Source organism: Nocardioides sp. Bht2 (assembly GCF_047308515.1).
GTDB lineage: Bacteria > Actinomycetota > Actinomycetes > Propionibacteriales > Nocardioidaceae > Nocardioides.
In genome coordinates this window covers 1-57,671 of the sequence record NZ_JBLBWI010000021.1, presented here as the reverse complement: position 1 = coordinate 57,671, position 57,671 = coordinate 1, and the positions used below count along the sequence as shown (strand labels likewise).

Below are 57,671 nucleotides of genomic sequence, written 5' to 3'. Positions count from 1 at the left end.
GAGCGGGTGCGGCCGCGGGAGCGGGCGCTGCTGCCGGAGCCGGGGCTGCAGCCGGAGCGGCAGCCGGCGCCGGTGCGGCGGGCGCAGCAGGTGCTGCGGGAGCGGCCGGGGCCTCCTGGGCGGGCGCTGCCGGAGCTGCGGGTGCGGCCGGAGCGGCGGAGCCGTCACCGATCACGGCGAGCTCGGCACCGACCTCGACGGTCTCGTCCTCGGCGACCTTGATCTCCAGCAGCTTGCCGGCGACCGGCGACGGGATCTCGGTGTCGACCTTGTCGGTGGAGACCTCGAGCAGCGGCTCGTCGACGGCGACGTCGTCACCGACCTGCTTGAGCCAACGGGTCACGGTGCCCTCGGTCACCGACTCACCCAGTTCGGGCAGGGTCACCGAGGTACCGGAGGCAGCGCCACCGGAAGCAGCGGGCGCAGCCGGAGCGGCGGGGGCCTCAGCAGCGGCGGGCGCGGCCGGGGCCTCGGGGGCAGCCGGAGCAGCCGGGGCCTCAGCGGCGGGCGCGGGCTCCTCGGCGGGCGCCTCGGTCGCAGCAGCGGGGGCACCACCCTCGCCGGCGTCACCGATCACCGCGAGGACAGCGCCGACCTCGACGGTGTCGTCTTCAGCGGCGCGAATCTCCAGCAGGGTGCCGGCGATGGGAGAAGGGATCTCGGTGTCGACCTTGTCGGTCGAGACCTCCAGCAGCGGCTCGTCGACGGCGACGGTATCGCCGACCTGCTTGAGCCACCGGGTGACGGTGCCTTCAGTAACGGATTCGCCGAGTTCGGGGAGGGTGACTTCGCTGGCCATGGGTGTCCTTTTGGGCTCGTGGTCTAACAAGTGCAAGGTCTATCAGGAGTGTGCGTGCAGCGGCTTACCGGCTAGGGCCAGGTGGGCTTCGCCGAGAGCTTCGTTCTGGGTGGGGTGTGCGTGGATCAGCGGTGCCACGTCTTCGGCGTGCGCTTCCCAGTTGTAGATCAGCTGGGCTTCCCCGATCAGTTCGCCGACCCGGGCACCGACGAGGTGAACGCCGACTACCGGGCCGTCCTTGCGGCGAACAAGCTTCACGAAACCCTGGGTCTTCAGGATCTGAGACTTGCCGTTGCCGCCGAGGTCATAGGTGAGCGCCTCCACCTGATCGCCGCCCCAACGCTCTTCGGCATCGGCCTGGGAGAGGCCGACCGAGGCGATCTCGGGGTCGCTGTAGGTGACGCGCGGAATGCCGGACTCGTCGATCGGCTGCGGGGCCAACCCGGCGATCTGTTCGGCCACGAAGATGCCCTGGGCGAAGCCGCGGTGGGCGAGCTGCAGGCCGGGCACGATGTCGCCGACGGCGAAGACGCCCGGCACGTTGGTCCGGCAGTGGTCGTCGGCGAGCACGAAGCCGCGCTCCATCGCGACCCCCGCTTCGGCGTAACCCAGGCCGTCGGTGCTCGGCCCACGGCCGACCGCGACGAGCAGCAGCTCCGCCTCCAGACGCTGACCGCCGGCGGTGACGGCGACGCCGGTCTCGGTCCGCTCGACCGACTCGAAACGGGTGTTGGTTAGTGCCTTGATCTTGCGCTTGCGGAACGCCCGCTCCAGTGCCTTGGAGCTGGCTTCGTCCTCAGCGGGGACCAACCGGGGGAGTGCTTCGACGATGGTGACCTCGGCGCCGAAGGAGTTCCAGACGCTGGCGAACTCGGCGCCGATCACGCCGCCGCCGAGAACGATGACCGAGGCCGGGACCCGGTCCAGGGTGAGGGCGTGTTCGCTGGTCAGGACGCGTTCGCCGTCGACCTCGAGGCCGGGCAGCGAACGGGAGTAGGAGCCCGATGCCAGGACGACGTTGCGTCCGTGGAGCGTGGTGCCGTCGACCTCGACCGTGGTGGGGGAGGTGAGCCGGCCGGTGCCGTTGACGACGGTGATCCCGCGTGAGTTCACCAGACCGGTGAGGCCCTTGTAGAGCCGCGAGACGACGCCGTCCTTGTAGCTGTTGACGCCTGCCATGTCGATGCCCTCGAGGCTCGCCCGGACACCGAACTGGGCGGCGTGGCGCGCCGAGTCGGCGACCTCGGCGGCATGGAGCAACGCCTTGGTCGGCACGCAGCCCACGTGCAGACAGGTACCGCCGAGCTTGTCCCGCTCGACCAGCGCGACGGTGAGCCCGAGTTGGGCCGCACGCAACGCACAGGCATATCCACCTGAGCCAGCGCCGAGGACGACTACGTCGAATACCTCGGGGTCGGACTGGCTCTCCGCAACCGCCGCTACATCGGACACGATGCCCATCTTTGCACCATCGAGGGAGAACGTGGGGCAGGGGGCGCTGGCATGGATGAGTCAGACTGTGCACATGGGACTGTTTGATCGCTTCCGGCGCACCGGCATGCGCCGCCCGTCAGGAGACGCCGCGCGCACCGGTTCGACGACCGTGCGCGCGTCAGATGCTGCTGACGAACAGCACTTGCACAACTTCGTGACGACGCGCCGCGGGGTCGAGGGTTTCGTCGAGCCGCGCACCGCCGTCAGCGACGTGACGCTGCTGCTGGTGGCCCACGACGGCGAGTGGACCCGACGCCGGGTCCCGTCGGTGCAGTGGGCGCACAACTTCGCCAACAAGCATCAGGTCCCGTCCTACGACGCCGCCGTCGTGGGTATCCCGCAGCGGATGCGGGACTGGAACAAGCGGCAGAAGGAAGGCCGCAACCCCTGACCCCGACGGCGCACCAATAGCTGCCGAGGGCGCACCAATAGCCAGCGAGGGCGCACAAATGGGCAATCTCGATTGCTATTCGTGCGCCCTCGGCGGGGGTTACTGGGCTGCGTGGGCGCGGACGAACTCCAGGAGAGTGGTCAGTCCGAATCCGGTGCCACCGCTCGGCTGGTGGCCGTACGGTCCGCCGGTGTTGAACGCCGGCCCGGCGATGTCGAGGTGGCCCCACGGCACGCCGTCGGTGAACTCACGCAGGAACGCCGCCGCGTAGAGGCCGCCGCCCCAACGGACCCAGTCGTGCTGGGCGAGGTCGGCGACCTTGCTGCTGTGTACCCGCTCGTACATCTCCTCGGGGATCGGCATCGGCCACAGACCCTCGCCGGCCGTCTCCGAAGCACTCTTCAGGGCCGCGACGACCTCGTCGCTGCCGAGCACACCGGCCAGCTTGTCGCCCAGGGCGACCACCATCGCGCCGGTCAGGGTGGCGATGTCGACGATGGCGTCCGGCTTCTCGTTCGCCGCCATCACCAGCGCGTCGGCCAGGATCAGGCGGCCTTCGGCGTCGGTGTTGGAGACCTCGACGGTGGTGCCGCCGTGGATGCTGAGCACGTCGCCGGGACGCATCGCGTGGCCCGAGACCATGTTCTCGGCCATCGGTGCCCATGCGGTCAGCTTCACCGGCAACCCGAGCTTCGCGACCAGGAAGAGCGTGTTGATCACGGTGGCCGCACCGGCCATGTCCTCCTTCATCGTGGTCATCGAGCCGGCCGGCTTGATCGTGTATCCGCCGGTGTCGTAGGTGATCCCTTTACCGACCAGGGCGAGGTGCGTGGTGGCGCCCTCCGGCGACCAGGTCAGCTTCACCAGGCGCGGCGGAGTGGTGGAGCCGCCACCGACACCGAGGATGCCGCCACAGCCGTCGGCGGCCAACCTCTCCTCGTCCCAGATCTCCAAGCCGATCGAGGGGGCGCCCTTGCCCTTGGTGAGCTCGGCGTGGGCCTCGCGGACGGCGTCCGCGAACGACGGCGGGTTGAGCTCGTTGGCCGGCAGGTTGACCCAGCGACGGGTGCTGTTGACCGCGTCGGCGACCAGTTCGGCGGCAGCGAAGGCGTCGATCGCCTCGTTCTGGCGGGCGATCGAGCTGAGCACGACGACCTCGGCGACACCCGGCGTCGACGGCGCGGAGTCGCGCTTGAACTCGGTGAAGGTGTAGGCACCCAACCGGGCGCCTTCGGCGACAGCGCGCAGCAGCTCCGGGGTCTGGGCGGGAAGGGCGATCGCGAGTGAGGCGGCGTTGCTGACCACGCGCACCGCGGCACCCGCCGCGCGGCGGACCACAGCCGGGGTCACGTCGGCCTCGTCGCCGAGTCCGACCAGGATCAACAGCGGGGTGTTGACGGTGTCGTTGGTGGGAACCTTGACCACTTCGCCGACCTTGCCGGCGAAGCCGAGCGAGGAGAGCAGCGGACGCAGCTTGCGTCCGTAGGCGGTACCGATCTCTTCGGCGCCTTGGGCCGGGGCCAAGCCCTTCGCGGTCTTCACGATGCCGACGACGACGGCGTCGGCACGGGTCTTGGCAGGCGATGCATTACGCAGGGTGTAGGACGTCACCCTGTGACTGTAGTCCGGGCGCTGTGCCCAGGTTCATCCGCCGGGTGAGTGGTCGCCGTGCACATCACGCGCCTCTCGTGGGATAAGTTCCCGCCATGAGCGACAACGCATCCTTGTTGACCTCGCCGATCCACGAACGTCACGTGGAGCTCGGGGCCAAGTTCTCGGAGTTCGGTGGATGGTCGATGCCCCTCGAGTACGCCACCGGCGTCGTGAAGGAGCATGCTGCAGTCCGTGAGGGCGTCGGCGTCTTCGACGTCAGCCACCTGGGTAAAGCGGTCGTCAACGGCCCCGGCGCGGCGGAGTTCATCAACTCCACGCTGACCAACGACCTCGGCCGCATCGCGCACGGCCAGGCCCAGTACACGCTCTGCTGTGACGACGAGACCGGCGGCATCGTCGACGATCTGATCGTCTACTTCCACACTGACGACCGCGTCCTGCTGGTGCCGAACGCCGCCAACACCGCCGAGGTGGTCCGCCGGCTCGCCGCCGCGCTGCCCGAGGGCGTGACGATCACCGACCATCACCGCGACTACGCCGTCTTCGCGATCCAGGGCCCGAAGTCCGACGAGACGCTGGCCGCTGTCGGCCTGCCGGTCGGCCATGACTACATGACCTTCGTCGAAGGCACCTTCAACGAGACCGGTGTGGTGGTCTGCCGGACCGGCTACACCGGTGAGCGCGGCTACGAGCTGATCGTCGCCAACGACACCGCGACCGCGTTGTGGGACGCCGTCCTGGCCGCTGGCGCCGAGTTCGGGATCACCCCGTGCGGCCTGGGCGCGCGCGACACCCTGCGTACCGAGATGGGCTACCCCCTGCACGGCCAGGACATCGGTCCCGACACGACGCCGATCGAAGGTCGCGTCGGCTGGGCTGTGGGCTGGAAGAAGCCTGCCTTCTGGGGCCGTGAGGTTCTGCTCGCCGCTAAGGCGGCTGAGGGCCCGAAGCGGAACCTGCGTGGCCTGATCGCCACCGGCCGCGGTATCCCGCGCCCCGGGATGCGGGTGCTGCTGACGCCGGACGTTCCGCTCGGCGAGATCACCTCGGGCACCTTCTCACCGACGCTCCGCAAGGGCATCGGTCTGGCGATCCTCCCGGATTTCGTCGCCGACGGCGCTGAGGTCAGCGTGGACATCCGCGGCCGCCAGGAGGTCTTCACCGTGGTCAAGCCGCCGTTCGTGGACACCTCCGTCCGCAAGTCCTGACCGCCGAGCCGTCAGGCATACGCGCCCAGCCGTCAGGCGTACGCGCCGAGCCGTCAGGCGTACGCGCCGAACGGTCAGCAACACGCGGCCGAACCGGCAGGCTTACGCGCCCAGCCGTCAGCAAACCTGCGTCAGTACGAGGCGATCGCGACCACGACCAGAACCGTCGTCGCGGTCGTCTCGACGACGGCGCCGTAGACATCCCCGGTGACGCCGCCGAACCGCTTGCGCGCAGTGACGGCGATCCAGAGACCGGTCAGCAGACCAGCGCCGGCGCCGAGAGCCAACCGGAGCAGGGTGTCGTTCGAGTCGCCCCCACTCCAACTGTTGCCGAGGTCGCCGTACCCGATGGTCGCTGCGAGCCCGGCAGCGACGAGGCCGGCCGCCACCGCCGTGGCGAGAGCCAACAACGCAGGCGTGACGCTCGCCGCCACCGCGTGACCGAGGCCGTCACGCCGGGCCGGTGGGAAGGCGTTGGTACCGAGCAGCGCGAGCATGAACCGGCTGACGACCAGCGCGGCCAGCAGCGTCGCGGCGGCGAGTTGCGGACCGATCGCAAGCAGTTGCGCGAGCGCGGCGACCTGAAGCAGCAGCGTGAAGAGCAGGGTCGCTACGCCGAACGGTCCGATGTCGGACTGCTTCATGATCGCCAGCGCGGCCTCGCCCGAGCGTCCGGAGCCAAGCCCGTCGGCGGTGTCGGCGAGACCGTCGAGATGCATCGCCCGGGTCAATGCGGCCAGCGCGCCGACGGCCAGCACCGCCACCACGAACGGTGGTGATCCGACGCCGAGGCCGCCGACCAGCCACCACGGCACGATCAACAGTGAGGCCAGTAGAGCGCCGCCGACCGGGGCCAGCGCCAACGACCAACCGGCGACCCGGGGGTCCACCTTCTTCGGCGGTGGCACCGGGATCCGGGTCAGCGTGCCGAGCATCAACCAGAGCGCGTTCACAGACGCTGCACCTTTCCCGCCACGCACCAGCGGACATCCTCGGTGACCGAGGCGATCATGGAGTTGAGCCTGCCCATCTCGTCGCGGAACCGTCGGGAGCCGGACCCGTTCGGGACGACGCCCTGCCCGACCTCATTGCTGACCGCGACGACGCGTCGTGCGGTGGCCGCCCAGGCGGTGGCCAACTCGGCCATCTCGGCTCGGACCGCAGCTTCGCCGCCGGTCGCCCAGGCGCCGTCGTCCCAGCCGTCGTGACGGTCCATGATCCGGGTCAGCCACAGGGTGAGGCAGTCGATCAACAACGGCGGCCCGTCGGCGCTGAGGTGCTGCACCAGGTCGAGGGTCTCGACGGTGGTCCAGTTCGCCGGCCGGCGGCGCTGATGCAGGTCGACCCGCTGCACCCACTCGGCGTCGTCGCCGGGTGGGTAGGAGGTTGCCAGGTAGTGCACCTCGGACCGGTCCGCCAACAGGCGTTCGGCCTCGACAGACTTGCCGGAGCGGGCCCCGCCCAGCACCAGCGTCCGCACCGTCAGCGGCCCGGCCACCGCAACCCCGTCGGGTGCCAGCAGGGTGGCGCCGTCGTCGTGCACCTCCGCGCCCCAGTCCGCCAACCTGCGCGCCAGCTCAGGCGTCGGAGGATTGTGGTGCGAGAGGTGGGTGGCGACGACGCGGGTGCGGTCGGTGATCGCGCCGACGGCCCGGAGCCGACGGAGTTGGTCGGGGAAAGTCGCGAGATCGAGGTGCCGGGTGCCGTGGTCGACCCGATCGCCGAAGCTCTCCTCCAACAGGACCAGATCGAAGTCGGCGTCCCGGGTCGCGTCGAGGGCGGCGTCGGGGAGCGGCCCGGTGTCGGTGGCGTAGAGGATCCGCTCGCCGCGCGGAGTGGTCAGGTCGTAGAGCACGCACTCGGCGGCACCGTCGAGGCCCAGACCGGTGCGGTGGTCGGCTTCGAGGACGCGCACGGTGAAGCCGTCGTACCGCACCGTGTCGCCAGGAGCGACCACCTGGAACGAGACGTCGGCGTCGGGGGCCACCCAGTGCCGGGCGGTCTCGACGACGTCGGCCGGCCCGACGACCAGCAACGGCGCTGCGGTGACCCAGGAGCGGTACATCAGCGTGGCGGGGCTGAAGTGGTCGGTGTGCTGGTGGGTGTGCAGGATCAGCCGGACGTCGGCGAGTGAGATGCCGAGGCGTTCTGCGGCGAGAGGTGTGCTCGGTGCACAGTCGAGCAGCACCTGGCCGTCAACGAGCGCTGCTGCCTGAGCCCGGACCCGGCCCGCACTTCGCTCAGCCGTGCAGGACGCGCAGCTGCAGAACGGGGTGGGCCAACCGTCCGCCGCGCCGGTACCGATCAGCCTCACTGCCATGGCCGCAACCCTAGTGGCGGGTCTCGGACCCGATGGCGTGGCGGTCGCCTAGGCTGAGCGCATGGCTCCCGATCACACGCCGAACTTCGCGGACTCCGCCGACCTCAGCAAGATCAAGCTGCCGTTCCGGTGGGAGATGTTCGACGAGGCCGGTGCGGTCACCCGACCCTCCGCCGAGGAGTTGCTCGACCAGCTCTTCGAGAACCAGGCCGACGCCGAGTCGTGGTTGGGGGAGTACTTCCCCGAGCTGCTCGACGGTGGCGTCGAGTCGGTCTCGCTGCTGGAGAACGACGACCTCGTCTATGGGCCGATGTCACTGCGGGCCTAGCTCGCCAACCGGTGCTGCGGGCGTAGCTCGCGAGTTCAACTCAGCGGGCGCAGCAGCAGGTAGCCGCCGCCCGCCAGCGCGCCGAGGGCGATCGCCGCGAAGAGGGTGACCCAGATGATCGCCGGTACTCGCGTCTGCCGGGCCAGCTGATCGGCGTCCGACCCGTAGTCGCGGTGCCGACGGCGATGCAGTTGGAGCTCCCACACGGTTCGGGGCGCGCCGAGCAGCAGTAGCCAGGCCAGCACCTGGGCGCACCAGCTCTGCCCGTCGCCGTCCAGCCAGCGGGTGGCAGCCGCCAACGCACCGGCCACCAGCACCAGCAGGGCCCAGCCGAAGAGGTTGCGGACGTGCAGCATCAACAGGACGGTGGCGACCAGGGCCGTCCAGAGCACGGCCAACGGCCAGCCTCGGTCGATCAACGCTGCGGCGCCGAGGCCGGTCAGCGCGGGCGCCGGATAGCCAGCAGCTGTCGTCAGGCTCAGTCCAGGGCCGCTGGCCAGGCCGCGGTGGGTGGTCAGGCCGGAGGCGTCGCGGTGCAGGCGGATCGGGCCGAGCCGCCGTCCGGTGAGGACCGCGACCAGAGCATGCCCACCTTCGTGGACGGCGGTCACCACGTGTCGCAGCCGTCGCCAGCTCGGCGTCCAGGCGACGAGCGCCGCCACCAGGACGAGGATGATCGGCGCGCTCACGGCGGCAAGACTGCCACGGACCCGGTGAGCGGATAGGCTGCGGTCCGTGCAGGCCTATCTCGAGCTGGTCCAGAAGATCCTCAGCGACGGTGTCGACAAGAGCGACCGCACCGGCACCGGTACCCGCAGCATCTTCGGGCACCAGATGCGGTTCGACCTGACCGAAGGCTTCCCACTGGTCACCACGAAGAAGATCCACACCCGTTCGGTCTTCGCGGAGCTGCTGTGGTTCCTGCGCGGCGATACGAACGTGAAGTGGCTCCAGGACCGAGGCGTCTCGATCTGGGACGAGTGGGCGGACGCCGACGGCAACCTCGGCCCGGTCTACGGCTACCAGTGGCGCTCCTGGCCGACGCCGGACGGCAGCCACGTCGATCAGATCAAGAAGCTGATCGACGGCATCCGCCGCAACCCCGACTCGCGCCGCCACATCGTCTCGGCCTGGAACGTGGCCGACGTCGACGAGATGGCGCTGCCGCCGTGCCACACCATGTTTCAGTTCTACGTCGCGCCTGCCGACGACGACGGCCCGGCGCGGTTGTCGTGCCAGCTCTATCAGCGCAGCGCTGACGTCTTCCTCGGCGTCCCGTTCAACATCGCCTCCTACGCGTTGCTGACCCACATGGTGGCCCAGGTGACCGGGTTGCGGGTCGGCGAGTTCGTGCACACCTTGGGCGATGCGCACCTGTACTCCAACCACTTCGAGCAGGCCCGGTTGCAACTCACCCGTGAGCCGCGGGCGTTGCCGACGCTCTGGCTCGACGAGTCGGTCACCGAGATCGACGCCTTCGACCTGGAGCATCTCGAGGTCCGCGGCTACGACCCGCACCCGGGGATCAAGGCGCCGATCGCGGTATGAGCATCACCCTGATCGCGGCGTACGCGCGGAACCGGGTGATCGGCGACGGTCTGGTCATCCCGTGGCGCAGCCGCGAGGATTTCGCACACTTCAAGAACACCACGATCGGGCACACCCTGATCATGGGCCGACTCACCTACGACTCGATCGGGCGCCCGTTGCCCGGTCGCCGGACCATCGTGCTGACCCGTGACGCCGACTGGCGGGCCGAGGGCGTCGACGTCGTTCACACGTTGGAGCAGGCGATCGGGCTGGCTGGCGACGCCGAGGTCTTCGTCGCGGGTGGGGCGCAGATCTACGAACTAGCGTTGCCGATCGCCACCCATCAGGTGCTGACCGAGCTACACGACGACGCCGTGGGTGACGTGTTCTACCCGGAGTTCGCGGCCGACGAGTGGGTCGAGACCCGCCGGGAGTCGCACCCCGAACTGGATCCGCCGCTGGACTGGGTGTGGTGGCAGCGGCGATGAGGCTGCGGATCGACCCGACGTCGTCGACGCCACCGTTCGAGCAGGTGAAGGAGCAGATCACCGCAGCGGTCGACGCCGGCAGGCTGGCACCGGGGGAGAAGCTTCCGCCGGTGCGTTCCTTGGCCACCGAGCTGGGCCTGGCCGCGAACACGGTGGCCCGTGCCTACAAGGAGTTGGAGCTCCTCGGCGTGGTGGCGACCCGGGGTCGGGCCGGCACCGTGGTGTTGGGCGCGGGTTCTGCGCGCGCAGCACGCGAGGCCGCTGCTGCGTATGCAGGTGCCGTGCGTGCGCTGGGACTCTCGGCGGCCGAGGCCCACGAGCTCCTGGACAGGGCGCTGGATCAGTGAGCTCGGACATGGCCGAGACTGGAGCCGTGGCCCCTACCATCGTCGTCTCAGCTGTCGCTCTGGTCCGGGACGGCGCGGTGCTCACCGTCCGCAAGCGCGGTACCTCGAAGTTCATGCTGGTCGGCGGCAAGCCGGAGGCCGGCGAGACGCCGCTCGACTGTGCCGTGCGCGAGACGAAGGAAGAGGTAGGCCTCGAACTTCGCGACCTCGAACTGCTCGGCGAGTTCACCTCCGAGGCCGCCAACGAGCCCGGCCACCTCCTGCACTCGACGGTGTTCCGTGCGGAGTTGTCGGGGGAGCCGGCCGCTGCCGCCGAGATCGCCGAGTTGCGCTGGACCGCCCTGGACGGCGCGTACGACGATCTCGCGCCGATGCTCGAGTTCAACGTGCTCCCTTTGTTGCGCTCAATGTGACCTCAGCGCGCGGTTTCGTGCCCAAACCGCGCGCTGAGGTCACATTGAGCACAGACGTAACAAATCTCCGGGCCGCGTTACGTTGTCGAATCGTCGTTGGCGCAACGCGGTGATCTTCGCTTCCTAGGTTCCTTTCATCGGGGAGATCGAGGACCTGGAGGGAAGATGGATGTGAAGAATCCGCGCGCTCAGCTATGGCTGCACAAGGGCCGGACGGCCGTCGCTGCGGCTGCGGTGGGGGCGACCTGTGCGGTGGTGCTCACTCAGACCGGGGGCGAGGGGCCGGGGGCCGATTCGACGGCGTCCGTGCAGATCGAGAGCGTCGGCTATCAGCAGGCGGTCGCCCAGGCGGCGGCTGCGCCGGGCGAGGCCAAGGTGACCGTGGTCGCGACCGGCGGAACCCTTGCCGGTAAGGCGAACGGGCGTGACACGTTCGGCTCCTACCGGGCCGGCACCTACCCGGTCGCTGACATGCTCGACGTACTGCGCCCTGAGTTGGATGCACTCGGCACCGTCGACTCGGTGCAGTTCGGCAACGGTGGTTCCGGCAGCTACACGATCGAGAAGTACCGAGAGCTGACTCTCGCCGTCGAGACCGCTCTGGAGACCGCTGACGGCGTCGTGGTCACCACCGGAACCGACACGATGGAGGAGTTCGCCTACTGGCTCGACCTCACGGTGCAGAGCAAGAAGCCGGTGGTGATCACCGGCGCGATGCGACCGTGGGCGGCAGGCGCGACGGCGTCCGACCAGCCGGTGATCGGCACCGACGGTCCGGCCAACCTCTACAACGCGGTCAAGCTCGCCGCCGGTCAGCAGACCTACTGTTTCGGCACCGTCCTGATGCTCAACGACGAGATCCACACCGCCCGTGAGGTGCGTAAGGGCAACGCGACCCGGATGAACACCTTCGAGACGCCGCTGCTCGGCCCGGCCGGCTGGATCGACCAGGGATCGACGACGCTGCGGCGTGCGCCGGCCCGGGTGAACACTTGCGACACCGACGACTGGTTCACCCCGTTCGACGTCTCCGAGATCGCCCCGAGCGACCTCCCGAAGGTCGAGATCGCCTTTGCCTACCAGGGCGCAAGCGGTGCGGGCATCACCTCCGCGGCAGCGGCCGGCGCCAAGGGGATCGTCACGATGGGCACGGGGACCGGCGGGCTCAGCGGCACCATGGGCGCTGCTCGAACTGCCGCCGTCAACGACGGCGTCTGGTTCGTGACCACCTCGCGCACCGGAACCGGCACGGCCTCCGGCGGGGGCAACGGAATCATCGGCGGCGGTGACCTGCAAGGGCCGAAGGCGCGGCTGCTGTTGTTGCTGTCGCGGGCCTTCACGACCGACTTCAACCAGGCCAAGACCTGGTTCGCCGAGATCGGCAACCCCGACTCCTCCAACCCGGGCGCCTGAGCGGCCCAGCGAGATGGTGACTGAGATGACGAAGAAGAACAGCATGCGCGCGGTCTCGGCGGCGGCCGTGACCGGACTCGGCCTCGCGGTCCTGGCGGTCGGCGCAAGCACTGGTGCGACCGCCTCACCCGAGACCCAGGTCGTGGTCAGCAGCCCGACCTACCAGAAGGCTGTCGCGCAGGCCGCGGCGGCACCGGGTGCGGCCAAGGTGACGGTGGTCGCGACCGGCGGAACCCTTGCCGGCAAGGCGAACGGGCGTGACACGTTCGGCTCCTACCGAGCCGGCACCTACCTGATGAGCGACCTCCTCGACCAGTTGCGGCCGGAACTCAACGGCGTCGCCGACGTCGACGCGGTCCAGTTCGGCAACGGCGGTTCCAGCAGCTACACGATCGAGAAGTACCGGGAGCTGACCATGGCCGTCGAGGAGGCGCTCAAGACCTCCGACGGCGTGGTGGTGACCACGGGTACCGACACGATGGAGGAGTTCGCCTATTGGCTCGACCTCACGGTGCAGAGCAAGAAGCCGGTGGTGATCACCGGTGCGATGCGACCGTGGGCGGCAGGCGAGACGCCCGGCGACAAGCCGGTGATCGGCACCGAAGGTCCCGCGAACCTCTACAACGCGGTGAAGTTGGCGGCGGGTCAGCGGACCTACTGTTTCGGCACCGTCCTGATGCTCAACGACGAGATCCACGCCGCGCGTGAGGTGCGCAAGACCAACACCACCCGGATGGACACCTTCGGCTCGCCGTCCAACGGACCGCTCGGGTACATCGACGAAGGCGCCACCGTGCTCAACCACGCACCCGCTCGCCTCGGGCGGTGTGACGGCGACGGGTGGGCGACGCCGTTCGACGTCTCGACGATCACCCCGGCGGACCTGCCCAAGGTCGAGATCGCCTATGCCTACCAGGAGGCGAGCGGCTCGATGATCGAGGGCTTCGTCAATGACGGGGCCAAGGGGATCGTCACTATGGGCACCGGAGCCGGCGGACTGAGCGGCACGATGGGCGCAGCTCGTACGGCGGCGATCGGCAACGGGGTCTGGTTCGTCTCCACCACCCGGACCGGCACCGGCAACGTCACCGGATCGGGGAACGGCGTCATCGCCGGTGGTGACCTGCAGGGCACCAAGGCGCGTCTGTTGCTGCTGCTCTCACGGGCCTTCACCGACGACATCGCCAAGGCCCGGGGCTGGTTCTCGACCATCGGCAACCCCGCCGCGGTCTACGTGCCGGGTGAGGTGACCGAGCCGGAGCCGGAGACGCCGGAGCCGACGGTCACCGGGACCAGCGCCACCAAGCTCAAGATCGCCAAGCCGGTCAAGGTCCGCAAGAAGTTCCGTGTCACGGTGACGGTGACCGGTGCGGAGAAGGTCATTCCGACCGGCACGGTCACCTTCCGGATCAACGGCACCACGGTGAAGAAGGTCAACCTCTACGCCTCGAAGAAGGGCGTGATCACCATCAAGCTGCCGAAGCAGAAGAGCCCCGGCAAGATCGGCGTCGAGGCCTACTTCACCCCGGCGGCGACCAGCAAGCTCGCGCCCAGCAACGCGATCAGCTGGGTACACGTCAAGCGCAAGTAGCCTCAATGTGACCTCAGCGTCGCGTTTCGTTCCGAAACTGCGCGCTGAGGTCACATTGACGCGCTGGACCGGGGTTCGGGCGGATTGTCCGAGGTGGCAAGGTGGAGGCCATGGAACTCCGGATCTTCACCGAACCCCAGCAAGGCGCCACCTACGACGACCTGCTCGCCGTCGCGCAGGCCGCAGAGAGCCTCGGGTTCGGCGCGTTCTTCCGTTCCGACCACTATCTGGGGATGGGCACCGACGGTCTTCCCGGGCCGAGCGACGCCTGGACCACGTTGGCCGGACTGGCCCGCGACACCGAGACCATCCGGCTCGGCACGATGATGACCTCGGCCACCTTCCGGCACCCGGGGGTGCTCGCGATCCAGGTCGCGAACGTCGACCAGATGAGCGGCGGCAGGATCGAACTGGGTATCGGTGCCGGCTGGTTCGAGGCCGAGCACACCCAGTACGGCATCCCGTTCCCGAGCACCAAGGAGCGGTTCGACCGCTTCTCCGAGCAACTCGCCGTGATCACCGGTCTGTGGCGGACGCCGCTGGGGGAGCGCTACGACTTCGCCGGCGAGCACTACACCCTGACTGACTCCCTGGCGCTGCCGAAGCCGGTTCAGGACCCGCACCCGCCCGTGTTGATCGGCGGCCTCGGCAAGAAGCGGACGCCGGCCCTCGCCGCCCGCTATGCCGACGAGTTCAATCTGCCCTTCGTCTCCCTGGAGACCACCCGGGACCAGTTCGCCCGGGTCCGGGCAGCCTGCACCGAGATCGGCCGCGACCCCGACGAATTGATCTGGTCCAACGCGCTCGTGGTCTGCGTCGGCCGCGACGAGGCCGAGATCGCCCGGCGGGCCGGCCGGATCGGGCGTGAGGTCGCCGAACTCCGGGAGAACGGCCTCGCCGGTACCCCCGCAGAGGTGGTCGAGAAGATCAACGCCTACGCAGCGGCGGGCGCTCAGCGGATCTATCTCCAGGTCCTCGATCTGGCCGATCTGGAGCACTTGGAACTGATCGCTACCGAGGTCATGCCACACCTCGCCAAGACGGAGCGATAACCTTCACCTTATGACGTCAGTTGCACCCGAGGCGCCCTTCGGTCGCGTGCTCACCGCTATGGCCACCGCGTTCCACGAGGATGGCTCCGTCGACTTCGACGGCACCTCCGCGATCGCCGCCCACCTGGTGGCCAACGGCCACGACGGTTTGGTCGTCTCCGGCACCACCGGTGAGTCGCCGACCACCTCGATCGAGGAGGACGGCGAGATCCTCGCCGCGGTCCGGGCCGCGGTCGGCCCGAGCATCAAACTGGTTGCCGGTGTCGGCACCAACACCACGGTGCACTCCGTCGAGTTGGCCAAGCAGGCCGAGAAGAACGGTGCTGACGCCGTCCTGCTGGTCACCCCGTACTACAACAAGCCCAGCCAGAAGGGCCTGCTGCACCACTTCCGTCAGGTCGTGGACGCCAGCGAACTGCCGGTCATGCTCTACGACGTGCCCAGCCGGACCGGCACCACGATCGCCTTCGACACCTACGCCCAGGCAGCCGAATGGGACAAGGTGATCGCGGTCAAGGACGCCGTCGGTGACATGGTCCGCGCGCTGCGGATCAAGACCGAACTTGGCCTGGCCGTCTACTCCGGTGACGACGCCAACAGCCTCGGCTTCCTGGCCCACGGCGCCTGCGGCGTCGTCTCGGTGGTCGGCCACGCGGCCGGCAACCAGATCAAGGCGATGTTCGACGGCTGGTTCGCCGGCGACATCGACGGCGCACGCGAGATCTTCACGCGGCTGCTCCCCGCGACGGACGCCATCATGGGCGTCCCCAACTATGGAGCCACCACGGCAAAGGCGACGCTGCAGTTGCTCGGTGTCATCAACAACCGGAACGTGCGCAGCCCGCTCGTTCCACTCGACGACGAGGAGTACGCCGCGCTTCGTGCGGGGCTGGCCGCGTCCGGCCTGATCTGAGGAGTAGATGAGCCACACCCATCCTGAACTGACCGCTCCAGGTCCGCTGGCCCCCGGCGGCCTGCGGGTCACCCCGCTCGGAGGGCTCGGAGATGTCGGTCGGAACATGACCGTCTTCGAGTACGACGGCCGTCTGCTGATCGTCGACTGCGGCGTCCTCTTCCCTGAGGACCACCACCCCGGCGTCGACCTGATCCTGCCCGACTTCGAGTCCATCCGTGACCGTCTCGACGACGTCGAGGCGCTGGTGCTCACGCACGGCCACGAGGACCACATCGGGGCCACCCCCTACCTGCTGCGGGAACGCTCCAACATCCCGCTGGTGGGCTCTGAGCTCACCCTCGCCCTGCTCGGGTCCAAGCTCCGGGAGCACCGCCTCAAGGAGACCGTGCACCATGTGGTCAAGGAGGGGGAACGGATCGCGTTCGGTCCCTTCGACCTCGAGTTCGTCGCGGTGAACCACTCGATCCCGGACGCGTTGGCGGTCGCCATCCGTACCGGCGCCGGGATGGTGCTGCACACCGGCGACTTCAAGATGGACCAGCTGCCGCTGGACGGTCGGATCACCGACCTGCGCGCCTTCGCGCGGCTCGGTGAGGAGGGCGTCGACCTCTTCCTCACCGACTCCACCAACTCCGAGGTTCCTGGCTTCACGACCACGGAGAAATCGATCTCTCCGGTGCTCGACCGGGTCTTCCACGAGAGCGACCAGCGGATCATCGTGGCCTGCTTCGCCTCGCACATCCACCGTGTCCAGCAGATCCTGGACGCCGCCGTCGAGCACGGGCGCAAGGTGGCCTACGTCGGCCGCTCCATGGTCCGCAACATGGCGGTGGCCCGTGACCTCGGCTACCTCAACGTGCCGCCGGGGGTGCTGGTCGACGCGAAGGAACTGGCAGCGTTGGCACCCGAGAAGCAGGTGCTGATCTCCACGGGTTCGCAGGGCGAGCCGATGTCGGCGCTGAGCCGGATCGCCCAGCGCAGCCACCACTTCGTACACATCGAGGAGGGCGACACCGTCATCCTCGCCTCGTCGCTGATCCCCGGCAACGAGAACGCCGTCTACCGGGTGATCAACGGTCTGGCACGTTGGGGCGCACGGGTGGTCCACAAGGGCAACGCGCTGGTCCACGTCTCGGGCCACGCCTCGGCCGGTGAGCTGCTCTACTGCTACAACATCGTCAAGCCGCGCAACGTGATGCCGGTGCACGGCGAGATCCGGCACCTGCTCGCCAACGGTGAGCTGGCCAAGGCGACCGGCGTGCAGAACGTCGTCATCGCGGAGGACGGCGTGGTCGTCGACCTGATCGACGGCAAGGCCGAGATCACCGGCAAGGTGTCGTGCGGCTACGTCTTCGTCGACGGCCAGTCGGTGGGCGACATCACCGAAGCGTCGCTGAAGGATCGCCGGATCCTCGGCGAGGAGGGCTTCATCTCGGTCATCGTGGTGATCGACTCGGTCACCGGCAAGGTGGCGGCCGGCCCGGAGATCCACGCCCGCGGCTTCGCCGAGGACGACACCACGTTCGACGCGATCAAGCAGCCGATCATCGATGCGCTCGATCGTGCCCTGGCGGACGGCGTCAAGGACACCCACCAGCTCCAGCAGCAGGTGCGCCGCGTGATCGGCCGTTGGGTCTCCAACACCCACCGCCGACGCCCGATGATCGTCCCGGTCGTCGTCGAGTCCTGAGGCTGGGCCCACCAGCTCGACCTAGGTGGCGGCTGGCTCCCCGATACTGGGAGCCAGCCGCCACTTACGCGTTACCGGACCTTCTGCCGCGCATCGGCGTCGAGCGTGAGGATCTCGTCCATCGCGGCGAGGCCGACCTGATCGTGGGTAATCCACACCAACGACCGTCCTTGGCGGGTGGCCAGGATGTCGCGGGCCACGGCTTGCGCGGTGGCGGTGTCCAGGTGAGCGGTCGGCTCGTCGAGAACCAGTACCGGATGCTGGGCCAGCGCGGCGCGAGCGAGTCCGAGGCGGGCCCGTTCACCGCCGGAGACCGCACGCCCGCCGTCGCCGATCCTGGTCGCCAGCCCCTGGGGGAGCGCGTCGAGCCAAGGGCCGAGGTGGACCGAGCGGATCGCCAGCTCCACGGTGAGGTCGTCGGCCTCCGGCGCGGCGAGGCGGATGTTCTCCGCAACTGTCGAGGCGAACAGGTACGGGTCGTCGTCCACGACGCCGACCACACGTCGCAGGTCGTCGCCGGTGAGCTCGGCATAGTCGGTTCCGTTGAGCCGCGCGCTGCCGTCGACCGGCAGCAGGAAACGGGCCAGAACCATCGCCAGGGTGCTCTTGCCGCTCCCCGACGGACCGGTGACCCCGACCCACCGGCCCGGCGTCAGCTCGAGGTCGACGGCGGCGAGCGCGGGCGTGCCGTCGATCCACTCGGCGCTGACTCCGGCCAGTGTCACCTCGCCCGGTCCTGCTGGCAGCGCCCGGGGGGTGGCCGGGTCGGTGACGGCCGGGGGAGTGGAGAACAGGGCGTCGACGCGATCCCGGGCGGCGCGGGTCCGGACGCTGAGCGCCCCGGTGTCGGCGAGCGGAGCGGTGACGTCGGCCAACGCGAGCGGCAGCAGCAGGAGCAGCGCGAGCAGCGGGCCGGAGACCTCGCCGTCGGCCAGCGCCGGGGCGCCGAGCAGCGCGACGGCGACGACACCGAGGCCGGCCACCGTCAGCGCCAGGGCACGGCCGGCGGCGGTGCTGCGGGCCGAGCCGGCGGAGGCTGTGCTCAGCCGGTCGCCGGCAGCGTCCACGTCCGCCAGTGCCTGCCGGTCGGCCTGCCAGAGCACGAGCTGCCGGGCCGAGTCGATCAGCTCCGTGGAACGCCGGCCGATCTCGCCGCGGGCCGCTACGAACCGGGGCTCGTAGTGCTGGGCGCCGAGCCGACCGGCGAGCCAGGCGATCGCCCCGCCACCGAGGCTGACCGCGGCGATCGGCAGGGTCGCGGCGGGGAGGATCAGGAAGGCGGTGAGTAAGGCCAGGGCAGCGACACCGAGCCAGGTGACCAGCGGGAGCCGCACCCGGAGCCGGTCATCGAGCTCGGCGTCGACGTCGTCGACGATCCCGGTGAGGACGTCGCTGCTCCGCCCGAGGCGGGCCGGGACCAGCGGGATCAGGGCGGCGTAGACGGCGCTGCGCCGTTCGGCCAGGACCCGGAGCGCGACATCGTGGGAGAGCAGGCGCTCGGCGTAGCGGAGTGCGGGCCGGGCGAGCCCGAAGGTGCGGACGCCGACGATCGCCACGGTCAGCATCATCACCGGCGGCTGTTCGGCACTGCGCGCGATCAGCCAGCCCGCGGTCGCCGTCAACGCGACACCGGAGGCCGAGGCGAGGGTCCCGAGCAGCAGTGCCCACAGCCAACGGGCCCGGCTCGGAGCGTCGGGTTCGGGGCTTTGCGGGACCGGGCTGGTCGCTGCCAGCGGCTCCGGGAGCCGGGCCGGTGCCCGGTCCGGTGTGACGGCGTCCGGGGCGTCCGGGCCGTTGAGCGCGATCACCTGGTCGGCGGCCGCGACGACCGAGTCGCGGTGTGCCACCACGATCACCGTGCGGGTCTCGGAGATCGCCTTCAGGATCTCGATCATCACCTGCTCGGTCTCGTCGTCGAGGTGCGCGGTCGGCTCGTCGAGAAGGACGTAGGGCCGGTCCGCAAGCAGCACCCGGGCCAGGGCGAGCCGGGCCCGCTGTCCGGCCGACAGGCCGAGCCCCTCCTCGCCGAGCGGGGTCTCCAACCGCGCGGGAAGCCCGGCGACCAAGGAGGCCAGGTCGACGGCGGCCAGCACGTCCCAGAGGTCGTTGTCGGTGGCGTGGGGCACCGCGATCCGCAGGTTCGTGGCCACCGTGTCGGGGACGATCCAGGGCCGTTGGGGGACCTGGGCCACCGAGCGTTGCCATTGATCGTCGTCGAGGCCGCCGCGGTCGAAACCGCCCCCGGCGACCGGAAGCTCGCCGAGGAGCGCCTGCAGCAGCGTGCTCTTGCCGCAGCCCGAGGGGCCGACGATGGCGGTGATCCCGCGCGCCGGGATGGTCGCCGTCAGCCCCCGTACGACGGGTTCGTCCCGTCCGGGCCAACTGAGGGTGAGGTTGTCGATGTGGATCGGGACCGGCTCGGCCTCGATCGGCTTGCGGATCTCGAAGTCGATGGCGGGGGCCGCGGCGTCCGGGCCCAGCAGGGTGTCGATCTGCTCGAAGGTCGCGGTGCCTTCGGCGGCGGAGTGGAACTCGGCGCCGACCCGGCGCAGCGGCCAGTAGGCCTCAGGGGCGAGCAGCAGCACGGTGAGCGCGGTCTGCAGGTCGAGCCCACCGGCGGCAAGACGCAGACCGACCACGACGGCCACCAACGCCACCGAGATGGTGGCGATCAGCTCCAGGGCCGCGGAGGAGGCGAAGGCCAGCTTGAGCGTCTCGGTGTTCGCCTTGCGGTAGCGCTGGGTGACGGCATGGATCCGCGGCACCTGTGCCTGGGCGCGACGGTGGGTGACCAGCGTCGGCAGCCCGCGAACCACGTCGAGGAAATGGCCCGCCAACGTGCCGAGCGCCCGCCACTGCTTGTCGGCCTGTTCCTTGGTGCTCAACCCGATCAGGATCGCGAAGATCGGCACCAACGGCAGGGTGGCGATCACGATCAGCGCGCTCCAGATGTCCTGGGTGGCGATCGCGAGCACCGTCAGCGCGGGGAGGACGGCGGCGAGGACCAGTGTGGGTAGGTAACGGGTGAGGTAGGGCTCGACGGCAGTGACGCCGCGGGTGGCGAGCGTGGCCAGTTCACCGCTGCGCCGACTGGTCAGCTCGGTGGCCGGGGTGTCCAGCACCGCGCGGAGGACCAGTTGGCGCAGCCGGGCGCCGACCGTGGTGGCAGCCCGGGCCGCCGCCGAGTCGACGCCGAAGCCGACGATGGCCCGCAGGACGGTGACGGCGGCGAACCCGAACGCCGCGGCGTGCCAACCGTCCTGCGACGGCGCGGCGAGTAGTTCGGCGACCAGGGCGGCGCCGGTGAAGGCCTGCGCGACCACCAGGACTCCCGCCACCACGTTGCCGCCGACGACGGCAGCCAGGGCGCCACGGGCCGGCTTCAGGTGGGGAAGTACCCGGGGGTCGAGCGGTTTCACGCCACGTGCTCCAGCGTCTCGGTGGGGATGTGGTGGGTGCCGATCCGCTTCCGGAAGACCCAGTAGCTCCAGGCCTGGTAGCCGATCACGATCGGGGTGAAGAAGACGGCCACCCAGGTCATCACCTTGAGCGTGTAGGCCGTCGCCGCTGCGTTCGTGGTGGTCAGCGAGAACGCGGCGTCGGTGCTCGACGGCATCACGTCCGGGAAGAGCGCCAGGAAGAGACCGGCGACGGCGAGCACGATGGTGAGGAAGGTGCCGACGAAGGCCCATCCCTCGCGCCCCTTGGCGGCCGCAGCGAGGGCGCCGACAAGGGCGAGCGCTGCGGCGACGAAGGCGATGGCCGACGACGCGTCACCGGTGTCGATCTGGGTCCACACCATGAAGCCGACGGCGACGACTGCTGCGGCGACGCCGAGTTTGATCGCCAGGGCGCGGGCCCGGTGCCTGATGTCGCCGACGGTCTTCAGCGCGACGAACATCGCGCCGTGGGTGGCGAAGAGCAACGTGGTCACCACACCGCCCAGGAGACCGAACGGGTTCAGCAGGGTGAACAGGGTGCCGGTGAACTCCTTCTCGGCGTCGATCGGGACCCCGCCGACGATGTTGGCGAAGGCGACACCCCAGAGGAAGGCCGGAACCAGCGAACCGAAGATGATCGCATTGTCCCAGTTGGCCTGCCAGCGGGCGTCGTCCCGCTTGTGCCGGTACTCGAAGGCGAGGTTCCGCACGATGAGGGCGACCAGGATCAGCAGCAGCGGCAGATAGAAGCCGCTGAACAGCGTGGCGTACCACTCGGGGAAGGCGGCGAAGGTGGCGCCGCCGGCGACCAGGACCCAGACCTCGTTGCCATCCCAGACCGGGCCGATGGTGTTGATCATGACGCGCCGCTCGGTGTTGTTCTTGGCCAGCACCGGCATCAGCATGCCGACGCCGAAGTCGAACCCTTCGAGTGCGAAGTAGCCGATCCAGAGGAAGGCGATCACGATGAACCAGAGTGTGGTGAGTTCCATGTCTGTCTCTTTTCTCCGGGCCGTCGATCAGTAGGCGAAGGTCAGGGGAGCGTCGTCGTCCGCATCGTCTCCGCCACGCAGGGTGGGGTTCGGTGGCTCGACGTAGGGGTCGGCGCCCTTCCGGGCGTAGGTGATCAGCAACTTCACCTCGATCACGGCCAGTACCGCGTACAGGCCGGTCAGGGTGAGCAGTGAGATCCAGGCCTCGGTGGTGCTGACGCCGGGGGAGACCGCGTTGTCGACGGTCATCAGGCCGTAGACCACCCAGGGCTGGCGGCCCATCTCGGTGAAGATCCAGCCGAAGCTGTTGGCGAAGATCGCCATCACCGGCAGCGACAGTGCCATCACGCCCCACCACCTGCTGGCCGGGCGTCGGCCCTTGCGGGTCAGCCAGAGCAGGAGTGCCGCGCCGCCGGCAGCGGCCATGCCCAGTCCGATCATGAAGCGGAACGACCAGTAGGTGACCGGGATGACCGGCACGTAGTCGTCGGGGTGGTAGTACGCGGCACCCGGGTCCTGGCCATAGGTCTCGCGGTACTTCTCACGGAGTGGGTTGATGCCCTCGACCTTGCCGTCGAAGGTACCGGTGCCCAGGAACGAGAGCAGACAAGGCACGGTGACCGCGAACTTCTCCTCCTTGCCGTCGGGCGTACCGATGGTAAAGACCGAGAACGGAGCGCAACTGTCCGACGTCTCGTAGAGTCCTTCGGCGGCCGCCATCTTCATCGGCTGGACCTCGGTCATGATCTTGCCCTGCAGGTCACCGGTGATCGCGACGCCGAGGCCGGCGATCAGCACGAACCAGGCGCCGACCCGGGCACCGGTCAGGTACATCGGGCGGTCCGCCTCAGCGGTGCGCTTGCGCAGGTAGAGCCAGGCCGAGATGCCGAGGACGAAGGCGCCACCGGTCAGGTAGGCGGCGGTGATGACGTGTGGGAAGGCCCAGATCTGGACCTTGTTGAACATCACGGCCCAGAAGTCGACGAGTTCGGCGCGGCCGGTCTCGGCGTTGTAGGTGTGGCCGACCGGGTGCTGCATCCAGGAGTTCGCGGCCAGGATGAAGTACGACGAGAAGAGGGTGCCGATGTGGACCAACCACATACAGCTGGCGTGCAGCGCACGGGGCAGCTTGTCCCAGCCGAAGATCCAGAGACCGAGGAAGGTCGACTCGAGGAAGAAGGCGAGGAGCCCCTCGATCGCCAGCGGCGCACCGAAGACGTCACCGACGAAGCGCGAGTAGTCCGACCAGTTCATCCCGAACTGGAACTCCTGGACGATGCCGGTGACCAGGCCGATCGCGAAGTTGATCAGGAAGAGCTTGCCGAAGAATTTGGTGAGCCGGAGGTGGTCGGGGTTCTTCGAGCGCAACCACATCGTCTGGAAGACCGCGACGATCAGGGAGAGGCCGATCGTGACCGGAACGAAGAGGAAGTGGTAGACAGTGATGATGCCGAACTGCCAGCGTGCGATGTCGACGACTTCCATGGCTCTGCCTCTCCGGTGGTCTTACTACGAAGTGTAGTAGCTACTACGGAGAGTAGTACGTAAGGATTCGTAGGTACAATGAGGGCATGCTCACCTCCCGGAAGAAGATCGGCGATCTCGAACGCGCCGTGATGGACGTGTTGTGGAACGCCGAAGACGGCGAACTGCTCACGGTTCGTGAGGTGCACGCGCTCCTCGCCGACGACCGCGACATCGCGTACACCACCGTGATGACCGTGATGGATCGCCTGGCCCGCAAGGGGATGGTCGAGCAGTTGCGCAACGGCCGTGCCTACACGTACCGGGCCCGGTCCAGTCGCGGTGAGATGACTGCCGAACTGATGCGCGGGACCCTCGACGAGTTCGCCGAGCACGATCGGCGCACTGCGCTGGCTGCCTTCGTCGGTGTCGCCACCGACGACGACATCGACGCGCTGCGCCAGGCGCTGGCGGAGCTCGAACGGCGCTGAGATGACCCCGATCCTCCTTGCCGGCCTGGCGATCGCGCTGGCCGGCCCGGTTCCCGCGCTGCTGGCGCGGGTGCCGCAGCTGCGTCGTACGCCCCTGGCGGCGATGCTGCTGTGGCAGGCGATCGCCGCGGCCGGTGTGCTGGCGGCGATCGGTGCCGGTCTGGCGCTCTTCACCCAGCATGGCGCGATCAACGCCTGGCTCGGCCTGGCTGCGCTGGCGCTGACCGTCCTGGTCGCCGGGCGGATGCTGCTCAGTGCGCACCGGGTCGGCACCTCGCTGCGGGCGGTCCGGCGTCGGCACCGCGAACAGTTGGACCTGGTCGGGGAGCGCAGTGGTCACCTCCGGGTGATCGAGCACGACCTGCCGGTCGCGTACTGCGTGCCGGGCTTCGGCCAGAACCGGATCGTGGTCAGCGCTGGTGCGCAGGGTGTCCTCACCGACGAGGAGTTCGGGGCCGTGCTCGCCCACGAGCGTTCACATCTCAGAGCCCGCCACGACCTGGTGCTGGAGGCGTTCAGCGCCCTGCGTGAGGCGTTCCCGGCCTGGGTCTCCAGTGCGGCTGCGATGCGCGAGGTGCAGTTGCTGGTGGAGGTGATCGCGGACCGCTCCGCCGTCCGGCACAGCGGTTCCCTGCCGTTGGGCCGGGCGCTGGTGGCGTTGGCCGAAGGACGTGCGCCGCAGGCCGCGCTCGGCGTCGGCGGATCGCATCTGCTGGCCCGGGTCGAACTGCTCGCCGAGGACCGTCCGCGCCGCGTCCAGGCCGCGACCCTGCTGACCGCCGCCGTTGCGGTGCTGCTGCTCCCGACCGCCTTCATCGTGGTGCCCTGGCTCGCCGCCGTCGTGTGATCTCCCATCCGGTGATCGAGCCTGTCGAGTCCGGTGATCGAGCTTGTCGAGATCAGCGTTGGGGTCTCGACAGGCTCGACCTCTGACCCGGTGATCGAGCTTGTCGAGATCAGTTTCCCGGGCTCGACAGGCTCGACCTCCGGGCCTCCCGGGCTGGACCTCCGGGGCTCGACCTTCGCGGACGCAGACCGGCGGGCCGAGGCTGATGCCTCGACCCGCCGGTCCTGTGCGGTGCAGGTACTGCGGTGGGTTGCTAGCCCCTCTTGCGGGTGATGGTGACCTTGGTGCTGCCGGCCTTCACCGTCGAGGAGCCGGCGTACTTCACGGTGAGCTTGTTCTTGCCCACCTTCAGTTGCTTGCCCTTGATGGTGAGCACGACCTTGCCCTTGCTGAGCGTGCCCTTGGCCAGGGTCTTGGACTTCAGCATGATCGTGACCTTGCCGGTCGGCGTGGTCCCGGTCGCCGTCACCTTCACGGTGACCTTCGACTTGCCGGCCTTCTTGATCTTGACCGGCTTCGCCGTCGCCTTGACCTTCGAGGCGACCGGCGGGGGCAGCTCGTCACAGACCGTCAGCTGGACGTCGTCGACGTACCAGCCGTCGAAGCCGTTGCAGCCGTCGCGGCCCATCACGAAGGCGAACTTCACCGTGTCGCCCGCGTTGGCGCCCAGCGCCGCGACGTCGATCCGGGTGGTGCCCCAGCTGCCGTTCAACTCGTTGCCGTCGGTGCCGGTGAACCCGGGCTGCCCGGCCAACGGGCTGGTGTTGTTGGGAGCTGCTGCCATCGTGTCGTTCGGGCCGTTGACCAGGTACGCGGCCTCCGGCACCGGAGCGAAGTCGGCGCCGTTGACGCTGGCCCGGACCAGGCCGCCGTCGAAGCCCAGCTCGGTGGCCACGTAGTGGTCGAACGAGAAGAGCGGCTTGGTGCCCTCGGGGACGGTGATCTCCGGGCTCTCCAGCGATGCGGCGCTGGAGTAGTCATCGCTGCCGGGGATGCAGTCGCCGTACTTCGGCGGGTCCGGAGCGTAGGCCGCCCAGGAGTCGTGCTCGGGCGCCTCGCGGTTCGCCTCCCACGGGAAGGTCTTGTAGTCCTCCGCGGGGTCGGGGAACTCTGCGCTCTGGGTCCAGCCCTCAAGTCCGTCCTCGAAGTCCTCGCTCCATGCGACGCGGGTCTTGAAACCCGAACCACAAGGTGAGCCGGCAGGCTCGGAGAGCAGCGGCTTGAAGTTGCACTGAGCCGGGTCCTTGCGCAGTTCGACGGCCTTCGCCATCGCCCGCACCTGAGCACAGTCGCCGGCGGTGATCGTGCCGTTGAACGCCTGGCGGTCGTTCGCCTTCGTGCTGATCTGGTAGATCCGCTTGCCGGTGAGCTGGGCACAGGACGCATCCAGTGCTTCCGCATGGTCGGGGAAGCCGCTGACCGGCGTCTGGTACTCGTTCATCGCGGTGAAGTAGATGTTCGCCGCCTTGTCCAGGCCGATGCCGTTGACGGTGACGCCGTTGAAGGTGCCGCCATCGACCAGCAGTGCGTAGCCGTGGTTCGGCACTCCCGAGTTGCCGTGCACGCCGCCGTTGTCGTCGGTGCTGCACTTGTACTCGGCGTCCGAGACCTTGCCCGGGTCACCGTGACAGGTCGGGTTCCACATGTCGCGGATCGCCCCGCCGAAGGCGGTCGACTTCTCGCTGAGCAGCCAACGGTAGGAGTCGACGCGCTCGTCGGCCACGTCCCGCATCTTGACCGTGACCTTCTGGCCGCCGGCCAAGGCGCTGCGGATCGCTTCGCGATTGTCCAGGCCGATCGAGACCGTGGTCACCAGCGTGGTGTCGTCACCCGACATGCCGATCGCCGAGTTGTCCCGGTTGCCGATGATCAGCGCCGCGGCGCCCTCCTCGGTGGCGCGCGCCGCCTTGTCGGTGAAGGCACAGAGGCCACGGTCGACGATCACGATCTTGCCGGTGACGTCCTGGTCGTAGGCCGAGCAGCCGTCGGTGGTGGTGCCGTCGGTCTCGGCGGCATCGGTCGGGGCCACCACCTCGCCGGTGATCCCGGTGCGGTCCAACTGCTTACCGAACGACGCGCCGGCGGTCAGGCAGTCGCGGGCGATCGACGCCGGAGCGGTGATCGTCAGCAGCGGGACGCCGGGGGAGTGGGTCGAGCAGGTGTTGACCGGACGCTTCTTGTAGAGATCGCCCTCGCCCTCGTCCTCGCGCTTGTTGATCAGGTCGATCGTCTCGCCCCACACGTCCGAGTACGACTCGTTCAGAGCGCCGGCCTGCCACTGGTAGATCAGCCCGTGCGTGTACTCGGTGTAGGCGTGACCCCACTCGTGTGCCACCACGTCGTCGGAGGTGACGCCGTCGCAGTAGTTGGTGGTGACGCCGTTCCAGTTGGCGTTCGGGCACTGGATGGCGGGGTCGTTGTTGACCGTGTTCATCCGCGCGCCCTCACCGTCGTAGGAGTCACGGTTGAAGGTGTTCTTGAAGAACCAGTAGGCCTCGCCCGCGGAGAGCACCAGATTCTGCTGGTCCTGGTTCAGGGCACCGGGGAACTCGTCGCCCTCGCCCCACACCTGCGTGAGGTTGCGCTCCTCGTCGGCCTCGTAGAGGGCACGGTCGAGGGAGTTGTGGATCATCGAGTACCGGTTGAGCGGCTTGTTCGTCATCGCGTCGATGAAGAGCACGTCGCGGATGTTCTTCTCGTTGGTCACCTCGACGCGCCAGGCGAGCTCGTTCGTGCCGCGTTCGCCCTTGACCAGGCCGGTGCGGTAGACCATCAGCTCGGCGGTCTTCGCCTTGAGGCCGGCGGTGTTCACCTTGGCCGAGGCGTCGCCGGTCGGGTCTGTCTTGACCAGGCTCACCGCGCTCGCCGAGGCCTGATCCTTCGAGAAGCGCGGGGTGACGTCGAGCTTGAGGTCCGGGACGGCCTCGCCGTTGACGCTGGTGAGGTTGCCGGCGTCATCGAGGTGGGCGCGCAGCAGGGAACCGAAGACGGGGACACCCTGATAGCTCTGGGTGTAGTCGACGACGGTGCCGTGTGCGGTCTTGGTGATGGCTTCGCGCTTGAGTTGACCACGCGGTGCACCGAAGGCCTGGGCGTACTTGCTGAGGTACGCGTCGGCCTTGGCGGCGGGGCCGCTGTCGTTACCGGGCAGGAGGTCGCCACCGTTGGTGGCTCGGATGAAGCCGATCGCTCCGGTCGCCGCCTCGCGTTGGACGACGGCGGGGGTGTCGGCGTTCTTGCGCATCTGCTCCACGAGGGTGGAGTCATCGGGGGCCGCTGTGGAACTGGCGGCGGTGAGGGCTGGCACAGCAACAAGGCCAGCGCCCACCAGGGTCAGGGCAAAGCCCTGCCTGAGGAATCGCATGGTGAGCCTTCCGAGAGATCCGAGAGGTGATCACAACCAAAGGTGTGACCTCCAGCACACTAGGGTTTGTTGTCCATCGGGTCTAGGCCCGAAAGAAACAAGTCGGTAACGGCCCTGCGCGAAAAGTTCATCGGTGAGGCGGGGGAGTGCGTTCTGCTACTGGAGTGAGCGACACGCACTTGTGTGGTCCCTGAGACGGTGGTGACTTTCGCTTAGAGTCGCCAGCATGGCGACCCGTACGTCTTCCCCGCCGGGGTCGCGGAGCAAGAGCACGACCCGAGCGAAAGCATCCGGGTCTGGTTCGAGCACCCGATCACGGAGTACTGCAACCAAGAAGTCCACCAGCACCCGAGGCAAGAGCGCACCCAAGAGCCGTCCGGCTCCACGGGCAGTACGCAACGGCCCCGGGCCCTTCGCGCGCTTCTTCACAGCGATCGCGCGCGGCATCGTCGCTATCTGGATGGGCTTGGCCCACGGCTTGGGTGCGATTGCGCGCTCGATCGGCCACAGTGCCCGCGAGATCGAGCCCGAGCAGCGCCGTGACGGCGTCGGGCTCTTCCTCTGTGGTCTGGCCGTCGTCGTCGCCGCGGCGGTCTGGTGGCGGTTGCCCGGTGGCGTGATGGACGGGACCCGGACCGCGGTCGCCGGTTCGCTCGGCAAGCTCGCCTGGTTCGTCCCGATGCTGTTGGTCTACGTGGGCTGGCGCAACATGCGTGACCCGGAACGCAACGGCCCGGCCGGCCGTCAGGTGATCGGCTGGACGGCCTTCTGCTTCGGCATCCTCGGCATCGTGCACATCGCCAACGGCAGCCCGCGCCCGGTCATGGGAGACACCGAAGAGCTCCAGCAGGCCGGCGGTGCTGTCGGGTTCGTCATCTCCAGCCTGTTGCTGGACCTGCTCCGGACGCCGTACGTCGTGATCCCCCTGCTGGCCCTGGTCTCCCTCTTCGGTGTCCTGGTCATCTCCTCGACCCCGGTCTACCTGATCCCCGAACGGCTCGCTGAGTTCCGCGATCGGGTGATGGGCTACGACCATCACTACGACGACGAGGAGCGCCCCAAGCGGTCGCGCGGCAAGGCCTCGGAGCCGGTGGAGATCGATCCCGAGATGGGCGACCCTGCCTACGACTCGGCGTTGGTCGAGGATCGCGAGATCAAGAAGCGCAAGCGTGGCAAGGCGGTCGAGACCGACATCGCCGACGTCGACGACGCGCCGTTCGACTACGACGCCGACTTCACGACGCCGCCGAGCAAGGCTGCCGGCAGCGCCGCGACGCCTGCCGCCGCTGCCCCGACGCCGGTTGCGCCGCCGTCGATCGTGCCGCCGGCCAAGCCGGAGCTGGCCCCGCCGCCGCACGCAGAACTGCCGCAGCGGGTCGAGCAGTTGGCGCTCTCGGGCGACATCGCCTACTCGCTTCCGCAGAGCGACCTGCTCAAGCCGGGCTCTGCGCCCAAGAAGACCTCTCCTGCCAACGACGCCGTGGTGGACCGACTGACCCAGGTCCTGGGCGAGTTCAACATCGACGCCCAGGTGACCGGTTACACCCGCGGTCCGACCGTGACCCGCTACGAGGTCGAGCTCGGGCCCGGTGTGAAGGTCGAGAAGATCACCAACATCCAGAAGAACATCGCCTACGCGGTGGCCTCTGCCGATGTCCGGATCCTCAGCCCGATCCCCGGCAAGTCGGCGGTCGGTGTCGAGATCCCCAACGCGGACAAGGAGATCGTCTCCCTCGGTGACGTGCTCCGCTCGAATACCGCACGCAACAACCACCACCCGATGGTGGTCGGCCTCGGCAAGAACGTCGAGGGCGGGTTCGTCGTCGCCAACCTGGCGAAGATGCCGCACCTGTTGGTGGCCGGTGCCACCGGTTCGGGTAAGTCCAGCTTCATCAACTCGATGATCACCTCGATCCTGATGCGCTCGACGCCGGATGAGGTGCGGATGATCATGGTCGACCCCAAGCGGGTGGAGCTCAACGCCTACGAAGGCATCCCGCACCTGATCACGCCGATCATCACCAACCCGAAGAAGGCCGCGGAAGCGCTGGCGTGGGTGGTGCGCGAGATGGACCTGCGTTACGACGACCTGGCCAACTTCGGGTTCCGTCACGTCGACGACTTCAACAAGGCGGTCCGGGCCGGCAAGGTCGAGGTCCCGCCGGGTAGCGAACGGGTGCTGACACCCTATCCCTACCTGCTGGTCGTGGTCGACGAGCTTGCCGACCTGATGATGGTCGCCCCGCGTGACGTCGAGGACGCGGTCGTCCGGATCACCCAGCTGGCCCGTGCCGCTGGTATCCACCTGGTGCTGGCGACCCAGCGCCCGTCGGTCGACGTGGTCACCGGTCTGATCAAGGCCAACGTCCCGTCCCGGTTGGCGTTCGCGACCTCGTCGCTCGGCGACAGTCGCGTCATCCTCGACCAGCCCGGTGCCGAGAAGCTGGTCGGTCAGGGTGACGGTCTTTTCCTGCCGATGGGCGAGAGCAAGCCGATCCGGGTCCAAGGATCCTGGGTCACCGAGGCCGAGATCGCTGCTGTGGTGGCGATGTGCCGCACCCAGCTCGAGCCGACCTATGTCGAAGAGGTCACCGCGCCCGCCGCTGCGAAGCGCGACCTGGACGACGACATCGGCGACGACCTCGACCTGGTCATCCAGGCCGTCGAGCTGGTCGTCTCGACCCAGTTCGGTTCGACCTCGATGCTGCAGCGCAAGCTGCGCGTCGGGTTCGCCAAGGCAGGGCGCCTGATGGACATCATGGAGAGCCGTGGCGTGGTCGGCCCCAGCGAGGGCTCCAAGGCCCGCGACGTACTGATCAAGCCCGACGAGTTGGACAGTGTCATCGCAACGTTGCAGGGGGAGATGTGAGCGCAGCAGAGTACGTCTCGACCGAGGCCGTTGAGGTCCGCCGTAACGGTGGGCTCTCGGCGTTCGTCGGCGCCATCGCCTCCGCTGTGGCGATCGCCTGGCTGGGTAGGGCCACGGAGACCGGCGCCATCGCCGACTGGGCGCTCTTCGCCGCCTCTGCCGCGATGGGTGCCTACTGGCTCGCGAATTTCTTCGACGCCCGCACCCCGCTGCTGGTCGCCGACGGCCAGGGTGTCCGACTGCGACTGGGCCGCGCGTGGACCGGTCTGCCCTGGCAGGAGTTGGCCGAGATCGAGCACAGCCCCCGCGGCGGTCTGCTGCGCGACGGACGGTTGATCCTCGTGCCGCACGATGCCGACGCCGTGGTTGCCGAGCTCGACGCATCGGGACGGCGTCAGGTCTGGCTGAACCGCCGACTGCACGGCGCCGAGTTCGTGGTTCCGCTGAGCCTGGCGACCCGGGTACCGCAGCTCAGTGAGGATCTGACGACCAGCCTTCGGGTGCTGGCCGGGGCGCAGGCGCAGGTCACCGAGGTGCGTCCGGCACCTGCTGCGGTCCTTATCGCCGACGAGGCCGACGAAGTTGATGCCCTTGCTGACAACGGTTCTGAGGGTCGCGGCCCGGAGCGCGAGGCGCCGGCCGCCGACCTCTTCGCGGACACCGACGAGATCCGCCTGGCTCCAGTCGCGGCAGCGCCGGTCTACGTAGCCGAGCAGCCGGTCGCTGAGGAACCTGTTGCGGCGCTGGACGTCGACGTCACCGAGACCGACCTCGCAGCCGACACGGACACCGACGTTGAGCCCGAGACCGCTGGGCTGGAGCCGGTGCGCGAACTCCGCTCCGCGCGCCGCGCCGAGGTGCACAGTCAGGCTTCGGTAGCCGACGACGAGCTGATCACCGAGGGCCGGGAACTTCGGCGTCCGGGTTCGGTCAGCCTGGTCACCGAGATGCCGCAGGCAGCCCGGCCGTTGCTGGTGCCCGCCGCCGAGCCGCTGGTCTTCGACGATGTTGTCGCCACCGAGCCGGTAGCCGACCCGATCATCGGCCCCGAGTTGGCTGCGGCTCGCGCCCGACTGGGCCTCAGCGTCGACGCGCTCGCGGAGCGGACCCGGATCCGTCCGCACGTGATCGAGGCGATCGAGGTCGACGACTTCCAGCCCTGCGGCGGCGACTTCTACGCCCGTGGGCACCTGCGCACGCTGTGCCGGGTGCTGGGCGTCGACGTCGAGCCGCTGCTGGCGAGCTACGACGCGACCTACGCGGACGCGCCGATCGACCCGCGCCGGGTCTTCACCGCCGAACTGGCCACGGGTACCGGGGGTATCCGCTCCACCCGTGGCGGCCCGAACTGGTCGGTCCTGGTGGCCGCAGTGATGGCCGTCGTCCTGGCCTGGTCGATCGCCCGGTTGGCGATGGACCGCGACCCTGACGTGCAGAACCCGGCCGCGTCGCTCAGTAACGGATCGAGCTCGCAGCCCGCCGGTGAGCAGGCGAGCGTCGCGAACGTGACGGCCAAGATCACCGCCACCTCGTCGACGTCGCTCAAGGTGATCAACGCCAAGGGCCGGGTCGTCTTCGCCGACGACGTGGCGGCCGGCGACGTGCACCGACTCGACGTCACGCCGCCGTTCAAGGTCAAGGTGGACGACGGCAGTGCGGTCACGGTGATGGTCGACGGCGTCGACCGGGGCAAGGTCGGCGCAGCCGGCAAGAAGGTGACCAAGATCTACCGTTCGGCACGCTGAACCGGCGCGGAATCGGCCTTGGTGGGGTCGGCACGGCATAATTCACTACAGCCATGACGACTCCTCAAACCGATTCCGCCTCCGGACTGCTGTCCGTGGCGATGGTGACCCTCGGATGTGCCCGTAACGAAGTCGACTCCGAGGAGCTGGCAGGCCGCTTGGCCGCCGATGGCTTCGCGCTCGTCGACGATCCAGCCGATGCCGACACGGTGGTGGTGAACACCTGCGGATTCGTGGAGGCGGCCAAGAAGGACTCGGTCGACACCCTCCTCGAGGCGGCCGACCTGAAGCAGGGTGGCCGGACCAAGGCGGTCGTCGCGGTCGGCTGTCTGGCGGAGCGCTACGGCAAGGACCTCGCGGAGTCGTTGCCCGAGGCGGATGCGGTCCTCGGTTTCGACGACTACCCCGAGATCGCGGCCCGGCTCCGTGCCGTGGTGGCGGGGGAGCAGTTGCACCCGCATACCCCGCAGGATCGGCGCAAGCTGCTCCCGATCAGCCCGGCTGAGCGGACCAGCACGACGATCAGCGTGCCGGGCCACGCCTCGGCCGAGGAGATCGGTACCAACGGCCCGGCGTCGGGCCCGCGCACCGTGCGTCGTCGGCTGGACACCAGCCCGACAGCTTCGCTGAAGCTGGCCAGCGGCTGTGACCGCCGTTGCTCGTTCTGTGCGATCCCCAGCTTCCGTGGCTCGTTCGTCAGCCGGCGGCCCTCGGACGTTCTGCAAGAGGCCCAGTGGCTCGCTGAGCAGGGCGTCCGCGAACTCTTCCTGGTCAGTGAGAACTCGACCTCCTACGGCAAGGACCTCGGCGACCTCCGGCTCCTGGAGACGATGCTCCCCGAGTTGGCGGCCATCGACGGGCTGGCCCGGGTCCGGGTCTCCTACCTGCAGCCTGCCGAGACCCGCCCCGGTCTGATCCAGGCGATCGCGCAGACCCCTGGTGTGGTGCCCTACTTCGACCTCTCGTTCCAGCACGCTTCGGCGACGGTGCTGCGCCGGATGCGCCGCTTCGGCGACCCGGAGAGCTTCCTCGGCCTGCTCGAGCAGATCCGCACCCTGGCTCCGACCGCCGGAGTGCGCTCGAACGTGATCGTCGGATTCCCCGGCGAGACCGAGGAGGAGTTCCAGACCCTCTGTGACTTCCTCGAAGCGGCGCGCCTCGACGTCACCGGCGTCTTCGGATACTCCGACGAGGACGGCACCGAGGCGGAGACCCTGCCCGGCAAGTTGGACGACGACGAGATCCGCGAGCGGACCGCCCATCTGACCGCCCTGGTCGAGGAGCTCAACGCGCAGCGCGCCGAGGAGCGGATCGGCGAGACCGTCGAGGTCCTCGTCGAGCACGTCGACGGCGACGAGGCTGAGGGGCGCGCTGCCCACCAGGGCCCGGAGGTCGACGGCACGACGACGGTGCTGAACGTCCCCGCGGGTACTGCCGTCGGCGCTATCCTGCGGGCTCAGGTGATCGAGACCGAAGGGGTCGACCTGATCGCCGAGCTCGAGGGGGGCCAGTGACGGACGGGGTCAAGGTCAGCAATTGGAACCTGCCCAATGCGCTGACCACGCTGCGGATCGTGATGGTGCCCTTCTTCGGCTGGGCGCTGTTGCACGACGGCGGCGACTCCGTCACCTGGCGCCTGGTCGCCTTCGCTCTCTTCGCGGTCGCGATGATCACCGACAAGATCGACGGTGACATCGCCCGGGCCCGTGGCCTGATCACCAACTTCGGCAAGATCGCCGACCCGATCGCGGACAAGGCGATCACCGGAATGGCCTTCATCGGTCTCTCCATCACCGGCGACATCTGGTGGTGGGTGACCATCCTGGTCCTGCTCCGCGAGTGGAGCGTCACCCTGCTGCGCCTCTCGATCATGAAGAACGTGGTGATCGCGGCTGCCCAGAGCGGCAAGATCAAGACTGCGCTGCAGGCGGTGGCGCTCGGTGGTCTGGTGCTCCCGTTCATGCAGGTCGACGGTTGGTTGGACGTTCCGGGTGAGGTCCTCTACTACGCCAGCCACGTGTTGTTGGCAGGCGCGGTGGCGATGACGCTCTGGTCGGGCTACGAGTTCTTCCGCGACGCGTGGCGTCAGCGCGGTGCGCTCACCGCGCCCTCTGAGACCAGTTCGTAACCGTCTGGGGGTTCCCGCCGGTCCGGTAGCGGACTAGCGTGCTGAGATCCTGGCGGCGTCAGCCGATCCGGTGTCTCGGGTAAATGTCTTTTTTGCGGCGTACCGCAGGCTTGTGGTGTTTCGCGACCTCGGCAGCACTGTCTTCACCTTCCCGATGCTCTCGGGCCGGCACCAGCACACCTTCAGCAGGTGGGCTGGTCCCGGCGCCGACAGGGCCCATACGGTCCCGAGCGGGTAGGGAGAATCAGTCCAGATGTTCGTCATCCAACGCAGGACGGCGGCCGGAGCGGCCGCCATCGCTCTGAGTATCGGAGGGCTCGCCGCAGTCGCGGCAGGCCCCGCCCACGCAGCACCCGAGGACGTCGTCGACGTCCAGGTGCTGGGTATCAACGACTTCCACGGCCGGATCTCGGCGAACTCGGCCGAGGCCGGGGCAGCGGTGATCGCCGGCGCAGTCAAGCAACTCCGCACCGAGAACCCGAACACGGTATTCGCCGCAGCCGGCGACCTGATCGGTGCTTCGACGTTCGAGTCGTTCATCAACCACGACAAGCCGACCATCGATGCCCTCAACGAGGCCGGGCTTGACGTGTCCGCCGTCGGCAACCACGAGTTCGACCAGGGCTACGACGACCTGGTGAACCGCGTGATGGCGCCCTACGACGCGACCACCAACCCGTTCGGCGGCGCCGAGTGGCAGTACATCGGTGCCAACGTGAAGAAGAAGGTCGACGGCAGCCAGGCCGACGGGTTGGAGCCCTCCTGGGTGCAGACCTTCGGCTCCGGTACGCCTGAGGAGGTCCAGGTCGGGTTCATCGGCGCGGTCACCGAACACCTCGATGAACTGGTCGCACCAGCCGGGATCGCTGACATCGAGGCGACCGACATCGCCGCGGCGGTCAACGCCGAAGCGGACGCCCTGACTGCCGACGGCGTCGACATCGTCGTCCTGCTGGTCCACGAGGGCGCGGCGACCACAGCCATCGAGTCCGCACAGGATCCGGCCTCCGACTTCGGCAAGATCGTCAACGGCGTCGATGCAGACGTCGACGCCATCGTCTCCGGGCACACCCACCTGGCCTACAACCACACCATCAACGGGCGCCCGGTGGTGTCGGCCGGTCAGTACGGCTACAACCTGAACCAGCTCAACTTCTCCTATGACACCGCGAGCGACTCGCTGGTCGGGGTGACCTCGAAGCTGCTGCCGCTCACCACCAAGGTTCCCGGCGTGCCGCCGGCGCCCGACACCTACCCGCCGAACTACCCGGTGGATGAGCCGACCAAGGCGATCGTGGACGCAGCCAAGGCGTCGGCCGACGTCAAGGGCGCCGTCGAGATCGGTGACATCGCGGGGCCGTTCCGGCGTCCGCTCACCAGCAGCAGCTCGGACAACCGTGGCCGCGAGTCGACCCTGGGCAACCTGGTCGCGGAGGTGCAGCGGGCACAGACCCCCGCCGCGCTGGGCGGCGCGCAGATCGCCTTCATGAACCCCGGCGGCCTGCGCAAGGACATGGTCGGCACCGCCGGCAGGCTCACCTACCGCCAGGCAGCCGACGTCCAGCCGTTCGCGAACACCCTGGTCCGGATGGAGCTGACCGGCGCCCAGATCAAGGCGGTGCTGGAGGAGCAGTGGCAGCCGGCCGGAGCGTCGCGTCCGTTCCTGCGCCTCGGCGTCTCTGAGGGCTTCACCTACACCTATGACCCGGCGAAGGCCAAGGGTGCGCGGATCACCCGGATCTGGCTGGACGGCGTCGCCCTCTCGCCGAATGCGACGTATGCGGTGACGGTGAACTCCTTCCTCGCCTCCGGCGGTGACAACTTCACCACGCTGGCCTCCGGCACCAACAAGAAGGACACCGGGGTCACCGACCTGCAGGCGATGGTCGACTACCTGGACGGTCGCGCGGAGCCGCTCACGCCGGACTTCACCCAGCACGCGGTCGGCGTGAGCCCGAACAAGGCGGCCTACCAGCCCGGCGAGACCGCACAGGTCGCGCTCTCGTCGCTCTCCTACACCGCACTCGGCGACCAGGTGGACGCCACCGGATCGCTCAGCGTGGCCGGCGGCGCTCCGACCAGCGTCGCGATCACCACCACCTCGGACGACGTGATCGGCGACGAAGTCGGCCAGGCCACCCTTGCCGTCAAGGTCCCGGCGTCCGCCGCGCGCGGCTCGCAGATCCCGGTGACCTTCACCGGTGACACCACCGGCACCACGGTGCGCTTCTGGGTGCCGGTCGCACCCAAGACGGCCTCCACCATCCGGGCCAGCGTCACCCCGAAGAAGATCCGCGCCAAGCGGACCACGGTGAAGCTCAAGGTCGAGGTCCGCGGCGCCAGCAAGGCGACCGGCAAGGTCCAGATCAAGTTCGCCGGCAAGACCCGCACCGTGACCCTGCGCAACGGCAAGGCCACCGTGAAGCTCGGCAAGTTCAAGAAGACCGGCAAGGTCAACGTCCGGATCACCTACCGCGGCGACGCGAACCTCAAGGGTGCCACCAAGAAGGTCACCTTCCGCGTCCGCCGCTGACCGATAGTCCCTGACGTTTCGCCCCCGAATCCGGCGGATTTGGGGGCGAAACGTTCGGGAGCGTCCCTGTCCTGACACAAACTCGCACGTTCGTTCTCGGAGGAACCCGCATGTCTTCACAGCGCAGATTCGCCTCATTGGCGGCGTTGGCAGTGGCCAGCACCGCCCTCACCGGTCTGGTCCTACCCAGCGCTCAGGCCGCCACCGACGCATCCGGCCTGGTGATCAGTGAGGCCTACGGCGGTGGCGGCAACAGCGGCGCCACGTACACCCATGACTTCGTCGAGCTCTACAACCCCACGGACGCCGCGATCAGCGTCAGTGGTCTCTCGATCCAGTACCGCAGCGCGACGGGTACCGCAGCAGCCGGCTCGGTCACTGCGCTGACCGGCAGCGTCCCCGCCAAGAGCCACTATCTGGTGCAGATGGCCGCCGGGACCGGTGGGACCACCGCGCTGCCGACCCCCGACGCCACCGGGAGCGCCGCGATGAGCGGCAGTGGATTCCAGGTCTGGCTGGCCAACGGGACCCAGGCGCTCAACCCGCCGGCAGGCAACGTGGCGGGGACGGCTGAGATCATCGACTTCGTCGGCGCTGCCGCCAACGCCTCCTCGTTCGAGGGAGCGGCCGGCCCGGCTCCGAGCAACACCGCGGCGGTGACGCGGACCGCGATCGGTACCGACACCGACAACAACGGGGCGGACCTCTCCGTCGCCGCACCCACACCGACCAGCACCGGTGGAGCGGTGGAGCCGGAACCGGAGCCGGACCCGGTGGCCCGCACGATCCCCGAGATCCAGGGCACTGGCGCGGTCTCACCCTACGTAGACACTTCGGTGATCACCGAAGGCGTGGTGACGGCGGCCTATCCCAGCGGCGGGCTCTTCGGCTTCTACCTGCAGGTGCCGGGCACCGGCGGCGAGCTCGACCTGGCCACCCACACCACCTCCCAGGCGCTCTTCGTACGCCAGAGCGCCGGCGCTGTCGCGGTCACTCCGGGCCAGCAGGTCCGGGTCACCGGTGTCGTGAACGAGTACGCAGGCGCCACCCAGGTCACCATCGCCAACGCGGCCGCCGTCGAGGTGCTCGGTGCAGCGGCACCGGTCGTGCCCACGACCACCGCGATCTGGCCCGCGAGCGACGCGCAGAAGGAGTCGCTGGAGGGCATGCTGTACCGCCCGAGCGGCGACTTCACGGTCAACAACACCTACTACGGCTCGAAGGTGGGCCAGGCGGATGCCCGGTTCGGCGAAGTAGGACTGGCGCAGGGGACGACGCCGTTGATCCAGCCGACCGAGGTGGCCGACGCCCAGGACGCCGCTGCGATCGCGGCGGTGGTCGCCGACAACGCAGCGCGCGCGATCACCCTCGACGACGGCGCCTCCACCAACTTCGCGAACAAGGGCGACCTGACGCCGCCGTACGTCTCGCAGAGTGACCCCGTCACCGTCGGCGCTCGGGCGACCTTCACCGCGCCGGTGATCTTCACCCAGGGCGGAGCGCCGGCCGCACCGAGCTATCGGTTCCAGCCGACCGCGTCGGTGCTCGGCCCGCAGAACAGCACCAGCCCGGTTACGTTCGGCAATGTCCGGACCAATGCTCCGGACGAGGATCGGATCGCGGCCGAGGGAGAGCCGGACCTCAAGGTCGCCTCCTTCAACGTGTTGAACTACTTCACCACCCTGGGTGACGCCGACGATGACAACGTCGGTGAGGGCGGCTGCACCGCCTACCGGGACCGTGACGGTGACGGCAACAACGTCAACGACGGCTGCGCCCAGCGCGGCGCCTGGGACCCGGCCGATCTGGCTCGCCAGCAGGCCAAGATCGTCCAGGCGATCAACAGTCTCGACGCCGACGTGGTGGGTCTGATGGAGATCGAGAACTCCGCGGCGCTGGGGGAGCAGCCCGATGAGGCGACCCAGAGCCTGGTCGCGGCGCTCAACGCGGCCGCAGGCGCCGGGACCTGGGCTGCCAACCCCTCCTCTGCCGATCTTCCGGCCGCCGCCGAGCAGGACGTGATCACCAACGCGATCATCTACAAGCCGGCGGCAGTGAAGCGGGTCGGCGATGCGGTGGCGCTCGGCGACCAGAGCAGCGGCTCGGGCGCCTTCAGCAACGCCCGGGAGCCGATCGGCCAGGTCTTCGAACCCGTGAGCGGTGGCAAGCAGTTCCTCTATGTGGTGAATCACTTCAAGTCGAAGGGCTCCGGTACCGACGACGGAACCGGTCAGGGCAACGCCAACCCCGACCGGATCCGACAGGCCGAGGCGCTCCGTGACTGGGTCGCCGGTCAACAGCAGACCAGCGGAGTCGAGGCCGTCCTGTTGGGCGGTGACTTCAACGCCTACACCCAGGAGGACCCGCTGCAGGTGCTCTACGCGGCTGGCTTCGCCGACGCGACCGAGAAGTTCGGTGCCGACGAGTGGAGCTACGTCTTCGACGGGCTCTCCGGGTCGCTCGACCACATCCTGCTGAACGAGGCTGCTGCTGAGCTCACCACCGGGTCGGACGTCTGGAACATCAACGCGGGCGAGTCGATCCTCTTCGAATACAGCCGGTGGAACTACCACGCCACCGACTTCCACGCCGACACCCCGTACCGCTCCTCCGACCACGACCCGGTCATCGTCGGCCTCGACCTGAGTGAGTCCGGCACGGAACCGGTCGACACCACGACTACGCTCAAGGTCGCCCCTGCGAAGGTGACGGCGGGCCGGGCGACGACGGCCACCGTGCGGGTCGACGCCGGGGCCGAGGTGACGCCGTCCGGTGTGGTGGAGGTGCGCCACGGTGCGAAGGTGCTGGCCACGGGAGCTCTGAACGCCGGTGGTGTCGCCACCATCAAGCTCCCGGCGTTCACCGAGTCCGGCAGCTATCCGCTGACGGCGGTCTACCGCGGCGACGAGACCGCTGCGGCCTCGAGCTCGTCGGTCGTCACGCTGCGCGTGGAGAAGGCGAAGGCATCGGTGCGTGGAGTGGTCAGCCCGAAGAAGGTACGGGTGCACCGGACCAAGGCGGAGCTACGGGTCGCGGTCCGGGCGACCGGGTTGCAGCCGAGCGGCACGATCAGCGTCAAGGTCGGTGGCCGGACCATCAAGGCGTCGGTGAAGAAGGGTGTCGCGACGCTGAAACTGGGCCGGTTCGTTCGGGTCGGCAAGGTACGGCTGGTGCTCCGTTACTCCGGTGACCGTGCGGTTGCGCAAGGGACGGCAACGGTGATGCTCCGGATCCGCCGATGAGATTCACTGCCGGGGGCGGTGCCACCGGCCCGCTAGGGTGGGTAGGTGCACCCGCTACTTCCCGCCGTCAGTGTCGCCACGGCTGAGTCGATCACCGGCGGCCTGATCGGCGCGATGATTACCGGGATCCCCGGTGCCTCCGAGGTCTATGCGGGTGGCGTGGTCTGCTACGCCACCCGGATCAAGGAAGAGGTGCTGGGGATCCCGCGCGAGATCACCGAAGGGATCGGCGTGGTTTCCGGCGAATGTGCCGAGGCGATGGCCGAGGGAGTGCGTGCCAAGTTCGGCACCAGGTGGGCGATCTCGACAACCGGTGTCGCCGGTCCGGGGCCGCAGGGGGCGATCCCGCCGGGCACCGTCTGGATCGGGCTGGCCGGCCCTGGTGGGGTCGAGGCACGCAAGTGTACGTTCGTCGGTGACCGCGACCAGGTCCGTCATCTGGCTGCGCGGGAAGCGTTGGCGATGCTCGAATTCGGAGTCCGCGCCTGGGAAGAATCGGTCAACCGGTAGCGTTGGTCACCACAGGTACGAAGAAAGGACAGGTCATGACGCTCTTCCGGCGACTGCTGGGTGACGCACTCCGTGCTGAGCGGATGAAGCGTGGCCTGACCCTGCGCGAGGTCTCTGCTGAAGCACGAGTGAGTCTCGGCTACATCTCGGAGATCGAACGCGGGCAGAAGGAAGCCTCCTCGGAGTTGTTGGCCTCCTTGTGCAACGCCCTCGACGTGGCTCTCTCCGACCTGCTCCGCTCGGTGAGCGACGCCGCACTCGCCGAGGAGCGTGCGCTGCTGGGCGTTCCGGCGATCACTCCCGCACCCAGCGCCGTGGTGGTCTCCGCCGCCTGATGGTGGCGCGTCAGTAGCTCTGCGCGACGAACTGCGATTGGCAGGTGGGACACCAGAAGATGGTGCGCTCGCGGCCAGGCTCACCCATCGGTTCTGCCACGATCGGCTTCTTGCAACGACGGCACGGCTGCCCGGCGCGGTCGTAGACCCAGTGCCGGTAGCCCGGTCGCAGATTGCCGGTGGTCACCTGGACGGCGCGCTCCTTGTTGCTCTCCAACATGCTCTTGGCTCTGTTGATCAACCGGTCCAGGTGGACGATCTTGTCGACAGGTGTGGTCGGATTGATCCCGGAGACGAAGAGCAGCTCCGCGCGGTAGAGGTTGCCCAGCCCAGCGAGATTGCGTTGGTCGATCAGAGCCTCGGCGATCGGGCGCTCCGGGTTGGCCCGCAGGCGGGAGGTGGCCTTCTCCAGGTCCCAGTTGGCGCCGAGCAGGTCCGGGCCGAGGTAGGCGAGCTTCTGGAACTCGGCACCGCTCGGCCACATCTCGACGATGCCGAGCGAGAAGCCGACCGCCAGCCAGCGTGGGCTCTGCAACACCACCCGGGCCTGGGAGGCAGGCCGCTGCCAGCGGTTCTCCGGACGGTACAGGTGCCACGCACCTTCCATCTTCAGGTGCGTGTGCAGGATGCGTTGGTGTCCAAGGTGCAGCAGGAGGTGCTTCCCACGGGACTCCGAGGCAGTGACGCGTTCGCCGGTGAGGTTGACCTCGGCCAACTCGGGGACACGGAAGTCACTGCGGATCAAGGTACTGCCAACGAGTGCGGCTCCCAGAGCCTGCGCTGTTCGCCAAACGGTGTCGCCTTCAGGCACGGATTCGCAACCCCTTCGTGGTGGTGATGAAGCCGGCGTCGAGCAACGCCTGCCGGACCGGGTCGTCGGTACGCCCGAGCAGCTGGCTGCCATCGGCGCGTTCGACGGTGAGCTTCCCCAAGGCGCCGGTGCGGACGGCGTCAGCGAGCGAGGCGGCGGCCGCGGTGAGCAGGGTCGGCGCATCGGTGAAGGTGAGCAGAGTGCGACCGCCGCGTTCGACGTACATCGCCAGGGCGCCGTCGACGAGGACCACCAGGGCACCTGCCTTACGGCCCGGCCGATGCCCCGCGGAGTCGTCACGGTTCGGCCACTCCAGCGCGGCGCCGTAGGGGTTGGCGGGGTCGGTAGCAGCCAGGGCGAGCGCTTGAGGCTTCTCAGCGGAGCCGATCTCGGCGAAGGTGCGCATCCGGTCGACCGCGCCCGCGGTACCGAACTGTGCTGCACCCAGCCCGGCCACGAAGTAGCCACGGCGAGCGCGACCGGTCTCCTCGAAGGCACGCAAGACCCGGTAGGCGGCTGCGAATCCACCGGGGATCCGCTCGCTCATCACGGCACCTCGAGTGAGTACGCCGTGGCGTTCGAGCAGCGCTTCGGCCCGGGAGTGCGCACGCCGGGTCGGGTCGACGTCGAGGGCGGGGAGCAGGGACCAGCGCCCTGCCGTCTCCGGCAGGACCACCCTGGTTCGGGCCAGTGCGCTCCGTACCCGAGGCGGCGGACGGCGGGTGCGGTGGCTGGGGGTGCCGGATCTGGTCAGCGCGCGTAGCGGAGCGAGCGTGTCGTTGCCTACCCGGCCCGACCAGACGAGCTCCCACAGCGCATCGGCGAGCTCCCGCTCACCTATCGGCTCGGCCAGAGTGGCAGTGACCTGGGTGGCGAGTTGGTTGAAGAACCAGGCGCCCCCGGGCTCGAGTGCGTCGATCAGGGCACGCTGCACGGCGGTCGGGTCACCCGGCTCCGGCTCCGGCAGGGTCAGCGGTGCTTGGTCGGCGAGGTGGAGCGAGACCCAGCCGTCGCTGCCTGGGAGCGAACCGTGGCCCGCCCAGATGATCTCGCCGGAGGCGGTGAGCTCGTCCAACATGGCCGGCTCGTAGTCACGGACCCGGGCGGCCAGGACCAAGGACTCCAGCGCCGAGGCAGGGATCTGGGTCCCGGCGAGCTGCTCCACCACACTGAGCACGCCGTCCAGGCCGCGGAGCCGGCCACCGACGTGTTGCCAGATGGGAAGAAATCGGCCCAGCACCTCGGGGTCGAGCGGTTCCACCTCGTGGCGGAGCTTGGCCAACGAGCGGCGTCGGAGCCGCCTGAGTACCTCGGCGTCGCACCACTCCTCGCCGGTACCGGTGGGCCGGAACTCGCCCTCCAGGACGCGCCCTGCGCCTGCCAGGCGACGCAACGTCTGGCGGACGACGGCCGGCCCCAATCCGAGACGCTCGGCGACCTGATCGGCCGTGAACGGGCCGTGGGTCCGGGCGAAGCGGGCGACCAGATCGGCCATCGGATCGGCCACCGGCTCGGTGAAGTCGGTCGGGGTGCCCGGTGGGACCGGAACACCGAGCGCGTCGCGGAGCCGGGCGACGTCCTCGATCGCGCTCCACCGCTCCTCGCCGGCCATCCGGACCTCGACGATCCGGCGTGCTGAGGCCAGGCCGGCCAGCCATGGCTCCGGATCCTCGGTGCTCCGGGCGGCGATCTCGGGGGTGGTCATCGGGCCGAGCAGCCGGAGCAGGTCGGCGACTCCCTCGGCGCCGCGCGCACGGTACTGCGGGGTGAGCCGTTGCAGCTCCTGTTCGACCTCGGTGAGGACCTCGGGGTCGAGGAGTTCACGGAGCTCGGCGCGGCCCAGGAGTTCGGCAAGCAGGCCCTGATCGAGGCTGAGCGCGGCGGCCCGGCGCTCGGCGATGGGGGAGTCACCCTCGTAGACGAACTGCGCGATGTAGCCGAACAGGAGGCTCGCCGCATACGGCGAAGGACGATCGCTGGCGACGTCGACGACGCGCACCTCGCGGCGCTCGATGCGTTGCAGCAAGGTGACCAGGCCGGGCAGGTCGTAGACGTCTTGGAGGACCTCCCGGACCGCCTCCAGGACGATCGGGAACGAGGGGTACTTGGCGGCCACTTCGAGCAGTTGGGCGGAGCGCTGCCGCTGCTGCCACAACGGGGAACGCCGTCTCGGATCTCGGCGGGGGAGCAGGAGGGCACGTGCCGCGCACTCGCGGAACCGGCTCGCGAAGAGCGCCGAACCGCCCACCTCGGTGGTGACCAGAGCCTCGATCTCGTCCGGCTCGAAGACGACAACCTCTCCGCCGGGCGGCTCGGCGTCGGTGTCGGGGATCCGGAGCACCACGCCGTCGTCGGAGGCAACGGCCGAGGCCTCGACGCCGTACCGCTCGCGGAGCCGGGCGTTGATCGCGAGCGCCCAGGGAGCGTGGACGCCGGTGCCGTACGGCGAGTGCACCACCAGGCGCCAGTCGCCGAGCTCGTCGCGGAAGCGTTCGACCACGATGCTGCGGTCGCTCGGGAGGACACCGGTCGCGGTGACCTGCTCCTGGAGGTAGGTGAGCAGGTTGTCCACGGCCCAGTCGTCCAGGCCGGCGGCGCGGGTGCGTTCCTGGGCCTCGGTGCCCTTCATCGCCACCAGTTCGCGGGTGAAGCTGCCGATCGCTTCGCCGAGCTCGGCGGGGCGGCCAAAGGTGTCGCCCTTCCAGAACGGGAGCCGACCGGGGACGCCCGGCGCCGGCGTCACCAGCACCCGGTCGTGGGTGATGTCCTCGATCCGCCAACTCGTGGCACCGAGCGCGAAGACATCGCCGACCCGAGACTCGTAGACCATCTCCTCGTCCAGCTCGCCGACCCGTTTGCCGGCACCCTGCTCACCGGCCAGATAGACGCCGAAGAGGCCGCGGTCGGGGATGGTGCCGCCGCTGGTGACGGCGAGGCGTTGCGCTCCGGGCCGCCCGGTCAGGGTGCCGGTGACCCGGTCCCAGACCAGGCGGGGGCGCAGCTCGGCGAACTCGTCGGACGGATAGCGCCCACTGAGCAGGTCGAGGGTGGCGAGGTAGGCGGAGTGCGGCAGCGCGCTGAACGGTGCGCTGCGACGGACCAGGTCGAAGAGCTCGTCGACGTTCCAGGCCTCCATCGAGGTGGCGGCGACCACCTGCTGGGCCAGCACATCGAGCGGGTTGGCCGGTACCCGCAGCGACTCGATCGCCCCACTGCGCATCTGCTCCACGGCCACGGCGGTCTGGGCCAGATCGCCGCGATGCTTGGGGAACAGCACCCCGCGGGAGACCTCACCGACCTGGTGCCCGGCACGACCGACCCGTTGCAGGGCGCTGGCCACGCTGGGCGGTGACTCGATCTGGATCACCAGGTCGACGGCGCCCATGTCGATACCGAGCTCCAGGCTGCTGGTGGCGACCACGCAGGGCAGTCGACCGGCCTTGAGATCGTCCTCGATCAGCGCGCGCTGCTCCTTGCTCACCGAGCCGTGGTGGGCGCGGGCGATGATCGGCGGTGCCGATACTGCGGAGGTGTTGGTCAGCGTGCTGCCGGACTGGGCCATCACCTGAGCGGGCACGGTGCCGACCTCGAAGCCGGCGCGTTCGGCAGCGATCTCGTTGAGCCGTGCGGTCAACCGTTCGGCGAGGCGCCGGGAGTTGGCGAAGACGATGGTGGAGCGGTGCGCCTCGATCAGATCGGCGACGCGCTCCTCTACGTGCGGCCAGATCGACGCACGGCGAGGTGCCCCGGCGGCCGGCCCTTCGCTGATCTCCTCGATGACCTGGCCGAGCTCGGTCATGTCGGCAACAGGGACGACCACCTGAAGGTCCCACCGCTTCTCCGAGGCGGGAGCGACCAGCTCGACCGGCGCGTTCCCACCGAGGAACCGGGCCACCTCGTCGAGCGGGCGCACGGTGGCGGAGAGCCCGATCCGCTGTGCGGGCTGGGGAAGCAGCGCATCGAGCCGTTCCAAGGAGAGGGCCAGGTGCGCTCCGCGTTTGCTCCCGGCGACCGCATGCACCTCGTCGATGATCACCGTCTCGACGCCGCGCAGACTCTCGCGCGCCTGCGAGGTGAGCATCAGGAAGAGGGACTCGGGGGTGGTGATCAGGATGTCCGGGGGCGTGGTGACCAGCTTGCGCCGTTCGGAAGCCGGAGTGTCACCGGAGCGGACCCCGACCCGGACGTCGTGTACCTCCTCGCCGAGCCGGTCGGCGGTGTGCTTGATCCCGGCGAGCGGTGCGCGGAGGTTGCGTTCCACATCGACCGCGAGCGCCTTCAGCGGCGAGACGTAGAGCACCCGGGTGCGCTGATTGCGCTCGGCCGGGGCAGGGGTCGAGGTCAGTCGATCGAGTGACCAGAGGAAGGCGGAGAGGGTCTTACCCGAACCGGTCGGTGCCACCACCAGCGCATGCTTGCCGCCGGCGATCGCCGTCCAGGCTCCTTCTTGGGCGGCCGTGGGCGCGGCGAAGGCCGCACCGAACCACGCACGCGTGGAGGCGCTGAAGGTAGCAAGGGCTTCTGACACCCTGCCATCCTCCCTCATCGGTCCGACACGTGGAGGCTCTCAGCAGATGTTCTCGCGCGGCCCGGGAGTCGGTCGGACCGCACCGACTAGCGTCGTTGCAGGCGGCGACGCAGACGCCCGATGGTTCCGGTCTCCGAAGTTGTCATGGGGGTGACAAGCGGGGGCGCAGGGACCTCGGTCGGCATGGTCTTCTTTGTCTCCCGCGCGCGTGCTCGACGGGTCTTCATCCGCGCCGTCAAGAGTTCGGCAATTGCTGCCGCGGCAAGTTCGCTGACCTCTTCGGGGCTCGGCTGCGCCTGGTCTGCGAACGCTGCGTCGTCCGGAATCAGGTCGTTCAGGTCGCCGATCACCCGGCACCCGCTCGCCGCGATCGCCGCGTTGTGGTCGTGGCTGACCTGCACCACCCAGTCCTGATGGGCGGTGGGGACCTTGATCCGCGGTCCGCCCTTCTCACTGAAGCCGACCAGCACCTGGTTGGAGAAGTACCGCTTGACCACCGACCCGTAGGTGCGACGGCTCTTCCGCAGCTCTTGGGGGAGCGCGATGTTGACCTGACGCAGGACCTCGGTGGCGACCGTGCCCAGCCCCGGGTTGGCGACACCGGCCTCGGCCGCGCGCAGCGGCTCGGGGTCGATCTCGATCGCCTGGCAGAAGCGCTCGAGCAGGATCTCGGTCGACGACCCGGCCGGCGGCACGGTGACCAGGTGGACGTTCTCGTTGCCGACCAACCCGCCCCACTTGGCGATCAGGAACGGGAGGTGCCGGTTCGACCACCGGGTTCCGGTCGGGTCCTCGGGAACCTGCTGCATCTCCGCGAGGAACCGGTCGTAGGTGACGCCGCTACTGGACTTGATCAGTTGCTGCCACGACGAGGGGATCAGTCGGCCCAGGTCGCGCGCGGTGATGATCACGTGCACCTCGCGATCGCCGCAGGCCTCGATGAAGGTGGCGATCCGATCCGACGGCGCATCGGCCAACGACTCATTGGTGTACAGCACCTGCGGCGCGGAGCAGGCGGCCATCTCCTCGCGGAACCTGTCGAGGGAGGTGACCACCGAGTCGGGATCACGACCCTCCCGATAGCGGTCGGAGACCCAGAGCATCAGCTGGTCGTTGTCGTCGCGCTCACCGGGGACCAGCGCGAACCCGGTCTCGGAGAGTCGCTCCTGGTGGTCCCAGAGCAACGCTTGCAGGTAAGAGGTCCCGGTCTTCTGCAGGCCGATATGGATGTACATACGAGGGCGCGCCGACATGGGGCAAGAGTCTAGACCGCTGCCGATCCGCTCAGCGCACGGTGATGCTGGTGCCGAGGTGAACGGCCGCACCTTGCACCCAGGTCCCGGCCACCGCCGGGGTACCGGGGCCCGCCAGCGGGTCGGCGTCGAGGAGGGCGAGGTCGCCGGGGTGGCCGACGGCGACCATGCCTCGCCCGTCGGTGGAGGCAGCCAGGGCTTGGCGCCGTCCGAGGATCTGCTCGGGATGCCACGGGCCGCGCTGATCGGCCGTGCGCTCGACCGCGGCAGTGATCGCCAGCCACGGGTCCAGCGGCGCGACCGGGGCATCGGAGCCGAAACGTAGGTCGAGTCCGAGCTCAGCCATCGTGGCGAAGGCGAAGCAGTCGGCGCTCCGCTCCGGCCACAACGCCATGCTCAGGTCGCGGTCGTCGAGTAGGTGGGCGGGCTGCACGCTCGCGCGAATCCCCAGGGTCGCCATCCGTTGCAGGTCGGCTGGCCGGGCGAGTTGGACGTGCTCGATCGACCCGCGGCATCCCGTGCGGGAGAACGCTTCGAGGGTGTGGCTCAGCGCCTGATCGCCGATCGCATGGACGGCGGCCTCCAAGCCGTGCTGGTGGGCACGGGTGAGCAGCCCCGTGAGTTCGAGGTCGCTTAGGTTCGGGGCACCGTGGTGCGGGCCCGTGGTCTGCTCGCTCTCCGCGTACGCGTGGTGGCACCAGGCGGTGCGGGTGTTGAGGGAGCCGTCGCCGATCACCTTGAGCGGCCCCATCGTGACCAGTCCGCCGGTGCCGGGCACCGCGTCCCCGTTGGCCAGGCCCGAGGCCATCACCGTCTCCAAGCCATCGGGGTAGGTACTGGCCCGCACCCGAAGCAGCGTCGCACCCGCCTCGTGCCAGGCCGGCCAGGTGAACGGCCCGCCGGAGAACTCGAAGTCCACCAGTCCGACGACGCCCTGTGCCGCGGCGTCGCGCTGTGCGGCAGCGAGATCAGCCGGGGTGGCGGCTGCGCCCATGCTGGCTTGGAACTTCTCGAACGAGTCGAACCATTCTGCCTCCCGGACGACGTCGTCTCGATAGGGCAGCCCTATCGAGGCCAGCGCTGCCGAGTTGAGCCAGGCCTGGTGCCCGTCCCCGGCGATCAGGCCGACCGGCGTCGCCCCGGTAACGGCGTCGAGTTCGGTCACCGAGAGCGGACGCCAGGAACCGGCCCGATGGCCCCAGGTGACGATCGGGCGGCCCGGGAACGCTGCGAGTCGGCCGGCAACCAGTGCGAGCAGTTCTTCAGGACTCTGTACGGCGGCGACGTCAAGGCGTCTGCGGGACGAGGCCCATTGGCCCAGATGCACGTGCTGGTCCCAGAGGCCGGGGATCAACCAACGGCCCTCGCCCTCGACGACCGTCGTCGGGGAGGGGACGTCCAGGACCGGGCCGACCGCTGCCACCCGGCCGTCGACGACGAGGAGATCGACCGGTGCGGCACCCGCGACGTCGCTCGGTGCGATCGGGACCAGGCGGACCTCGCGGAGCAACAACGTCTGGGGCATGGCGAAAGCCTAGACGTGATGAGTCGGGTGGTTGTGGCCGTCGATCGCGGTCGGCTGGCGGCCAACTGCGTTGAGCACCGACTTCCTCGGATGACAGGATGGAGGGGTGGCGATCGAACCTGACACCAAGGACTGGACGTGGGTGCTCCAGCGCCCCTGCGCCGATTGCGGATTCGATGCCGACGCGGTGCGGACCGACGAGTTCGCCGAGCTCCTGCGGAGCACCACCGAACGATGGAGCGCGGTGCTTCGGCGACCCGATGCGGCGCAGCGTCAGCAGCCCGATGTCTGGTCCGCCCTGGAGTACGGCGCGCACGTTCGCGACGTGCATCGGATCTTCAACGAGCGGGTCCGTTCGATGCTCACCGAGGCCGTTCCGACCTTCGCCAACTGGGACCAGGACGCCACCGCGCTGGCCGAACGCTATGGCGAGCAGGACCCGGTGGAGGTCGAGGTCGCGTTGATCGATGCCGCGGGAGAGATCGCCGGCCGCTATGCCGCCGTTGACGGGCAGGAGTGGGAGCGCAGCGGGTTGCGGTCCAACGGCAGCGCGTTCACCGTCGCCTCGATCGGCCGGTACCACCTGCACGACGTGGTGCACCATCTGTGGGATGTCCGCGGGTGAGGCACACGGAGTTCTGGGCGCGGATGGAGGCGGCCCTCGGCGCTGGCTATGCGCGCACCTGGGCCGAACAGCACACCTTGACCGAGTTGGGTTCGCGGACCGCCGTCGAGGCTCTGGACGCCGGTGAGGCGCCCAAGGAGGTCTGGCTCGCGGTCTGGCAGAACCTCGGTCTCCCGTTGCGGGACAAGTGATCCGCGAAGAGGCCCACCGCCGCGCTGTGCGGTCGTTGGCCACCACCCAGGCTGTCGGCGCGGTCGGGATCACGATCGGGGTCGCGACCGCCTCACTGTTGGCGGAGGAGATCTCTGGATCCGAGAGTCAGGCCGGCCTGGCCCAGACCTCGCAGGTGCTCGGCGCCGCGGTGGCCTCCTGGCTGCTGGCCCGGTTGATGGCGATGCGCGGTCGGCGACTCGGTCTGCTGATCGGCTACCTGATCGGTGCGGGCGGCGGTGCGTTGTGCGTGGTCGCCGCCAAGGTCGACTCGATGGCGTTGCTGCTGGCCGGTGCGGTCCTGCTCGGCGCGACGACAGCTGCCAACTCGGGCGCGCGGTATGCCGCCACCGACCTCGCCGACGACGCCAACCGGGCACGCTCGCTCTCGGTGGTGGTCTGGGCGACGACGATCGGGGCGGTTGCCGGACCTAACCTCACCGGGCCGTCGCAGGAACTGGCCCGGTGGCTCCGGGTGCCGGAGTTGGCGGGGCCGTTCGCGCTGGGGTGCATCGCGATGCTGGCCGCCGCGCTGGTGATGTGGTTGACCCTGCGACCGGACCCGCTGCTGTTGGCACGAGAACTCGCCGACGAACCGGTGGGCGCGGCACGGGGGACCTCGTGGCGCACCGCCTGGGACGTCGTCCGCGAACGGCCGGAGATCGGTGCGGCAGCTGTCGGGATGGCGTTCGCCCATGCCGCGATGGTGGCGGTGATGATCATGACGCCCCTGCACATGCAGCACGGCGGTGCCGAGTTGAAGGTGATCGGCCTGGTGGTCAGTCTGCACGTGTTGGGGATGTACGCCTTCTCGCCGGTGATGGGCTGGGCTGCGGACCGTTACGGCCGGGCGCCACTGCTGGCCGCCGGGGGTGTGGTGCTGGTCGTCTCGATGCTCTTCGCGGGGCTGTCGCCTGCTGGCACGTCGTGGCAGATCTTCTTCGGACTCTTCACCCTCGGCGTCGGCTGGTCGATGGCCACCGTCGCCGCGGCCACCCTGCTGACCGAACTCACCCCGCTCCGGGCGCGTCCTGACGTCCAAGGCGCCGCAGACCTGTTGATGGGTCTGACCGCGGCAGCCGCCGGCGGATTGGCCGGTGTCCTGGTCGGTGTCGGCGGCTACGGCTGGCTCAACGTCTTCGCCGGCGTCCTCGCCCTGGGGGTCGCCGCCTGCGCGGCCTATGCCGCAGACGCCCGTCGTCGGCACGTGCTCGCGGCCTGACGCCGTCAGGCCGGTCGGTTCGCGGGTTACCGCGGTTGCTGACTGGCCGTGAGGCGTCGCGGTGCGGCGCGGGAGAGGTCTCTGGCGATCACGGCGAGGGGGAGCAGTCCGAGCGCTCCGCTGAGGCCGGCTGCCGCAGCGAGACGGACCCGGTCTCGGGAGAGTCGTAGGCAGGCGTCGTCGAACGCGTTCTGGTTCGGCCGGTACTCGCCGCTGTCGTACGCAGTGCCGTCGTTGAGGACGAGGGCGGGGCGCCCACACTCTTGGCTCTCCCAGCCGGGGAGCGCCAAGCCGGTGGTCGAGACCGGGGCGAAGAGCAGATAGCCACCGAGCCCGAGCGCCACCAGGACAGCGGCCGCCGCCGCGACGAGGGCACCCCAGTGACTGAGGTGCGATGGCTGGTCGGGATCCGTCGTGGCGATCCGCATGGTGCCTCCCGAACTGTCGGTGTTGAACTGAGCTTGCGGCCCCAACGACGCCGCAGCGCAGCCAGTTACGACACGCCGCACTTCGATGATTCTCATCGAACATCTGTTCGGTTACTCTGATGCCTCAGGTACGACGTAGCTCACCTTTATCCACAGGTGGGGCACTCCTGATCAGGGAGTGTCGGAGGTGGGCTCTACCGTCGCAGATGTGCCTGGACCAAAACGAGAGAAGAGGAAGCCCACGATGGCTGCAGACCCCCGCGAAAAGGCGCTCGACGCCGCGCTCGCCAACATTGAGAAGCAGTTCGGCAAGGGTTCGATCATGCGCCTCGGCGATGAGACCCGTGCTCCCCTTGAGGTGATCCCGACCGGGTCGATCGCCCTGGACGTCGCGCTGGGGCTCGGTGGCCTTCCTCGCGGTCGTGTGGTGGAGATCTACGGTCCGGAATCGTCCGGTAAGACGACGGTCGCGCTGCACGCGGTGGCCAGCGCCCAGGCCGCCGGTGGCCTGGTCGCCTTCATCGACGCCGAGCACGCGCTCGACCCGGAGTACGCCAAGAACCTCGGCGTCGACACCGACGCGCTGCTCGTGTCGCAGCCGGATTCGGGTGAGCAGGCGCTGGAGATCGCCGACATGCTGGTCCGTTCCGGAGCCTTGTCGCTGATCGTCATCGACTCCGTGGCCGCGCTTGTTCCGCGTGCGGAGATCGAAGGCGAGATGGGTGACAGCCACGTGGGTCTCCAGGCTCGTCTGATGAGCCAGGCGTTGCGCAAGATGACCGGTGCGCTCAACAACTCCAACACCACCGCGATCTTCATCAACCAGCTGCGCGAGAAGATCGGCGTGATGTTCGGTTCGCCGGAGACCACCACCGGTGGTCGTGCGCTCAAGTTCTACTCGTCGGTCCGTCTCGACGTGCGTCGGATCGAGACCCTGAAGGACGGCACCGACATGGTCGGTAACCGCACCCGGGTCAAGGTCGTCAAGAACAAGGTCGCTCCGCCGTTCAAGCAGGCTGAGTTCGACATCATGTACGGCAAGGGCATCAGCCGTGAAGGTGGTCTGATCGACGTCGGTGTCGAAGCGGGCCTGGTCCGCAAGGCCGGTGCTTGGTACACCTACGAGGGCGACCAGCTCGGTCAGGGCAAGGAGAACGCGCGTAACTTCCTGCGCGACAACCCCGACCTCGCCAATGAGCTCGAGAAGCGCATCCTGGAGAAGCTCGGCGTGGTGCCGAGTGTCGACGAGCCGGCTGAGCCGACCAACGTCGACTTCTGATCCGATGTCAGCTTCGGCATGGCCGGAGAAGGACCAGGCCGGTCCACCGCCCGACTGGGTAGGTGATGTTGCGCTCGGGGTGGCTGCCTGGACTGCTTCCAGTAGTCCGGTGGTGCCAGCCACCCCAACGGAGCCGGAGCGTCGTACCCGTAGGTCGGGGAGTCGCTCCGGCGCTGGGCGTGGCGACACCGGCGACGGTGCGGCCACGCGCAGGGGCCGGAGCAGCAAGCGTCGCGAACCCAAGCCGCCGCCGCCGGACCTTGCGGATCAGCCGGAGGCGGACCAGGAGGCGGTGGCCCGCAAGATCCTGCTCGATCAGCTGACCGGGCAGGCACGAAGCCGCAAGGAGCTCGCCGAGAAGTTGGCGAAGCGTGGCGTGCCCGAGGAGCTCGCCGCGCGGTTGCTCGACCGGTTCGAAGAGGTCGGTCTGATCGATGACGCTGCCTTCGCCCGGCTCTGGGTCGGTTCCCGCCAGCCGGGGAAGGGGTTGGCGCGTCGCGCGTTGCAGCAGGAGTTGCGGCGCAAAGGGGTCGCTGACGAGGTCGCCAAGGAGGCCTTGGACGAGATCGATCCTGCCGACGAAGAGGCTGCTGCCCGGCGGCTGGTGCAGCGCAAGCTGCGCAGCATGCGGGGTCTCGACCCCCAGGTGGCGACCCGGCGACTCGCCGGGATGCTGGCCCGCAAGGGTTACCCTCCCGGGATGTGCTTCTCCGTGGTGCGTAGCGAGCTCGACGCAGCTGAGCTCGACGCAACTGATCTTGAGGTCCCCGACGACCTATGACAGCGACGACGGACGACTGGGTCCAGGTTCGCCTGGCCACGGCCGCTGACCTAGCGGATCTGACCCGCTGGCGTCAGCAGCCGCACGTCGCCCGGTGGTGGCACGCCGACGGCGACCCCACACCCGGACGGGTGCGGGAGCAGTACCTACCTGAGATCGAGGGCCGGACCCCGACCACGTTGTGGATCATCGAGGTCAACGGGCGCTCGGTCGGCTTCCTCCAGGACTATCCGCTCGCTGCCTACCCGGACTACGCGTTGCTCACCCCGGACCCGACGGCGATCGGGATCGACTACGCCATCGGGCTACCCGGGTGGCTGGGCCGCGGCTATGGCGCCCGGGCGATCAAAGCCTGGGTGAGTCGCTGCCGCGAGCGATTCCCCGATGCGCAGGCGGTCTTCGCCGCCCCCGATCACCGCAACGCCGCCTCGCTGCGGGTCTTGGAGAAGGCCGGATTCATCGCCGGGACCTGGTTCGACGATCCGGACGGCTCCACCGTCGTCGGGTGCACGTTGCGGCTCGACGGCCACTGAGCGCGGTCAGCGACGGATCTGCGGCTTCTTGAACTCGAAGTCGGTACCGAAGTCGCTGAGGCTGACCGTGTTGGTGCTCGCGCCGTCGTCGCCCTGGGAGTGGCTCACCATCCGGACCGGGAGGTTGGCCCTGCTGAGCCAGATCTCGGTCGGCACACCGACAGCGCCCGGGGTCCTCGGTGCCCCCACATACTCGCGGATCCGGATCCCGTTGACGTCCTCGACCTTGCCGCTGGGGCGCCAACTGGTCGACCCGTAGAAGTCGGCCAGCTTGTCGAGAGCGGTGGAGACCCGCCACAACACCGCTTGGGTCTGGGCAGTCTCGGCGCGGGCGCTACCACCACCGGCCCGGATCCAGCCCTTGTCGTCCTTCATCCAGGCGCGATCCTTGATCACCACCAGTTCGGCGGCGCCGTTGAAGATCGTCATGTCGATCGCCTGGCTCGGCGCGAAGCGGAGCTTGCCGTCGACCGCGCCGACGACCTTCTCCGCGATCACCTGTTCGCCGGAGAGCCGGACCGTCCGGTGCTTGCGGAGCGCCGCCGTTACGCAGGTCGCGAAGAGCTTCCCGGAGGCACGGCCCTTGCGCATCTCTGGGCCTCGGCACTCGGCCGGCCCTGCAGGCTTTCCGTCCTCGGGCACGGCGGTGACGCGGGGTTTCGGCACGATGGGTGGGGCAGCTGCTTCATCGGTGGTGGAACAACCGGCGATCAGGGCCAGCAACACAACGAGAACAGGAGCCAGACGCATAGTGGCCTTTCCAAGTGCGGCGCGCAGAAGGGTCGGCCGATCTTAACGGGCGACCTAGCATGGGCACATGCCGTTCACTTCGGAACTTCTGAGCACGTTGCGTCTGGCCGCTGGCGAGGTCGACCTGAATCAGCTCGATCCCCGTGCCACGCTCCGATACGACGGTGACAAGGGCTCGGCCGAGGAAGAGCTGGTCGCGGTCGGGAAACGCCTGGCCGAAGCCCAGGAGCGGCTCTACTCCCATCGCGGGGACCCGGACGCCAAGCGTGTCCTGTTGGTCTTGCAGGGGATGGACACCTCGGGCAAAGGCGGGGTGATCGAGAAGGCCGTCGGGCTGGTGAACCCGCAAGGTGTGCGGATCACCTCGTTCAAAGCGCCGACCGCCGAGGAGTTGAGCCACGACTTCCTGTGGCGGGTCGAGAAGGCCGTTCCCGAGCCTGGCTACGTGGGTGTCTTCGACCGTTCCCACTATGAGGACGTCCTGATCGGCCGGGTCCGCCAGCTGGCCGACGCCGATGAGGTGGAGCGCAGGTACTCCGCGATCAACGAGTTCGAGGAGCGCCTCGCAGCCGGCGGCGTGCGGATCCTCAAGTGCATGTTGCATATCTCTGCCGAGGAGCAGAAGAGTCGGCTGTTGGCCCGGCTGGACGATCCTGCCAAGTATTGGAAGTTCAATCCGGGCGACATCGACGAGCGGGCGTTGTGGGCCGACTACCGCCAGGCCTACGAGATCGCGCTGAGCCGGACCAACACCGATGTCGCCCCGTGGTACGTGGTGCCCAGCGACCGCAAGTGGTTGCGTAACCTTGCCATTGCCCAGCTGCTCACCGAAGCACTGGAGTCGTTCGACCTGGACTGGCCGTCGGCCGAGTTCAACCCTGTTGAGCAGCGGCGTCGGCTGCTGGAGGAGGACCCCATCTCTTGATCCCACGTGCTTTGGTCACGCGGTACATCACCCCCTTGCGTGAAGGTGGATCGCTTCCCGGACTGGTGGAAGCCGACGACCTGGGAACGTACGTCTGCAAGTTCCGCGGCGCCGGACAAGGCCTCAAGGTGTTGGTCGCGGAGGTGATCGTGGGGGAGTTGGCGCGGGTGATCGGCCTGCGCACGCCGCGTCTCGTCTCCTTGGACCTCCGCGCCGACATCGCCCGCTACGAGGCGGACGACGAGGTCCAGGATCTGCTCTCCGCGAGTGTCGGCACCAACCTCGGCGTCGACTTCCTGCCGGGCTCCTTCGGCTTCGACGGTGAACTCCCCGAGGACGACACCGACGCCGCCAAGATTCTCTGGCTCGACGCCTTCTGCGCGAACGTGGACCGCTCCTGGCGAAACCCGAATCTCCTGCTGTGGCACCGGAAACTCTGGGTGATCGACCATGGCGCGAGTCTCTACTTCCACCACGGGTGGAGCAACGGCGTCACCGATGCGAACCGGTTCGCCAATCAGCCGTGGGACGTCTCCGACCATGTGCTCCGCGCCCACGTCGGTGGCCTCGCCGCCGCCGATGAGGAGATCAGTGCACTGCTCAACCGTGACGTCTTCGAAGACATCCTCGAACTCGTCCCCGACGAGTGGCTGGAACCGGTCCCCGGAGCCGACAACCCGCTCTTCTTGCGGGCCTCCTATGTCGAGTTCCTGCTGGCCCGCCTCGGCACCCGGCAGTGGCTTCCGGGCGGTGCGGCGTGAGTGAGTTCGCCTACCAGTACGTGGTGATCCGCTGCGTCCCCCGCGTCGAACGCCAGGAGTTCCTCAACGTCGGCGTCGCTCTCTACTGCCAGAGTGCGGAGTTCCTCGGCTTCGCCTGGCACTGTGACGAGCCCCGGGTAGCAGCCTTCGCTCCCGAGATCGACCCGCAGTCGATCTGCGACGGCCTGAGCTTCCTGGAACGGGTCTGCGCCGGCGATGCCAGCGTCGGCACCGCGGGGGAGCAGCCGATGGGCACCCGCTTCGGCTTCGTGAAGGCCCCGCGCAGCACCATCCTGCAGCCCAGCCCCGTCCACGGCGGCCTGACCAGCGACCCTGCCGCCGAGCTCAACCGACTGATGGATCTCCTCGTCCGCTGATCCGTTATCCACAGCCCCCACGCGATAGTCCCTGACGAAAAGCCCCTGAAAACAGCGGCGGGGTCAAGGGGTGGAAGCAACTCTGGTTGAGGAGTTGTGGATGGTGAGG

Annotated in this window: 47 protein-coding genes (1 of these 47 running past the window's edge); 31 read left to right on the top strand and 16 right to left on the bottom strand. The window is 68.9% G+C overall.

All coding sequences use genetic code 11. The annotated features are described in order from the left end of the window. Positions 1-799 carry the start of a 2-oxoglutarate dehydrogenase, E2 component, dihydrolipoamide succinyltransferase gene (sucB, locus tag ACLM5J_RS19105; protein ID WP_413658258.1) on the bottom strand. Its footprint begins 989 nt before the window's first position, so only the first 799 of its 1,788 coding nucleotides appear in the window; the start codon lies at positions 797-799; its stop codon lies off the left edge, out of view. 42 nt (positions 800-841) lie between these two features. Next, entirely contained in the window at positions 842-2,251 is a 1,410-nt protein-coding gene (lpdA, locus tag ACLM5J_RS19100) for a dihydrolipoyl dehydrogenase (RefSeq protein ID WP_413658257.1), read from the bottom strand. A gap of 73 nt (positions 2,252-2,324) precedes the next feature. Here lpdA and ACLM5J_RS19095 point away from each other — a divergent pair, with 73 nt between their 5' ends. Further along, a complete protein-coding gene (locus tag ACLM5J_RS19095) occupies positions 2,325-2,684 on the top strand; it encodes a hypothetical protein (protein WP_413658256.1) in 360 nt (119 codons plus the stop codon). 99 nt (positions 2,685-2,783) lie between these two features. Here the strand turns inward: ACLM5J_RS19095 and ACLM5J_RS19090 are convergent, their stop codons facing one another. Beyond that, the gene (locus tag ACLM5J_RS19090) at positions 2,784-4,295 is read right to left on the bottom strand and encodes a leucyl aminopeptidase (RefSeq protein ID WP_413658255.1); all 1,512 of its coding nucleotides are present in this window, start codon (positions 4,293-4,295) and stop codon (positions 2,784-2,786) included. Between the two features lie 95 nt (positions 4,296-4,390). On the opposite strand from ACLM5J_RS19090, the gene gcvT reads away from it, so the two are divergent. After that, positions 4,391-5,506, top strand: coding sequence for a glycine cleavage system aminomethyltransferase GcvT (gene gcvT, locus ACLM5J_RS19085; protein WP_413658254.1), 1,116 nt, complete (start codon positions 4,391-4,393; stop codon positions 5,504-5,506). Positions 5,507-5,637: 131 nt separating this feature from the next. Here gcvT and ACLM5J_RS19080 read toward each other — a convergent pair whose 3' ends face one another. Together ACLM5J_RS19080 and ACLM5J_RS19075 are read right to left on the bottom strand one after the other, a co-directional pair. Further along, positions 5,638-6,459 carry an adenosylcobinamide-GDP ribazoletransferase gene (locus ACLM5J_RS19080; protein WP_413658253.1) on the bottom strand — a complete coding sequence of 274 codons (822 nt, stop codon included), beginning with the start codon at positions 6,457-6,459 and terminating at the stop codon, positions 5,638-5,640. Continuing rightward, positions 6,456-7,826: a bifunctional adenosylcobinamide kinase/adenosylcobinamide-phosphate guanylyltransferase gene (locus ACLM5J_RS19075; protein ID WP_413658252.1), complete on the bottom strand. Its 1,371-nt coding sequence runs from the start codon at positions 7,824-7,826 to the stop codon at positions 6,456-6,458. The genes ACLM5J_RS19080 and ACLM5J_RS19075 overlap by 4 nt, the downstream gene beginning before the upstream one ends. Before the next feature lie 61 nt (positions 7,827-7,887). Here ACLM5J_RS19075 and ACLM5J_RS19070 point away from each other — a divergent pair, with 61 nt between their 5' ends. Continuing rightward, complete coding sequence (locus ACLM5J_RS19070; protein ID WP_413658251.1) at positions 7,888-8,154, top strand: hypothetical protein; 267 nt, start codon at positions 7,888-7,890, stop codon at positions 8,152-8,154. A 35-nt stretch (positions 8,155-8,189) separates the two neighbouring features. Here the strand turns inward: ACLM5J_RS19070 and ACLM5J_RS19065 are convergent, their stop codons facing one another. After that, entirely contained in the window at positions 8,190-8,843 is a 654-nt protein-coding gene (locus ACLM5J_RS19065) for a M50 family metallopeptidase (protein ID WP_413658250.1), read from the bottom strand. A 46-nt stretch (positions 8,844-8,889) separates the two neighbouring features. Between ACLM5J_RS19065 and ACLM5J_RS19060 the strand changes: the two genes are divergently transcribed. The 9 genes from ACLM5J_RS19060 to ACLM5J_RS19020 all read left to right on the top strand — a co-directional run bounded on the left by ACLM5J_RS19060 (position 8,890) and on the right by ACLM5J_RS19020 (position 17,594). After that, the gene (locus ACLM5J_RS19060; protein ID WP_413658249.1) at positions 8,890-9,702 is read left to right on the top strand and encodes a thymidylate synthase; all 813 of its coding nucleotides are present in this window, start codon (positions 8,890-8,892) and stop codon (positions 9,700-9,702) included. Beyond that, the gene (locus ACLM5J_RS19055) at positions 9,699-10,172 is read left to right on the top strand and encodes a dihydrofolate reductase (RefSeq protein ID WP_413658248.1); all 474 of its coding nucleotides are present in this window, start codon (positions 9,699-9,701) and stop codon (positions 10,170-10,172) included. Before ACLM5J_RS19060 ends, ACLM5J_RS19055 begins: the two co-directional genes overlap by 4 nt. Beyond that, positions 10,157-10,519 (top strand): GntR family transcriptional regulator, encoded by a 363-nt coding sequence (locus ACLM5J_RS19050; protein ID WP_413658247.1) that lies wholly within the window; start codon positions 10,157-10,159, stop codon positions 10,517-10,519. Before ACLM5J_RS19055 ends, ACLM5J_RS19050 begins: the two co-directional genes overlap by 16 nt. A 26-nt stretch (positions 10,520-10,545) precedes the next feature. Continuing rightward, complete coding sequence (locus tag ACLM5J_RS19045; RefSeq protein ID WP_413658246.1) at positions 10,546-10,932, top strand: NUDIX hydrolase; 387 nt, start codon at positions 10,546-10,548, stop codon at positions 10,930-10,932. Between the two features lie 165 nt (positions 10,933-11,097). Beyond that, positions 11,098-12,345, top strand: coding sequence for an asparaginase (locus ACLM5J_RS19040; RefSeq protein ID WP_413658245.1), 1,248 nt, complete (start codon positions 11,098-11,100; stop codon positions 12,343-12,345). Positions 12,346-12,370: 25 nt separating this feature from the next. Beyond that, the gene (locus ACLM5J_RS19035) at positions 12,371-13,936 is read left to right on the top strand and encodes an asparaginase (RefSeq protein WP_413658244.1); all 1,566 of its coding nucleotides are present in this window, start codon (positions 12,371-12,373) and stop codon (positions 13,934-13,936) included. Positions 13,937-14,046: 110 nt separating this feature from the next. After that, a complete protein-coding gene (locus ACLM5J_RS19030; RefSeq protein ID WP_413658243.1) occupies positions 14,047-14,988 on the top strand; it encodes an LLM class F420-dependent oxidoreductase in 942 nt (313 codons plus the stop codon). 10 nt (positions 14,989-14,998) lie between these two features. After that, on the top strand, positions 14,999-15,901 hold the full coding sequence (dapA, locus tag ACLM5J_RS19025; protein WP_413658242.1) for a 4-hydroxy-tetrahydrodipicolinate synthase: 903 nt from the start codon (positions 14,999-15,001) through the stop codon (positions 15,899-15,901). Positions 15,902-15,908: 7 nt separating this feature from the next. Then, positions 15,909-17,594 (top strand): ribonuclease J, encoded by a 1,686-nt coding sequence (locus ACLM5J_RS19020; RefSeq protein ID WP_413658241.1) that lies wholly within the window; start codon positions 15,909-15,911, stop codon positions 17,592-17,594. Between the two features lie 71 nt (positions 17,595-17,665). On the opposite strand, the gene cydD is transcribed toward ACLM5J_RS19020, so the two are convergent. The 3 genes from cydD to ACLM5J_RS19005 are packed head-to-tail and all read right to left on the bottom strand — an operon-like array spanning position 17,666 to position 23,511. Beyond that, positions 17,666-21,013 carry a thiol reductant ABC exporter subunit CydD gene (cydD, locus tag ACLM5J_RS19015; RefSeq protein ID WP_413658240.1) on the bottom strand — a complete coding sequence of 1,116 codons (3,348 nt, stop codon included), beginning with the start codon at positions 21,011-21,013 and terminating at the stop codon, positions 17,666-17,668. Further along, positions 21,010-22,026, bottom strand: a complete 1,017-nt coding sequence (cydB, locus tag ACLM5J_RS19010; protein WP_413658239.1) for a cytochrome d ubiquinol oxidase subunit II — start codon at positions 22,024-22,026, stop codon at positions 21,010-21,012. The genes cydD and cydB overlap by 4 nt, the downstream gene beginning before the upstream one ends. A gap of 27 nt (positions 22,027-22,053) precedes the next feature. After that, a complete protein-coding gene (locus ACLM5J_RS19005) occupies positions 22,054-23,511 on the bottom strand; it encodes a cytochrome ubiquinol oxidase subunit I (RefSeq protein WP_413658238.1) in 1,458 nt (485 codons plus the stop codon). Positions 23,512-23,597: 86 nt separating this feature from the next. Between ACLM5J_RS19005 and ACLM5J_RS19000 the strand changes: the two genes are divergently transcribed. Further along, positions 23,598-23,981 (top strand): BlaI/MecI/CopY family transcriptional regulator, encoded by a 384-nt coding sequence (locus ACLM5J_RS19000; protein WP_413658237.1) that lies wholly within the window; start codon positions 23,598-23,600, stop codon positions 23,979-23,981. 1 nt (position 23,982) lies between these two features. Further along, positions 23,983-24,828 carry a M56 family metallopeptidase gene (locus tag ACLM5J_RS18995; RefSeq protein WP_413658236.1) on the top strand — a complete coding sequence of 282 codons (846 nt, stop codon included), beginning with the start codon at positions 23,983-23,985 and terminating at the stop codon, positions 24,826-24,828. Positions 24,829-25,081: 253 nt separating this feature from the next. On the opposite strand, the gene ACLM5J_RS18990 is transcribed toward ACLM5J_RS18995, so the two are convergent. After that, positions 25,082-28,192, bottom strand: coding sequence for a M4 family metallopeptidase (locus tag ACLM5J_RS18990; protein WP_413658235.1), 3,111 nt, complete (start codon positions 28,190-28,192; stop codon positions 25,082-25,084). A gap of 226 nt (positions 28,193-28,418) precedes the next feature. On the opposite strand from ACLM5J_RS18990, the gene ACLM5J_RS18985 reads away from it, so the two are divergent. From ACLM5J_RS18985 to ACLM5J_RS18950, 8 genes are all read left to right on the top strand, one after another. Continuing rightward, positions 28,419-31,061, top strand: a complete 2,643-nt coding sequence (locus tag ACLM5J_RS18985; RefSeq protein WP_413658234.1) for a DNA translocase FtsK 4TM domain-containing protein — start codon at positions 28,419-28,421, stop codon at positions 31,059-31,061. Further along, a complete protein-coding gene (locus tag ACLM5J_RS18980; protein ID WP_413658233.1) occupies positions 31,058-32,806 on the top strand; it encodes a RodZ domain-containing protein in 1,749 nt (582 codons plus the stop codon). Before ACLM5J_RS18985 ends, ACLM5J_RS18980 begins: the two co-directional genes overlap by 4 nt. A gap of 53 nt (positions 32,807-32,859) precedes the next feature. Next, positions 32,860-34,320 carry a 30S ribosomal protein S12 methylthiotransferase RimO gene (rimO, locus tag ACLM5J_RS18975; RefSeq protein WP_413658232.1) on the top strand — a complete coding sequence of 487 codons (1,461 nt, stop codon included), beginning with the start codon at positions 32,860-32,862 and terminating at the stop codon, positions 34,318-34,320. Further along, on the top strand, positions 34,317-34,934 hold the full coding sequence (gene pgsA / locus ACLM5J_RS18970) for a CDP-diacylglycerol--glycerol-3-phosphate 3-phosphatidyltransferase (RefSeq protein ID WP_413658231.1): 618 nt from the start codon (positions 34,317-34,319) through the stop codon (positions 34,932-34,934). Before rimO ends, pgsA begins: the two co-directional genes overlap by 4 nt. Before the next feature lie 253 nt (positions 34,935-35,187). Continuing rightward, the gene (locus ACLM5J_RS18965; protein WP_413658230.1) at positions 35,188-37,467 is read left to right on the top strand and encodes a bifunctional metallophosphatase/5'-nucleotidase; all 2,280 of its coding nucleotides are present in this window, start codon (positions 35,188-35,190) and stop codon (positions 37,465-37,467) included. 110 nt (positions 37,468-37,577) lie between these two features. Then, positions 37,578-40,709, top strand: a complete 3,132-nt coding sequence (locus ACLM5J_RS18960; protein WP_413658229.1) for an ExeM/NucH family extracellular endonuclease — start codon at positions 37,578-37,580, stop codon at positions 40,707-40,709. 45 nt (positions 40,710-40,754) lie between these two features. After that, positions 40,755-41,219 (top strand): CinA family protein, encoded by a 465-nt coding sequence (locus ACLM5J_RS18955; RefSeq protein WP_413658228.1) that lies wholly within the window; start codon positions 40,755-40,757, stop codon positions 41,217-41,219. A gap of 35 nt (positions 41,220-41,254) precedes the next feature. Next, entirely contained in the window at positions 41,255-41,554 is a 300-nt protein-coding gene (locus ACLM5J_RS18950) for a helix-turn-helix domain-containing protein (protein ID WP_413658227.1), read from the top strand. Between the two features lie 10 nt (positions 41,555-41,564). On the opposite strand, the gene ACLM5J_RS18945 is transcribed toward ACLM5J_RS18950, so the two are convergent. From ACLM5J_RS18945 to ACLM5J_RS18930, 4 genes are all read right to left on the bottom strand, one after another. Continuing rightward, positions 41,565-42,365, bottom strand: coding sequence for a DNA-formamidopyrimidine glycosylase family protein (locus ACLM5J_RS18945; RefSeq protein WP_413658226.1), 801 nt, complete (start codon positions 42,363-42,365; stop codon positions 41,565-41,567). Next, on the bottom strand, positions 42,358-46,911 hold the full coding sequence (locus ACLM5J_RS18940) for an ATP-dependent helicase (RefSeq protein WP_413658225.1): 4,554 nt from the start codon (positions 46,909-46,911) through the stop codon (positions 42,358-42,360). The genes ACLM5J_RS18945 and ACLM5J_RS18940 overlap by 8 nt, the downstream gene beginning before the upstream one ends. Before the next feature lie 68 nt (positions 46,912-46,979). Beyond that, positions 46,980-48,146 (bottom strand): hypothetical protein, encoded by a 1,167-nt coding sequence (locus ACLM5J_RS18935; protein ID WP_413658224.1) that lies wholly within the window; start codon positions 48,144-48,146, stop codon positions 46,980-46,982. A 31-nt stretch (positions 48,147-48,177) separates the two neighbouring features. Then, a complete protein-coding gene (locus ACLM5J_RS18930; RefSeq protein WP_413658223.1) occupies positions 48,178-49,671 on the bottom strand; it encodes an amidohydrolase in 1,494 nt (497 codons plus the stop codon). A gap of 106 nt (positions 49,672-49,777) precedes the next feature. Between ACLM5J_RS18930 and ACLM5J_RS18925 the strand changes: the two genes are divergently transcribed. Genes ACLM5J_RS18925 through ACLM5J_RS18915 form a run of 3 tightly spaced genes read left to right on the top strand, consistent with a single transcriptional unit; the run spans position 49,778 to position 51,728 of the window. After that, positions 49,778-50,296 carry a DinB family protein gene (locus tag ACLM5J_RS18925; RefSeq protein ID WP_413658222.1) on the top strand — a complete coding sequence of 173 codons (519 nt, stop codon included), beginning with the start codon at positions 49,778-49,780 and terminating at the stop codon, positions 50,294-50,296. Further along, positions 50,293-50,487, top strand: coding sequence for a DUF3046 domain-containing protein (locus ACLM5J_RS18920; protein ID WP_413658221.1), 195 nt, complete (start codon positions 50,293-50,295; stop codon positions 50,485-50,487). Before ACLM5J_RS18925 ends, ACLM5J_RS18920 begins: the two co-directional genes overlap by 4 nt. Then, on the top strand, positions 50,484-51,728 hold the full coding sequence (locus ACLM5J_RS18915) for an MFS transporter (RefSeq protein ID WP_413658220.1): 1,245 nt from the start codon (positions 50,484-50,486) through the stop codon (positions 51,726-51,728). The genes ACLM5J_RS18920 and ACLM5J_RS18915 overlap by 4 nt, the downstream gene beginning before the upstream one ends. 26 nt (positions 51,729-51,754) lie before the next feature. Here the strand turns inward: ACLM5J_RS18915 and ACLM5J_RS18910 are convergent, their stop codons facing one another. Continuing rightward, positions 51,755-52,156 carry a hypothetical protein gene (locus ACLM5J_RS18910; protein WP_413658219.1) on the bottom strand — a complete coding sequence of 134 codons (402 nt, stop codon included), beginning with the start codon at positions 52,154-52,156 and terminating at the stop codon, positions 51,755-51,757. A 244-nt stretch (positions 52,157-52,400) separates the two neighbouring features. On the opposite strand from ACLM5J_RS18910, the gene recA reads away from it, so the two are divergent. The 3 genes from recA to ACLM5J_RS18895 all read left to right on the top strand — a co-directional run bounded on the left by recA (position 52,401) and on the right by ACLM5J_RS18895 (position 54,749). Next, complete coding sequence (gene recA, locus ACLM5J_RS18905; RefSeq protein ID WP_413658218.1) at positions 52,401-53,435, top strand: recombinase RecA; 1,035 nt, start codon at positions 52,401-52,403, stop codon at positions 53,433-53,435. Between the two features lie 112 nt (positions 53,436-53,547). After that, positions 53,548-54,216, top strand: a complete 669-nt coding sequence (locus ACLM5J_RS18900) for a regulatory protein RecX (RefSeq protein ID WP_413658216.1) — start codon at positions 53,548-53,550, stop codon at positions 54,214-54,216. Beyond that, complete coding sequence (locus ACLM5J_RS18895) at positions 54,213-54,749, top strand: GNAT family N-acetyltransferase (protein ID WP_413658215.1); 537 nt, start codon at positions 54,213-54,215, stop codon at positions 54,747-54,749. The genes ACLM5J_RS18900 and ACLM5J_RS18895 overlap by 4 nt, the downstream gene beginning before the upstream one ends. Positions 54,750-54,755: 6 nt before the next feature. Here the strand turns inward: ACLM5J_RS18895 and ACLM5J_RS18890 are convergent, their stop codons facing one another. Further along, positions 54,756-55,340, bottom strand: coding sequence for a hypothetical protein (locus ACLM5J_RS18890; RefSeq protein ID WP_413658214.1), 585 nt, complete (start codon positions 55,338-55,340; stop codon positions 54,756-54,758). A gap of 226 nt (positions 55,341-55,566) precedes the next feature. On the opposite strand from ACLM5J_RS18890, the gene ACLM5J_RS18885 reads away from it, so the two are divergent. Genes ACLM5J_RS18885 through ACLM5J_RS18875 form a run of 3 tightly spaced genes read left to right on the top strand, consistent with a single transcriptional unit; the run spans position 55,567 to position 57,562 of the window. Further along, entirely contained in the window at positions 55,567-56,424 is an 858-nt protein-coding gene (locus tag ACLM5J_RS18885) for a PPK2 family polyphosphate kinase (RefSeq protein ID WP_413658213.1), read from the top strand. Further along, complete coding sequence (locus ACLM5J_RS18880; RefSeq protein ID WP_413658212.1) at positions 56,421-57,185, top strand: HipA family kinase; 765 nt, start codon at positions 56,421-56,423, stop codon at positions 57,183-57,185. The genes ACLM5J_RS18885 and ACLM5J_RS18880 overlap by 4 nt, the downstream gene beginning before the upstream one ends. Continuing rightward, the gene (locus ACLM5J_RS18875) at positions 57,182-57,562 is read left to right on the top strand and encodes a DUF3037 domain-containing protein (RefSeq protein WP_413658211.1); all 381 of its coding nucleotides are present in this window, start codon (positions 57,182-57,184) and stop codon (positions 57,560-57,562) included. The genes ACLM5J_RS18880 and ACLM5J_RS18875 overlap by 4 nt, the downstream gene beginning before the upstream one ends. Positions 57,563-57,671 lie beyond the last annotated feature (109 nt).

What these genes read in the sequence shown, in the direction of transcription:
- ACLM5J_RS18895 (WP_413658215.1), top strand. Translation starts at nt 54,213, where the DNA reads ATGACAGCGACGACGGACGACTGGGTCCAGGTTCGCCTGGCCACGGCC.
- recA (WP_413658218.1), top strand. Translation starts at nt 52,401, where the DNA reads ATGGCTGCAGACCCCCGCGAAAAGGCGCTCGACGCCGCGCTCGCCAAC.
- ACLM5J_RS18990 (WP_413658235.1), bottom strand. Translation starts at nt 28,192, where the DNA reads ATGCGATTCCTCAGGCAGGGCTTTGCCCTGACCCTGGTGGGCGCTGGC.
- cydB (WP_413658239.1), bottom strand. Translation starts at nt 22,026, where the DNA reads ATGGAACTCACCACACTCTGGTTCATCGTGATCGCCTTCCTCTGGATC.
- ACLM5J_RS18910 (WP_413658219.1), bottom strand. Translation starts at nt 52,156, where the DNA reads ATGCGGATCGCCACGACGGATCCCGACCAGCCATCGCACCTCAGTCAC.
- ACLM5J_RS18960 (WP_413658229.1), top strand. Translation starts at nt 37,578, where the DNA reads ATGTCTTCACAGCGCAGATTCGCCTCATTGGCGGCGTTGGCAGTGGCC.
- gcvT (WP_413658254.1), top strand. Translation starts at nt 4,391, where the DNA reads ATGAGCGACAACGCATCCTTGTTGACCTCGCCGATCCACGAACGTCAC.
- ACLM5J_RS18965 (WP_413658230.1), top strand. Translation starts at nt 35,188, where the DNA reads ATGTTCGTCATCCAACGCAGGACGGCGGCCGGAGCGGCCGCCATCGCT.
- ACLM5J_RS18985 (WP_413658234.1), top strand. Translation starts at nt 28,419, where the DNA reads ATGGCGACCCGTACGTCTTCCCCGCCGGGGTCGCGGAGCAAGAGCACG.
- ACLM5J_RS18950 (WP_413658227.1), top strand. Translation starts at nt 41,255, where the DNA reads ATGACGCTCTTCCGGCGACTGCTGGGTGACGCACTCCGTGCTGAGCGG.
- ACLM5J_RS19005 (WP_413658238.1), bottom strand. Translation starts at nt 23,511, where the DNA reads ATGGAAGTCGTCGACATCGCACGCTGGCAGTTCGGCATCATCACTGTC.
- ACLM5J_RS19020 (WP_413658241.1), top strand. Translation starts at nt 15,909, where the DNA reads ATGAGCCACACCCATCCTGAACTGACCGCTCCAGGTCCGCTGGCCCCC.
- ACLM5J_RS19035 (WP_413658244.1), top strand. Translation starts at nt 12,371, where the DNA reads ATGACGAAGAAGAACAGCATGCGCGCGGTCTCGGCGGCGGCCGTGACC.
- ACLM5J_RS19040 (WP_413658245.1), top strand. Translation starts at nt 11,098, where the DNA reads ATGGATGTGAAGAATCCGCGCGCTCAGCTATGGCTGCACAAGGGCCGG.
- ACLM5J_RS19070 (WP_413658251.1), top strand. Translation starts at nt 7,888, where the DNA reads ATGGCTCCCGATCACACGCCGAACTTCGCGGACTCCGCCGACCTCAGC.
- ACLM5J_RS18995 (WP_413658236.1), top strand. Translation starts at nt 23,983, where the DNA reads ATGACCCCGATCCTCCTTGCCGGCCTGGCGATCGCGCTGGCCGGCCCG.
- ACLM5J_RS18940 (WP_413658225.1), bottom strand. Translation starts at nt 46,911, where the DNA reads ATGAGGGAGGATGGCAGGGTGTCAGAAGCCCTTGCTACCTTCAGCGCC.
- rimO (WP_413658232.1), top strand. Translation starts at nt 32,860, where the DNA reads ATGACGACTCCTCAAACCGATTCCGCCTCCGGACTGCTGTCCGTGGCG.
- ACLM5J_RS19075 (WP_413658252.1), bottom strand. Translation starts at nt 7,826, where the DNA reads ATGGCAGTGAGGCTGATCGGTACCGGCGCGGCGGACGGTTGGCCCACC.
- ACLM5J_RS19055 (WP_413658248.1), top strand. Translation starts at nt 9,699, where the DNA reads ATGAGCATCACCCTGATCGCGGCGTACGCGCGGAACCGGGTGATCGGC.
- ACLM5J_RS18885 (WP_413658213.1), top strand. Translation starts at nt 55,567, where the DNA reads ATGCCGTTCACTTCGGAACTTCTGAGCACGTTGCGTCTGGCCGCTGGC.
- ACLM5J_RS18930 (WP_413658223.1), bottom strand. Translation starts at nt 49,671, where the DNA reads ATGCCCCAGACGTTGTTGCTCCGCGAGGTCCGCCTGGTCCCGATCGCA.
- dapA (WP_413658242.1), top strand. Translation starts at nt 14,999, where the DNA reads ATGACGTCAGTTGCACCCGAGGCGCCCTTCGGTCGCGTGCTCACCGCT.
- ACLM5J_RS19000 (WP_413658237.1), top strand. Translation starts at nt 23,598, where the DNA reads ATGCTCACCTCCCGGAAGAAGATCGGCGATCTCGAACGCGCCGTGATG.
- ACLM5J_RS19030 (WP_413658243.1), top strand. Translation starts at nt 14,047, where the DNA reads ATGGAACTCCGGATCTTCACCGAACCCCAGCAAGGCGCCACCTACGAC.
- ACLM5J_RS19095 (WP_413658256.1), top strand. Translation starts at nt 2,325, where the DNA reads ATGGGACTGTTTGATCGCTTCCGGCGCACCGGCATGCGCCGCCCGTCA.
- ACLM5J_RS18935 (WP_413658224.1), bottom strand. Translation starts at nt 48,146, where the DNA reads ATGTCGGCGCGCCCTCGTATGTACATCCATATCGGCCTGCAGAAGACC.
- ACLM5J_RS18890 (WP_413658214.1), bottom strand. Translation starts at nt 55,340, where the DNA reads ATGCGCAAGGGCCGTGCCTCCGGGAAGCTCTTCGCGACCTGCGTAACG.